Origin of the sequence: Streptosporangium sp. NPDC023615 (genome assembly GCF_040640155.1) — a bacterium.
Lineage (GTDB): Bacteria > Actinomycetota > Actinomycetes > Streptosporangiales > Streptosporangiaceae > Streptosporangium.
In genome coordinates, this window is the sequence record NZ_JBFABE010000011.1 from 37706 (window position 1) to 92288 (window position 54583).

Consider the following 54583-nt stretch of genomic DNA (forward strand, 5'->3'; position numbering starts at 1 on the left):
GGTTCGCCCGGGGACGTTCACGCTCGGTCGCCCCGGTTCGCCCGGGGACGTTCACGGAGGGTCGCCTCCGGCGGTCGTCCGGAGACGTTCACGGCCGGTGGCCTCCGGGGCCGGTCCCGGGGCGTTCGCGGCCCTGCGGGGCCGGCGGCGCCCGCGGCGGGGGCCGGTCAGAGCGGCCGGACACGTACGCCGTCGGGTGAGGCGAGGACCAGGGTCCGGTCCGGCACGGCCCGCCAGCCGGGCCGGCCGTCCAGGGGCTCGCTCGCGACGAGCACCCCGTCGCGCGCGTGGTCGCCGAGGTGGACGAAGAGCGTGTCCCCCCAGGCGGTCGCGGCGACCGAGACGCCGTCGCAGGCGAGCAGGTTCAGGCGGGCGCCGGGATCCTTCACGCCGGCCCGGGTGACGATCTCCGTCAGGGCCTCGCCGAGCGGGTCGCCCGCGCGCCGGCGCGCGAACACCGCGGCGGCCAGCCACGCCGAGTCGCACGTGCTCTCCGCGTCGTCGGCGAGTTCCCCGGCCACCTCCCGCGAGACCCGCCCGTTGTGGCTGACCAGCCATGCCCCGTCGGTGAACGGCGGGGTCGCGCTCTCCTCGATCGGCATCCCCGCGGTGGCCGACCGCACGGCGGCCAGCAGGCAGCCCGACCTCGCCGCCCGCGCGATGCCGGGCAGGTTCGCGTCGGCCCAGATGGGGATCGCCCGCCGGTAGCGGACCGGTTCCGCGCGGGCGGCGTCGTACCAGGCGACCCCGAACCCGTCGGCGTTGACGGTGCCGTGACGCTGCAGGCGCGGCGCGTAGGACTGCCGCAGCAGGCCGTGACCGGGCTCGTGGACCAGCGAGGCCAGGGTGCGGGGGGTGCCCAGCCATGCCGCGTGGCGGCACATCTACCCCTCCCCGGCGGAGGCCGGGCGGACACGGCGGGAGCCCTCGGCGGAGGCCGGGCGGGCACGCGGGGAGTCCCCGGCCGGGGCCGAGCGGGCGCACCGGAAGCCGGAGAAGATCTGCCTGCGGGCCGGACGGTCCCAGTTCCGGAACGTCGTGCGCACCACCGCCGGGTCCGACGCCCACGACCCGCCGCGCAGCACCCGGTGGCGGCGGTCGAAGAAGACCTCGCTGTACTCGGGGTAGGGAAAGCTCCTGAAGCCCGGGTACGGCAGGAACCACGAGGCCGTCCACTCCCACACGTCCCCGACCATCTGCTCGGCCCCGCAGGGGGAGGCCCCGGCAGGAAAGGCTCCCAGCGGCGCGGGCCGCGCCGCCCGGTGGCCGAGGTTCGCCCTGCCGGGCCCCGGCGCGTCGTCCCCCCAGGGGTGGCGCAGGGCCCGTTCCGCCTCGGCGTCCCAGCCGCAGGCCCTCTCCCACTCGGCCTCGGTCGGCAGCCGCCGCCCGGCCCACCGGGCGTAGGCCTCGGCCTCGTACCAGCACACGTGCTGGACGGGCTCGTCCATGGGCACGGGCTCGGCCCGGCCGAAGCGGGTACGCCACCAGGTCCCGCCGTCCCGCCTCCAGAACAGCGGCGCGAAGGCCCGGCTGTGCCGCAGCCAGTGCACGCCCTCCCCGCTCCACCACCGGGGGTCGTCGTAGCCGCCGTCCTCGACGAAGTCGGCGTAGGCGCGGTTGCCGACGGGGAGCCTGTCGATCCAGTAGCCGGGCAGGTCGACCCGGTGGGCGGGACGCTCGTTGTCGTAGGCCCACGGCTGGGTGTCCGTGCCCATCACGAAGGAGCCCGGCGGGACGAACACCTCGGCGGGACCCGTCAGGCCGGCGGGCGGCAGCTCACCGTCACCGACCAGGCCCGCCTCGCCGGACAGCTGCAGGGTCGCCAGCATCGTCTCGTCGTGCTGGTGCTCGTGCTGGATCACCAGGCCGAAGACGAAGCCGTCCCGGTGCAGGGGGTCGGGACCGTGCAGGTCGATCTCGTCCAGGACGTCCAGCACCCGGCCGCGCACGCCCCCGATGTAGTGGCGCGCCTCGCCGGGCCCCAGGACGGGAAGGGACGGGCGGTCGGCGCGCGGGTGCCGGAACGCGTCGTACAGCTCGTCGATCTCCGGGCGGAGCGGGGCGATCCCACCGGCCTGCCGCAGCACCCACAGTTCCTCGTAGTTGCCCACGTGCGCCAGATCCCACACCAGCGGGGACATCAGCGGCGAGTGCTGCCTGACCAGCAGGTCGTCCTCGGCGTCGGTGTAGGCGATGGACCGGCTCCGCGCGGCGGTCAGCTCGGCGGCGATCCGTTCCTTGAAGTCACTCATCCCATACCTCCTGAGTGGGACCCGCGCGGTCCGATCCGAAAGGGCGGTCCGCCCCCCGGCCGGCCGGACCGGCGGCGGCCGGATCCGGGAGACGTCGGGCCCGGCCCCCCTCCGGCCCGCCGGGCCGGCGGCCGTCCGGCCGGGAGGACGTCAGGCCCGCCCCTCCCCGGCCAGCCAGGCCGGCAGGCGCCCCTCCGGGCCCCTCACCAGTTCCAGCAGATCCGCGGCGGGGGACCGGCCGGGGGTCACGTGGCGGTCCGCGAAGGCGGCGACCTCGCGGACCAGGTCCGGCGGCGCCCCCAGCCGGGGCAGCGCCGCGAGCGCGGCGCGGAAACAGTCGTCGGCCGCGTCCCTCAGCCGGGACTCGGCCAGCCCGCGGCGCCCCGCCTGGAGCCACATGCCCGCGCACGGCTCCACCGCGGCCAGCGCCGCGTCGGCCGCGCGGTCGTCGGTCACGAGGGCGTGCGTCACCGCCGCGCACACCTGCCAGCCCGCCGGACCCTGGGCGTCGAGGTAGCGGATCTCCAGCCAGCCGCGCGGCCGCACCGGCGGGAAGAGGGTGGTGGCGTGGTACGTCAGGTCCGCCAGGGTCGGCGCCTCGCGGGACGCGGCCAGCAGGTCACGGAAGGCCGAGCCGTCCCGGACGGGCCGGTAACGCACCCCGTTCTCGCCGTTCTCGCCGTTCTCGCCGTTCTCGCCCTTCTCGCTGTCCTCGCCGGGGCCGGTGTCCTCGCGTACCGCCATCAGGCGGGCGTCGAGCAGGTACCGCGCCCAGTCGGCGGCCGGATCGCCGGTCGCGGGAACGGCGGCCGTCCGCGTGGGGTCGAGCCGCTCCCACACCGCCTGGCGGCCCGACATCCACCCGCACGGCCGGCTCCCGCTCAGCGGCGAGCAGGCGAAGGCCGCCACCAGGACGGGACCGAGCAGGTGGGCGCGTTCCCAGCGCTTCACGGGGTCCGGGCCCAGGTCCAGGTTGACCTGGATCGACGCGGTCGAGCACATCATCAGCGACCCGTACGGCGCGCCGAGGAACTCGGCCATGGCCTCGTACCGGGGCAGGCGCAGTTGCCGCCAGGCCGGCCGCAGCGGGTCGAGTCCCACCCCGGCCAGCACCAGGTCCGCCTCGCGCAACGCCTCGCGCACGGCCTCGACATCGCGGGTGAGGCGGCCGATCGCGTCGGGCAGGGGGCCCGGCGGGCCGGAGAGCTCCAACTGGCCGCCCGGCTCGAAGGTCACCACGCTCCCGCCGGGCAGCGGTGGCAGGGCGCCGGAGATCCTGGGGATCGGGACCTGACGGGCGGGGGCCGTACGGTCGAACACCAGGAACTCCAGCTCCACCCCCAAGAGGTCGCCGGGAGAGCCGGAGAAGCAGCGCCGCGCGAAGGCCTCCACGGCGTCGACATCCCGGACCAGCGCGTTCTCGGTCGCGAGACCGGTCATCCCCGTCCCCTCTCGCCATTCCTGTACGACTTCACAGGTCTTCACAGGTCCATGAGCGGTCAGATCCCACCGGCCGGGTGTCCGAGGCCGCGAGCGGCTTCCACGCGTCCGGCCCGCTCCCTCGGATTCCCCGCTCCCCCGGATTCCGGGCGCCCGCCGTTCGGCCGGGGCGTCCGGGACCGTCATGACGAAAAGTCATCGATCAATCGCCGAACGTCACCGCGATGGCGCGGCGTCGTGTTCGGACCTCGGGCGTGATGACGCCCTCCTCGCCGGGGTGCTCCCGGGAGCGATGGTGGTTCTGGGAGAAAAATTCCCCTTCTGACCTGGTTCAACACCTTTTTGGCGGCTGGGGATCGCCATCCGTGCCGGACGGGGGGCGGGCCGGTTCCCGGCGCCGCTCCCCGCGTCGGCGGGGGTCAGCTCTTGAGCCCGGTGAACGCGATCCCCTCCATGATGCGGCGCTGGAAGATCATCAGGACCACGATGACCGGGACGACCGCCAGCGCGGCCCCGGCCATCATGTAGTAGGCCCGCCCCGACTCACCGCTGGCGAGCTGCTGCAGGGCCAGCGGCAGCGTGTAGAGCTCGGGGTCGTTGAGCACCACCAGCGGCCAGATCAGGTCGTTCCAGTGGAAGATGAAGCTGGTGATCGTCACGACCGCCAGCACCGGCTTCGACAGCGGCACGACGATCCGCCAGAAGATCTGCATCCGGCTCGCGCCGTCGATGCGCGCGGCCTCCTCCAGCTCCGTGGGCAGCGACAGGAAGAACTGGCGCAGCAGGAAGATGTCCAGCACCGAGGCCACGTTGGGCACGATCAGGCCCCATCCGGAGTCGAACATGCCCAGCGCCTGCGTGACGTGCAGGCGCGGCACCAGGAGCGTGATCGTGGGGACCATCATGCCGGCGAGCAGCAGGACGAAGATCTTGTCCCGGCCGGGGAAGGGGATGCGGGCGAAGGCGTAGGCGGCCAGCGCGTCGATCAGCAGCTTGGCCGGGACCAGGATCAGGCAGACCCAGACGCTGTTGACGAACGCCTGGCCCATCCCGCCGAACTCCAGGACGTAGGAGTAGTTCTCCAGGGTGGGCGACCACTCGCCGGTCCTGCGGTCCAGCGGCAGCAGGCTGGGCACCTTGGTGTAGACGTCCGAGCCGTGCTTGAAGGAGGTCGCCAGCATCCACAGGAACGGCACGACCGACACCGCCGCCAGCAGCGCCAGCGCGACGTAGACGGGCGCGAGCCGTACGTTCCTCGCCGTCCTCACGACGCCTCCTGCCTGACGAACCTGAACTGCAGCGCAGTAATGATCATGATGAACACGAGCAGGACGAACGACATCGCGCAGGCCGCGCCCATCGCGTCGTAGCGGAACGCGTACAGGTACAGGTGCAGCACGTAGGTCAGGCCCGACTGCTCGGGGCCGCCGGTGACGCTCCTGCCGCCGCCGCCCGACAGGATCACGTAGACCAGGCCGAAGACCTGGAGCGCCGCGATCACCCCGGTGACCAGCAGGTAGAAGGTCGTGGGCCGCAGCATCGGCACGACGACCCTCCAGAAGCGCTGGAGGGGACCGGCGCCGTCGATGATGGCGGCCTCGCGGATCGAGCCCGGGACGCCCTTCAGCCCGGCCAGGTAGATGAGCATCGAGATGCCGCACTGCCAGGCCGCGATGAACGCCAGCGCCGGGATGACCAGCTCGGGGGTGTTGAGCCAGTTCTGCCCGGGGATGCCGAACAGTTCGAGGAAGCCGTTGACCAGCCCGTAGCGGGGGTCGTACAGCCAGCGCCAGATGACGCCCACCGCGGCCTCGGCGGTCACCACCGGCAGGAAGAGCAGCAGCCGGAAGGCGTTGGAGCCGCGGCGGATCATGTTGATCAGCAGGGCCTGGGCCAGGGCGGTGACCAGCGTCAGCGGCACGGCGATCACCGTGTAGAGCAGGGTGACCTGGACCGACTTCCAGAAGTGCGGGTACTTCACGTCGTCGAAGAGCAGGTCGGAGTAGTTGGCCAGGCCCACCCAGTTCGCCGCCGACCGCAGGTTCCAGTCGGTGAAGCTGTAGTACAGCGCGGCCAGTGCCGGGTAGAGCATGAAGATCACGAAATAGATCATCGCGGGGGCGATCAGGAGCCACCCGATGACGTGGTCGCGCCGCCCGAGGCCCGGGCGGCGGCGGGGCCGCCCGGGACGGGGCGTCACGGTGGGCTGGTCGGCCAGCACCGGAGATGCCACGTTCGCCTCGCTTTCGCGTTAGCCGTTCCAGCCGAGCAGCGCGCGCGTCTTGCCCGCGGCCTCGGTGAGCGCCTCCTGGGAGGTCTTCTTGCCGCTCAGCGCCGCCTCGATGGCGGGGGCGATGATCTCGTCGTTGATCTGGATCCACTCCGGCAGGGCGGGGCGGGCCTGGGCGACCTTGAGCTGCTCCAGGAACGCGGCCTGGTCGGGACCGAAGCTCGCGGCGTCCTTCTCGGCCGCGGCCACGTTGGTCGGGAAGCCACCGAGCGCCTGTGCCAGCGCGGTGTTGTTCTCGGCGCTCGTCAGATGCGCGAGCCACTTCCAGGCCAGCTCGGCGTTCTTGCCCTTGCTGAAGACCACCGCGTTCTCGCCGCCGATGTTCCCGGCGGGCTCGGTCTTGTACGGCAGCGGGGCGGTGCTGAACTCCAGGTCGGGGAACTGGTCCTTGATGTTGGCCACGTCCCACGGCCCGGAGATCGTCATCGCGGCCAGGCCGTTCTCGAAGGCCTTGTCCGAGTCGGTGATCGCCCTGGGCGAGGAGGGCAGCAGGTCCACCCAGAGCTGGAGCGCCTCCACCCCGGGCTGCTGGTCGAACAGGATCTTCTTGTCCTTCTCGTCGACCATGGAGCCGCCGGCGCCCGCGACGAAGCCCGGCCACATCCAGCCGCCGTAGCCGTCGCCCTTGGGCACCACGATCCCGGCGGTCTTCGGGTCGTCCTGGTGGACCTTCGCGGCCATCTGCTTGAGCTCGTCCCAGGTCTTGGGCGGCGTCGGGATCAGCTTCTTGTTGTAGAAGAGCGCGACCGCGGTGTGGTCCAGCGGCAGGCCGTAGAGCTTGCCGTTCACCCGGTTGGTGTCGAGGGCGCCCTTGTAGTACGCCTTCTCGTCGGCCGTGCCGGCGGGCACCTCCCTGATGGTGCCGTCCAGCGCGTACCTGGCCACCAGGGGCTGGTCCAGGATGCCGACGTCGGGGACGGTCCCGGCGGCGACCGCGCTTCCCAGCTTGGTGTTGTAGTCGTCCTTGGGGATCTTGACGATCTTGACGCTGACCTTGTTGGCCTTCTCGAAGTCCGCGCGCAGTTTCTCGACGACCTCCCCGGCCTGCGGGGTGCGGTCCTGGAACATCCAGTACGTCAGCGTCGTGGCCTCCGAGGCCGTCCCGGTGCCGCCGCCGCAAGCGACGAGCCCGGCGAGCAGTGCCATACCGGCCGCGGCCCCTGTGACTCTCCTGATCATTTCTTCCTCCTGATGGGGGGTGCAACGGACGATAATGTAAGATGTGAAAAAAGTTCAGCCCCGTTGAGAAACGCTTTGGTAACACGGTGGCGGGACAGGGACAGGGGCGGGGGCGGGGACGGGAGGGCCGGTCGCCCGCGTCGACCTCATGATCGCCGAGCTCCCGGCCATGCCTGGGTCCGTGCCCCGGTCCGTGCCCCCGGTCCGTGCCCCCGGCTCGCGCCCGGGCGCGAGCTCCGGCCTCAGCGGGCCGAGCGCCCCCGGGGGGCCCGCGTCGCGGTGCCGCCGGCGCGTTCGACGCGCTCGGTACCGTTGGCGCGTCCGGTGCCCCGGGGCGCCCGCCGCCGCCCGTACGCCGTGCGGCCGAACGGCTTGAACGTCGACAGCGCCACGTTGAGCAGGTAGACGGTCAGGGCGACGCCCGGCGCGGCGACCAGGCTCAGCTCGCCCCGGTCCGGGAGGGGGAGCGGCGCGCCCCCCGCCCTCGACACCCAGGCGGCGGCCTCCTCGATCTGTGGGCGGAGCGCGAACACCGAGGCGATCAACGCGGCCGTGGTGGTCACCAGCTTGACGAGCACCCAGTGGTACCTGACCAGGCCCCAGGGCGTGTACAGGCCGAGCAGGACGCCGGTCAGCACCGCGGTCAGGCCCACGGGGACGATCAGGGTGTCGGCCAGGACGTCCATGGCCAGGTAGGAGGCCCGTACCAGCGCGGGGTCGCCGGTGGTCAGCGCGGTGACGCCGAGGGCGAGCAGTCCCAGGTCGAGCCCGAGCCAGCCGACCGAGATCGCCACGTGCGCGGTGAGGACGGTCCTGCGGAGCGGGGGAGGCATGGCCCTGCCGGAACGACGCCCGGCGGGCCGGGCGCCGCGTTCACCGGGCGGGGCCGCGGGTGCCCCGGACGGGGCGGATCCGGCCGGGGGGGTCGCCGGGGACGGGACGGGCTCGGGCATGGGATCGCCTTCCGGGCACGTACCGCGCCGCGTCCCGCCCTCGTCCCGGACGCGCGGAAGGTGATCCGTTGCCGTCGGGGCCCGGGAGGGACGGGGCGGCGCGGTGGGAGCGGACACGGTCGTCGTGATGTCCGTTCCACTGTGGCCGTGAACGCCCGCCCGACCGTCCCCCACAGGAAGGTCTTCCGTCTACACCCCGTGTCGTACGGGCGGCGTCCCGGCCGGGCGGGCCCGCCTGCGGCTCGTGCCCCGGGAGATCGTCACCGGGGCCGTTCGTCGCCGGGGCGGGCGGCCGGACGCGGAACGCGCCCGGGTCCGCTAACCCGCTTCGGTCGTGCTGCCCGAGGGCGTGCGTGACTGGCGGCGCATCGCCAGCACGATGTCCCCGATGACGACCACGGCCAGCACGCCCGCGACGATCGTCAGCCAGGGAATGCCCGCCACGACTCCGAGCACACCAAGGGCGATCACCGCGACCAGCGCGAACGACCCGAACCGGATGTGCGCGACATCGCGCGGGGTACCCCTGACCATCGGCTTGCCGGACGCCGAGGTCGTCTCAGGCATCTGTCCTTCGGAAGTCATATTTCCCCTCCTTGCTTTGAATGCACCCTTTACCCGGATGTGCCCCGCTCATGTGTCCGGTTCACACCTCGCGTGCCCGTTCGAGGGCCTCGGCCAGTTCTTCGGGAGCCGAGACCGTCAGGGTTGCTCCCGGGTGGGTCAGAAAACCGCCGGGAACCAGGGCCGGCACGGGGGAGCGGAACCGGACGCACAGACCCTTCCTGGCGTTGGTCCCGAACGTCACCCCCCGGTCGGCCAGCGACAGGTGCGGCCCGATGACCTTCCAGGGCGTGTACGGGCCGGTCACGTCGGTGTCCAGGACGTTGGACAGGGGGGTCCGCAGCGACCAGGGGCCGAAGCGGACCGCGAACGTGCCCTCGCGGACCTCGGCGAAGGCCTTGCCGGGGGCGATCCCGAGCAACGAGAGCGGGGTCCGCCAGGCCGGGTCGAAGTCGAACTCGAAACGTGTCATCGCCGTCAGCGTTCCCAGGGGGCGGTCTCGCCCATCTTGGCGTAGTACTTGGCCAGGTGCGCCTTGATCCTGCCGAGCTCCTCCTCCGGCACGTTCACCCCGCCGCGCGCCCCCTGCAGCACGCCTCCGGCCGCCCGTACGGCGTGCGGTACGACCTTGAGCCTCCCGCCGATCACGTCGGCGATGGGCAGCTTGTAGCTCCCGAAGTCCTCGGGCTTGTCGCCGTCGTACCAGAGGTGCGCCTCGCGGTAACGGGCGTTGGGCTCCTCCTCGGCGTCGGCCCAGGAGCGGACGCGCTTCTCGGCCGCGTCGCCGTCCCACGCCCTGTCGCCGTCGGCCAGCGGCAGGTCCTGAAACCGGGTGACCGTCATGACCTCACTCCCTTCGTCGGTGACTCCCTACCCGATCGACCGGTCCCATGCCTGGCGGCGACATATTTAGGGTTTGCCGGGGGAGGGGGTCGCCATGACCGAGAACCCTGAGATCAGCGAAGAGACGGCCCGGTGCGACGCCCCGGAGGACCAGGTCCACGAAGGCGACGTGCCGGACGGGGCGTCCGAGGGGGACGCGCCCGAGCAGGACTCCGAGGAGGGCGCGCCGGAGCAGGCGCCGCCTCCCGCGGGCCCGCGAGGCCCCGACGGGGAGAGCCGGGTCGTGGCGGAGCGCTCGGGCTCTGACACCACCTTCCCGGAACGCCCGCTGCTGGCGGACCCCGACGACGCGCGCCGCGTCCCCGGGGAGGACGGTCCCGAGGAGGGGCACGCCGGGGAGGGACACGACGCCCAGGGGGACGAGCCGACCGGCGGGACGGCCGGGGACGGCGGGGGGAGCGCGGAGGACGGCTCCGGCGGCTCCGAAGGGGAGACGGCCGAGGACACCGAGGACACCGAGGACACCGAGGACACCGAGGACGCTGCGGCGGCCGAAGCCGGCAAGACGGCCGAACCCGAGGTGGGGCCCGCGTCCTGAGGGTCCCCGTTCAGGGAGCCCCGCCCCGGGGCCGATCCTGGAATCCCCGCCCCGAAAACGGCGGCGGGGGTCCCGGAGATTCCGGGACCCCCGCCACGGGGCTGGTCTCAGGTCAGCTCTTGAAGGCGTCCTTGACCTTCTCCGCGCCGTCCTTCAGCTTCTCCCCGGCCTGCTTGAGGTGGCTCTCGCTCTGGTCGGTCCTGCCCTCGGCCTCGAGGCGCTCGTCACCGGTGGCGCGACCCGCGCCCTCCTTGAGCTTGCCCCCGAGCTCCTCGGCCTTGTTGGAGATCTTGTCGTCGGTACCCATGGTGTCATTCCTCCCGTTTATGGAACTTCGTCCATGCAGTGGTAACCCCTGTCCCGCATCGGGGGAGGTAAACATGCCCGCCCGGGACCCCCGCCGGGGCAGGGCCTGAGCGCCGGGCACCGGAACGAGGGCGATCCCGTGAAAGTCAAACGAAAGCTGCGCTCTGGGCGGAAAGCGCTCACAGCGAACGAGCGGAAATCATCGCCCCGGCCGGGACTATGGTCACGGGTGTTCGTTGTCCGCAGACCATGGATCCGGAACGGGTGGAAGGCATGAGCGGTCCGCAGATCGTCCCCGAAGATCAGCTTTACCAGCGGTTGCTGCGCAAGCGGATCGTCGTGCTCGGCAGCGAGGTCGACGACGAGGTCGCCAACCGGATCTGCGGCGAGTTGCTCCTGCTCGCCGCCGACGACGACCGGCGTGACATCTGGCTCTACATCAACTCGCCCGGCGGTTCGGTCTCGGCGGGCATGGCCATCTACGACGTGATGCAGTACGTGCGCAACGACGTCGCCACCGTGGCCATGGGCATCGCGGGATCGATGGGACAGTTCCTGCTCTGCTCGGGCGCGCCCGGCAAGCGGTTCATCCTGCCGCACGCCCGCGTGATCATGCACCAGCCCTCGGGAGGGCTCGGCGGCACGGCCGCCGACATCGCCATCCAGGCCGAGCAGATGCTCCACACCAAGCAGACGATGCGCGAGCGGATCGCCTTCCACACCGGGCAGCCGCTGGACCGGATCGAGCGTGACTGGGACCGTGACCGCTGGTTCACCGCCACCGAGGCCAGGGACTACGGTTTCGTCGACCAGGTCGTCCAGAACACCGCCGAAGTGGTCCCGAACGGCTGACCCGCCTTTCCGGTGCGATTTGCCACCGGAATCGCCCCGGCGGAAAGAACGTCCGCCGGGGCGATTCCGCGGGCCGCGACATCGTTCCCGGAATGTCGTTGCGGTCATTTCCGGTACGGACCTGGGATGACCGCCACGCATCGGGACGTCCCCGGCGGAGCGCCGTCGCGGCCGTCTCAGTGGTGGCAGAGCAGGCAGCGCACGGCGTGTTCGAGCGACCCGGCGTCGCCGATGGGCGAGGGCCAGGGCAGGCGGATCAGCGTCGGGTCGTCGATGCCGCACCGGACGGTCGCGCCGAAGCGGTCGAGCTCCCAGAGCCAGGCCCCGGGCACCGGGGAGGCCAGCAGCGAGCTCAGGGCGGCCTCGAGTTGCCTGCGGTGCGCGCCGTTGACGTGGTGGAGCATGCGCTCGGCCTCGCCCATCAGCGGGTCGGGGGTCGCGCCGAGGTACTCCTCGGCGTCGAGCACCCCCGACTCCGGCCCGGTCAGGTAGATCACCCTGCCGACGTCGACCCGGAGCAGCCGGGGTCCCGCCGTCCCCTCCAGCACCTCGAACAGCGCCTCGTCGGGGCAGCGCTCGGCGATCTCCACCGCCGTCTCCCGTACCTCGCCGGCGGGTACGGCCTGCACCCAGCCCTGCACCTTGAGCAGGCCGCGCGAGAGCTCGTGCTCGCCCAGGGAGCGCGTCGAGGTCAGGTCCACGGTCACCACCGGCTCGTCCCGCGCGTCGTAGAGCGGGTCCCCCGGCAGGACGAGCAGCACCGGCCGGCCCGCGCCGTCGACCCCGCCGCGGGCGGGTGTCGCGGGACCGTCGGCCCCGGAGATGGAGACGTGGGTGGGGGCGGCGGTGGCGGCGAGGGTGCGGACCCGCTCGGGGACGGGCGGGGCGGTGACGGGCTGCATGGACAGGCTCTCCTTGAGGTGGGGGAGATACTTCTGTATAAGATAAGCCTTGCCTAACTAAGGCAAACCTAACCACACAGGAGCGAGCATGCGCTACACCGGACCCAAGGTGCGCCTTTCCCGCAGGGCCGGCGTCCCCCTCACCCGCAAGGCGGTCCGATACTTCGAGCAGCGCCCCTACCCGCCGGGCGAGCACGGACGCAAGACCAACCGCCGGCAGACGGGCGACTACGGGCTCCGTTTGATGGAGAAGCAGAAGCTCCGCTGGTACTACGACGTCTCCGAGCGGCAGATGCGCCGTTACTGGGACCTGGCGCTGCGCAGCACCGGCCGTTCCGGAGCCGAGCTGGTGGTGCTGCTGGAGACGCGCCTGGCCTCGCTGGTCCTGCGTTCCGGGCTCGCCCCGTCCATCTACGCCGCCCGCCAGTACGTCGCCCACGGTCACATCACCGTGGACGGCCGCAAGGTCGACATCCCCAGCTACCTGGTCAAGCCGGGCCAGGTCATCGCCGTGCGCGAGAAGTCGCGCAGGATGCAGCCCTTCGTGGCGGCCTCCGAGGGGACCTACGCCGACGAGCGGATCGCCCCCTACCTCGACGTCGACCACGCCGAGCTGCGCTTCACGCTGTTCAGCCGCCCGCTGCGCGAGCAGATCGTGGTGCCCGTGGACGAGCAGATGGTGGTCGAGTTCTACTCGCGCTGACCCGCCGCCGACCCGCGCCGCCGTCCCGCCGCCCTCCGGGCGGCGGGCTCACCGGCGCGCTCTCCCGTCCCGGAGCCCGCGCCCGCGCCGTTCCCTCCGGCCGCGGGGGAGCCGCCCTCCGCCACAGGCATCCGGTCCCGCAGTTCCCGCACCTCGGCGCGGAGCGCGGCCAGCTCGGTGAGCACGGCCCGGCCCACGTCCTCGGTCGTCTGGACGGACTCCGCCGCGTGCTCCTCCTCCATGGCGCTGACCACCACGGCGATGAACAGGTTCAGCACCACGAAGGTGCACACCAGCATGAAGGCCACGAAGAACACCCACGCCCAGGGGTGGGTGTTCATGACCTGGCGGGTGATGTCGGACCAGGCGTCACCGGTCATCATCTGGAACAGCGTGAACAGCGAGGTGGGCAGGTCGCCGAAGTAGTCCGGCGCGGTGACGTGGTAGAGCTTCGTGCCCATCACGGCCGCGACGTAGAGCACGAGCGCCAGCAGCAGCACGATCGAGGTCATCCCCGGCATCGCCGTCAGCAGCGCGGTCACCACCCGGCGCAGGCTCGGCACCACCGAGATCAGCCGTAGCGCCCGCAGGATCCGCAACGCCCGCAGCACCGAGAGCCCGCCCGCCGTGGGCAGCAGCGAGACCGTCACGATCGCGGTGTCGAACAGGTTCCAGGGGTTGCGGAAGAACCGCGGGCCGTAGGCGTACAGCTTGCAGCCCAGCTCGGCGACGAAGACGTAGAGCGCCAGGTGGTCGACGGCCGTGAGCGCCGTGCCGTACCGTCGTACGGCCGCGGCCGAGGTCTCCAACCCCAGTGTGGCCGCGTTGACCACGATGACCGCGACGATGAACCGCTGGAAACCGGGTGTTTCAAGGGTGGCGCGGAGACGCTCGCGCACCGGCACGAAGGCTCCCGGGGGTCGGAACGGCCGAGGACAAGCCAAGATCATAACGGCTCGGCACGGACCCGGTCCCGTCACCCGGGCCCGTCACCCGGCCGTCGGCCGGAACTCGCCGCCCGGCCGTCGCTCGGGTTCGGTCACCCGGGCTCGGTCGCTCGGGTTCGGTCATCCGGGCCCGTCACCCCGGTTCCGTGATCCGGGCTCGCCGCCGAAGCCGGGACGGGGGCGCCGGGGCGCCGGACGCCGTAGTCGCCGATCCCCGACTCCAGCAGGGCGAAGCCGCGTTCGGCGTCCCGGCGCAGGTCCGGGGCGATGGCGTCCAGGGTCTCGCCCGCCAGCATGCGCTCGACGGCGCGGGTCATCAGCCGGTTCAGCACCGCGCAGACCTGGGCGGCGACGAGTGAGGGGGTGAGGTCACCGGGAGCGGCGCCGACCTCGTCGGCGAGCGTCCTGGCCAGGGCCAGCTCGCGGGCCGCGTTCATCTCCCGCAGCCGGGCGTTGAGCGACGGGCTCCGGGAGAGCATGCGCGCGAAGGCGTCGCCCCCCTCGTGGAACCCGTAGCGGTGGTGGCGGGTGTCGACCGCGTCCAGGAAGTCCCGGCGCAGCGCCTGGAGGGCGCTCTCCCCGGGGCGGCGCTCCCGGACCACCCTGCTCGGCAGGTCCACGACCTCCTCCTGGCGGTCGAAGAGCAGGTCCTCCTTGGTGCGGAAGTAGTTGAAGACCGTGTTCACCGACACGTCGGCGGTCCTGGCGACCTCCGCCACCGTCACGTTGTCGAAGCCCTTCGTCACGAAGAGCCACGTGGCGATGTCGGAGATGCGCTGCCTGGTCTCTCGCTTCTTGCGCTCCCGCAGGCCCTCACCCATGAGGTCATCCTAGGTGCCGAACAAATTTTGTAGTGACACCAAGTTTGGTGTTACTTTACCTACGGAGGCGATCACATGATCAGGACAACAGCTCTGAGCAAGACCTTCCCCGGCGGCGTCGAGGCCGTCCGCGGCATCGATCTGGCCGTGGAGGCGGGGGAGATCGTCGGATTCCTCGGCCCGAACGGGGCGGGGAAGACGACCACCATGCGCATGCTGACCACGCTGCTGCGCCCCACCGGGGGTGGCGCCACGGTCGCCGGGCACGACCTGCTCGCCGACCCCGCCGGGGTGCGGCGGCACATCGGCTACGTGTCGCAGAAAGGCGGGATCGCCCCGGCGAACCCGGTGGGGGAGGAGCTCGAACTGCACGCGACGCTGTACGGTATGCGCCCGGCGCGGGCGCGCGAGCGGGTCGCGGAGGTACTCGACCGGTTCGGGCTCACCGGCCTGCGGGACCGGCCGGGCGGGGCGCTCTCCGGCGGTCAGCGCCGCCGGTTCGACCTCGCCTTCGGGCTGGTCCACGACCCCGCCCTGCTCTTCCTCGACGAGCCCACCACCGGCCTGGACCCGCAGACCAGGGCGGGTCTGTGGGACCACGTCAGAGCCCTGCGCGACGGAGCGGGGCTGACGGTCCTCCTGACCACCCACTACCTCGACGAGGCGGACGTGCTGGCCGACCGGCTCTTCGTCATCGACCACGGCGTCATCGTCGCCGAGGGCACCCCGGCCGAGCTCAAGGGCCGCACCGGAGGCACCCTCGACGACGTCTTCCTCGCCGTCACCGGCCGTTCCATGAGGGACGACCCGCCGGGCGGAGACCCGCCCGTCGCCGATCCGCCTGCCGATCCGCCCGCCGATCCGCCCGCCGTTTCGTCCGGCGACCGGCGCGTGGCCCGGCCGACCGGTGAGAAGCGGTGAACGGGGCGACGAGAGTCCTCAGGGAGACATGGCTGATCTTCCGGCACAACGTCCGGACATCCCTGCGGCAGAAGGCCGCGATCGTCTTCGGGGTCCTGCAGCCCATGCTCTACCTGGTGCTGTTCGGCCCGCTGTTCGCCACGATCGGGACGTGGGAGACGCTGATCCCCGGCCTGCTGGTCCAGGTGGGGCTGTTCAGCGCGGGCCTGGCCGGGTTCGGCATCGTCTTCGACCTGCAGTCGGGCGTGCTGGAGCGGCTGCGGGTCACCCCGGCGCACCGGATCTCCCTGCTCCTCGGCCGGGTGCTGTCCAGCTCGCTGACCCTGCTGATCCAGTCGATCCTGCTGATCGCGGTGGGGTACGCGTTCGGGCTGCGCGCGGCGCCTCCCGGCGTGCTGCTCGTCCTGGCCATGATGACCCTGCTCGGGGTGAGCCTGGCCGCGCTCTCCAACGCGATCGCGCTCACCATGGACCCCGACGCGTTCGCGCCGGTCATGAGCACGGCGATCGTCCCGCTGCTCCTGCTCTCCGGCGCGTTCCTGCCCATGTCGATGGCGCCCGGCTGGCTGGACGCGCTCTCGCGCGCCACCCCCTTCCGGTACGTGCTGGAGGCCATGCGCGAGCTGTTCGCCGGTCACTACGCGACCTGGACCGTGGGGGTGGGCGTCGCCGTGACCGTGGCCCTGTCGGTGGCCTGCGTGACGGTCGGGACCCGCGTCTTCAACCGTGAGAACGCCTGACCGTCCGAACGCCCGGAGATCCGGGTACCCGACGATCCGGACGTCCACCCGCCCGCCGCGCCGAGATCGGCGCGGCGGGCCGCCCTCCTCCTGTGGTCCTCTTCCACGGTCCTCTTCTCGCGCCCTCCTCCACGACCCCGATCCGCGGCCGCCCCTCCACGCCACTCGCGGGGACGCGCCCGCCCACCGGGCCGGGGACTCACCGGGACGCGTCCGCCCCTTCCGGCTCGGCCGGGGCCCGGACCGAGGTCCTCACGAGCGCCAGGACGATCAGGCCGGCCACGACGCCCAGGACGCCGGCCGCCACCATGGTGACGTTCAGCCCGTGCGCGAAGGCCTCCCGGACGACCTGGCCGTGCCCCTGGCCGGCCGCCGCGTGCGCCCGGCCGCTGATCAGGGCGGCGGCCCCGGCGCCCGGCCCCCCGCTGTCCAGGCCGTCCAGGCCGTCCGCCACACCGGAATGGAAGATCCCTCCCAGGATCGCGACGGCGAAGGCGAACCCGAGCTGCCGGAACGTGTTCACGGCGCCCGCCGCCATGCCGCCGCGCTCCTGCGGGACCGACGCCATCGCCGCCGACGACAGGGAAGGGCTCGCCACCCCCACGCCCAGGCCCACGATCGCGAGGCCGGGAAGGAGGGCGGCCCATCCGGAGCCGGCCGTGAGCACCGCCTGGGCGAACGCGCCCGCACCGATGATCAGCAGACCGATGCCGACGACCCTGCCGGGCGGGGCGTCGTGGAGGAGCCGCCCGGCGGCGGCCGCGACGACGAAGGCGGTGACGCTCATCGGGAGCATGACCAGGCCCGCCTGGACGGCGTCCAGCCCCAGGACCGTCTGCAGCCAGAGCGAGACGTAGGCCAGGTAGGCGAAGGCCGCCGCCGTGAGCAGGGCCGCGCCGATCATGATCCCGGTGAACGCGCGGCCCCGGAACAGCGACAGGTCGAGCATCGGGTCGTCGCTCCTGAGCTCCACCGCGACGAACAGGGCCAGGGCCGCGAGTCCCGCCGCCAGCAGGCCGAGGACCACCCCCGATCCCCAGCCGTCCTCGGTGGCCCGGATGAGCGCGTAGGTGATCGCGGCCGCGGCGGCGGCGAACGTCAGCATGCCGGGAACGTCCAGCCCGCGGGCGCGCGGGTTGCGGGACTCCTGGAAGGCCCTCAGCGTCAGGACGATCGCCACGAGGCTGATCGGCAGGTTCACCAGGAAGATGGAACGCCAGCCGAAGTGCTGGGTCAGCAGCCCTCCGGCGATCGGGCCCGCGGCCGCGGCCGCGCCGTTGATCGCGCCCCAGACGCCGAAGGCGACACCCCGGTCCCTGCCCCGGTAGGTCGTGTTCAGCAGGGCCATGGTGGTCGCGTACATCGCCGCCGCGCCGAGACCCTGCAGGCCGCGCGCCGCGATGAGCGTGCCGATGTTCGGCGCCAGGCCGCAGGCCAGGGACGCGAGCGCGAACAGTGCCAGGCCCGCGACGTAGGTCCTGCGCCGGCCGGTCAGGTCGGCCAGCGAGCCCGCGCCCAGCAGCATCGCCGCCAGGACCAGCGCGTAGACGTCCATCACCCACTGCAGGGCCGAGAACGAGGTGCCCAGGTCCCCGGCGATGTCGGGCAGGGCGACCATCACGATCGTGACGTCCACCAGCAGCATGAAGGCGCCCGTGCAGACCGCCACCAGCGGCCACCATTTACGCATGAGTTCTCTCCTTGATCCGGTCGGCCACCAGGATCGGGCGGGACGGCAGCCGGAGGAAGCCGGACGCGATATCGCGGCGGATACCGACATCTGATACGTCTTTCAGATGGAATCCGTCAGGGCCGACCTGCTCGACCGGCAACTGGTGCACGCGCTGGGACTGGACGGGCGGGCCCCCTTCAGCCGGATCGGGGAGGTCCTCGGCGTCTCGGACCAGACCGTCGCCCGGCGCTACCGACGGCTGCGCCTGGGGGGCACCGTGCGGGTCGTGGGGGCGCTCGACCACCGGACGGTGGGCGGGACCCGCTGGTGGCTGCGCCTGCGGTGCGTTCTCGGTGCGGGACCCGCCATCGCCGCGGCCCTGGCCAAGCGGCCCGACACGTCCTGGGTGCAGTTGCTGTCGGGCGGGACCGAGGTGCTCTGCGCGGCCGACCCGGCCTCGGACAAGGAACGCGACGTCCTGATGCTCGAGAAGCTCCAGCGCACCGACCGCGTCGTCGCGGTCACCGCGTACTCGATGCTGCACATGTTCGCCGGAGGCTCGGTCGGCTGCGGCCTGTTCGAGGTGCTCGCCGAGCCGCAGGTCGCCGCCCTGCGCCCGCCGCCGCCGTCCGCGCGCGGCCCGGTGGAACTGTCGGACCGGGACCGGCTCCTGCTCGCGGAACTCTCCGTGGACGGCCGGGCCTCCCACACCGACCTGGCGGCGGCCACGGGCTGGTCGGAGTCGACCGTCCGGCGCCGGCTCGACCAGCTCCGCGAGTCCGGCGCGCTCTACTACGACCTGGAGGTCGACTCGCCCTACTTCGGTCTCCGCACCATGGCCTGGCTCTGGATGGCGGTGTCGCCCTCCTGCCTGGCCGCCGTCGGCGAGGCCCTGAACACCCACCCCGAGGTGACCTTCGCCGCGGCCACCACCGGCCCGACGAACCTCGCGGTCAACGTCGTCTGCCGGGATGACGAGGCGCTGTACGCCTACCTCAGCGGCCGGATCGCGGGTCTTCCCGGCATCCAGGGGCTGGAGACCGCCCCGATCATCCGCAACGTCAAGCAGTCGGGTTCGCTCCTGCCCGTCTGACGCCCGGCCCGCCACCCGGTCGGTCCCGCCCGATCGGTCCCGAGCCAGGCCCGCCCCCGGGTCTCACTCCGGGGGGCCGTAGGGCTCTATGCGCGGATCGGCGTAGGGCCCCCCGCCCGCCGCGAGGCCGGTGCGACGGGCGGCGCTCTCGCTCACCCGCAGGCCGTACAGGCCCTGGCCCGGATCGAGGGGATCGATGAGCACCAGGCCGTACCCGACGTCGACCTCCTCCTCCGGCAGCTCCAGATGCCGCAGGGCCTGCGCGAGCGTCGCGCCGGAGGGGAGCCGCACCGTGATGAGGACCATCACCTCACGGTACGCGCCCCGCCCGGCGCCGCAATGAGGCGAGTACCCCGGAGGGGTCGACGACCCCGTAGCCGTGGTCGTCGTCGAACCCGACGTCGCTGCGGTCGTCGGCGGTCCGGCGCAGCAGGGTGCGCAACTGGGCGGGGGACAGCCGGGAGGCGGGCCAGAGGGTGCGCACGGCCGCGACCAGGCCCGCCGCGACCGGGCACGCGGCCGAGGTGCCCGAGTCGGGCTCGTCGTCGCCGAACGCCCGCGAGCCCGAGAAATGGGTGTAGGCGCACAGGTCGGGCTTGCGGGCGAACAGGCGGCCGGGCCCCTGGGAGGAGTAGCCGACCCGCTCGCCGCGGGTGTCGACGCCCCCGACCGACAGCACGGCGGCGTGGGAGTTGGCGCCCGTGATCGGCCGCTCGGGGTAGGCGCAGCGGCCGTCCGGGCAGTCGCGGCCGCAGTTGCCCGCGGCGAAGAGCACGTCCGCGCCGGCCCGCTCCAGGCTGGAGACGATCAGGTTGAACGGGTGGGCCGGGTTGTCGGAGTAGTTGCCCGGATGGCCCGCGGGGAAGTCCCACTCCGGGGAGAAGGACCCCCAGCTGTTGCTGATCACCAGGGAGCGCGAGGCGGCGGGCTGGTCCTCCAGGACGGTGCGCAGGTGGGCGAAGGCCGCCACCGCGTCCGAGAGCAGGCCGTCCAGCGCCGAACCGCCCGGACGCCGGGAGAGCAGCACGGGCACGTCGACGATCGACGCCCTGGGGGCGGCGATGAGCGCGTCGAAGGCGCACATCGTGCCGTGGTCGACGGGGAACTCACCGGCCCTGCCCGTCACCCCCTCGGGCTTCCAGCTGCGCCCCACGTCGAGGGTCACCTCCCGGCCCAGCCGGCGGGCGACGTGCGCGCGGTTGACGCCGCTGTCGAGGATCGCGAGCGCCACCCCGGAGCCGTCCAGACCCTCGGCGGCCAGGTCGGCGACGCCGAGCAGCCGCTCCACGTCGTGCCAGTCACCTACCGGGGGCGTGCCGCCGCAGGTCAGGCCCGGCCGGATCACCGGGTCGGCGAACACCCCCACCACCTCGCGCCGGAGCGCGGGCAGCAGGGTGATCCGGGTGGACACCTCGTCGTCGGAGATCTCCCCGCGGACCAGGACGGAGGCCTCGTCGTCGGCGAAGGAGAACGCCAGCGGCTGGTTCAGCGACAGCGGGTCGCCGCCCCCGGCGGCGGGCACCGGGCGGGGCGCCACGACCGGGGCGTAGGAGGGGTCCAGGACCACCCCGGGCAGCGCGTCGGCGACGTCGGAGGCCGCGGTGCTCATCGTGGGGTCGGCCACGGCCGCGACGACGTCGGGGGAGGGGCGGAGCTGGAGCAGGACCCGCATGACGCACCACCGGGAGTCGAGGGGGATCAGGTCCCACCACATTCCTTCATCCACCCCGGCCGCGTCCAGCCGTTGAAACCCGCACCGAACAGGAGCCATGCCGCATAGACGGTGCAAACAACCGGTGTGGATTTCCTTCCCTGCGCCGGTGTCGATCACTACGTTGGGCGGCATGACCGCAGCGGCGGAGACGACGCCAATCCCGCGCCCCGAAGTCCGGCACGCCCACTGGATGCCCACCCGGCCCAGACTGGTCGTGGCCAGCGGCTTCATGCTCTTCCTGGAGCTGGCCCTGATCCGGTGGACCGGATCGAACATCGTTCACCTGAGCTACTTCACCAATTTCGTCCTCCTGGGATCGTTCCTCGGCATCGGGCTCGGCTTCCTGCGGGTGGGCCGCACCACCCGCCAGCCGTACTACTCGCCGATCGTGCTGGCCGTGCTGGTCCTGGTCGTGCTGTTCTTCCCGGTGACGGTGGACCGCCAGACCGAGGGCGTCCTGTACTGGACGAGCCTGAGCACCAGCGGGCCGCCGCCCTGGCTGATCCTGCCCGTGATCTTCGCCGCGGCGGCGATCGTGCTGATGGGCCCGGCCGAGCTGGTCGGGCGCTGCTTCCCCGAGCTCGAACGGCTGGAGGCCTACCGCTACGACCTGATCGGCAGCCTCAGCGGCATCGGGCTGTTCACCGCGCTGTCGTTCCTCAGCGCGCCGCCGGTGGTGTGGGGGACGATCGCCGCGGTCGCCTACGCGGTGCTGCTGTGGCCCCGCAGGGTCTGGGCCCGCGTGGCGCTGATCGTGCCGTCGCTCGTCATCGTCGGCGCCCTCGCCACCGAGACGCTGACGGCCGGGGCGCTGTGGTCGCCGTACTACAAGGTGACCTACGTGCGCGGGCAGTGGGAGGGCGTGCCGCTGATGGACATCAAGGTCAACGGCATCCCGCACCAGCAGGCCTCACCGGCGAAGAGCCGCCTGGAGTGGGAGCGCCAGTACGCCCTGCCGTACGAGCGGGCCGCCTCCGGCAGGCTGGACGACGTGCTGATCGTGGGCGCGGGCAGCGGCACCGACGTGTCGATCGCCCTGTCCAAGGGCGCCGGGCGGGTGGACGCCGTGGAGATCGACCCCAAGCTGCTCGAGCTCGGCCGCTCCTACCACCCGGACCTGCCCTACGGCGACCCCCGGGTCACCGCCCACGTCACCGACGGCCGCGCCTTCCTGGAGGGGACCTCCAAGAAGTACGACCTGATCCTGTTCGCGCTGCCCGACTCGCTCACCCTGGTCTCCGGGGCCAGCTCGCTGCGGCTGGAGAGCTACCTGTTCACCCAGCAGGCGATGGAGGCGGCCAGGGACCACCTCAAACCCGGCGGCGCCTTCTCGATGTACAACTACTACCGGGAGAGCTGGCTGGTCGACCGGCTCGGCGCGACCATGCAGGCCGCGTTCGGGCACAAGCCGTGCGTCGACATCGTCAGCGAGACCGGCCAGCAGGCGGTCATCACCGCGGGCCTCACCCCGCAGGGACAGCGGTGCGGCGCAGAGTGGGCGGGAGCGACCGCCCAGACCCCGCCGCCGGCCAGTGACGACCTGCCCTTCCTCTACCTGAAGGACCGGACGATCCCGCAGATCTACATCGTCACGCTGGGGCTGATCCTCCTGGTCAGCCTGCTCGCCGTCCGGGCCGTGGCCGGCCCGTACCGCAGGATGCGGCCGTACGCGGACCTGTTCCTGCTCGGGGTGGCGTTCCTGCTCCTGGAGACCAAGAGCGTCACCGGTTTCGCGCTGCTGTTCGGCACCACCTGGGTGGTGAACGCGATCGTGTTCGCTGGGGTGCTGGTCGCCGTGCTCGCCGCGGTGGAGGTGACCCGCCGCTTCCGGGTGCCGTCCCTGCCGGTCATGTACGGGATACTGCTGGCCGGGCTGGTCCTGGCCTGGCTGGTGCCCAACTCCTGGCTGCTGGGGCTGCCGCTGCCGCTGCGCGCGGTGGCGGCCGTGGTCGTGGCGTTCCTGCCGATCTTCGCGGCCAACGTGGTGTTCGCCAAGCGCTTCGCCGACTCCGCCGACCCGACCGTGTCCTTCGGCGCGAACCTGCTGGGCGCCATGGTCGGCGGCTGCCTGGAGTACCTGGCGCTGGTCATCGGCTACCAGGCGCTGCTGATCGTGGCCGGCCTGATCTACCTGGGCGCCTTCGCGCTGCTGCCCAGGACCGCCAAGGCCGTCGCCTGAGGCGGGGCGGCCCCGGGGTTCGTCGGGAACCCCGGGGCCGCCCCGCCCGGCCGGTCAGAATCCGCAGAGCTCGCTGAGGGACTCACCCGTGGGCTTGCCGTTCGGGGTGGGCGTCCGGCCCGGCCGCGCCGAGGCGCTCCGGGAGGGGCCGGGCGTGAAGGCCGACGTCGCGCCGCTCGCACCGGGCGAGGCGGTCACGCCCGCGGCCTGCGGCCGCCGGGCGGGCTGCTCCGAGCGGCGCAGCGCCCTGGCGGTGGCGGTGCGGATCTTCTGCCAGTCGGGCGAGCCGGTGTAGAACTCCGGCGGCACGAACTGCAGGCTGGTGATCCTGGCGTCCTTGACCCTGAGCGCCAGTTCGGTGAGGTGCTCCACCAGCTCGCGGGGGATGTCGGTCTTGGCCATCTTCCTGGCCACACCCGCGATCTTGCCGAAGTTGGTGAGCACGACCGACGGGGTGGCCTGCTGGGCGAAGGCCCCGATGACGCAGCGCTGGCGGGCCATCCGGGAGAAGTCGTCGCTGCCGACGCGGGAGCGCCCGTACCAGAGCGCCTCCTCGCCCGAGAGCGTGCGGTAGCCGGCCTTGATCGTCCCGGCCGTGCCGTACAGGCCGCCCCAGGGGATGTCCCGCTCGACCCTGATCTTCAGGCCGCCGATGGCGTCCACCATCCTGGCGAAGCCGAACATGTTGACCAGGGCGTAGTAGTCGACCTTCAGGTCGAGCGTGTGGCCGATCGCGTCCATCAGCGCCGCCGGGCCCCGCTCCCCGGCCTTCTTGCCCGGCACGACCTCGGGGTGGTCCTCGGCGTACTGCCAGACCTCGTTGAGCAGGCCGCCGTTGGGCAGTTCGCGCATGAAACCGTCGGGGAACCGCTTGCCGAGCGCGCTGCCGGGCGAGAAGCGGACGTGCTGCAGGTTGCGCGGGAGGCTGAACATGACCGTGTTGCCGGTCGCGACGTGCACGCTGGCCACGTTCATGCTGTCGGTCCGCACGCCCTCCCGGTTCCCGGCGCCGTCACCGCCGACGAGCAGGAAGTTCACCCGCTTGCGACCGCCCCACGGGTCCTCGTGCTTGACGGGGACGGCCGTCGGGTCGGCCGAGGTGGGCTTGAAGATGTCGAGGGTCGTCTGCTTGAGGGTCAGCACGGTGTTGGCGGTCAGCGCGAACGGCGCCGTCACCGACACGCAGAGCACGCCCACCACGACGCCCGAGACGATCTGCCCCCTGCCGCTGAGCCGGTTCGGCTTCAGCGTGACGTAGGAGAAGAGCAGCAGCAGGAACCAGGCGACCGCCCCGGCCACGGCCAGGACCACCCCGGTCATCATCGTGGTGTCCCGGGCGAAGACACCGGTGTTGCCGCTCAGGTGGACGACGGCGGCGGTGATCGCGCCGCCCAGCAGCGGCACGCCGAGGGCCGCGAGCAGGATGAACCCGAGGCGGCGCTTCCCCGCCCGCAGGTGCGCCGCACCGGGCAGGATCGCCGAGAGCGCGGTCCAGCCGATGAGGGCGCCGGTCGTCAGCGGCTTGGCGAACCGCGGTCGCGGCCCGGACGCCTCGGCGGCTCCGGCGGTTCCGGCGGTTCCGGCGGCGCCCGCGGTTCCGGCGACAGGGCCGCCCCCCGGTGGAGGCGTGCCCTGCTGCCGCTGACCGTTCCCGGTGGGGGGCGGCTCGTGTCCGTGGTGACCGTTCCGCACCGGGGGCGCCCCCGGGGGGCCGGAGGGGTCCTGGGCGCGGGTGGTCTGCGGCCCGGCGGCGGGGGCCGGAGCCTGCCCGGGGCCCTGGACCCGCACAGGAGGCTGTGCCCGCCCGGGAGGCTGCGCCTGCCCTGGAGCGTGGGCCTGCCCGGAAGTCCGGGCCTGCCCGGGGGCCTGGCCGTGCCCGGGGCCCTGTGCCTGTGCGGGTCCCTGTGCCTGCCCGGGTCCCTGTGCCTGTGCGGGTCCCTGTGCCTGCGGCGGGGCGGGCGCCTGCGAGGGTCCGGCCTGGTTCGGTCTTCCACCTTGGCGTGCGCCGGGGCTCCCACCGCGGCGCCGGGTGCGCCGTTTCCCGCTGTCGTCGGCGAGATCCCCCGAATCTTGCCCAAGGCGCATCGTCACACCGCTTCCTGCTGCGTTTTGCCCGGCTTAGCCTTTGAAGATGACAGGCGTCGGGGTTGAACAGAATTTGCCAGGATTCTAGTCCCCATACCTGGACATGACAGACAGATGGCCAATCTATGGTGAACGACCGCTTAAGGTGCGCCGTCGGGATGGACGCCGGGGCGTCCGGGCGGGCCGGCGGTCCTCGTCGCCCGCCCGAACCGGCGGTCGTCCCGCGGCGGCGAGCCGCGGTCGCGGGGGCGCCCCGGCCGGCGCCACGCCCTCCCGGTGATCCGGACATCCGGCATGAACCACAAGATCGGACTTTTGCCGAATTTAGGGCGTAAGCATACTGATTTATCATCCGTCACGGATGTCGCTGCGTTCGATTACATTCCGAAATCATCCGAGGTGATCTCCGCGATGTGCCGGACCGATCCGGCACCCGTGACCTAGCTTCGAGGCATGAATCTGCAGCAGCTCCGCTATGTGGTCGCGACGGCGGAGCATCGCACCATGACCGACGCGGCCAGGTCGCTGTACATCGCCCAGCCCGCTCTCTCCCGTGCGATCAGGGACCTGGAACGAGAGCTCGGGATGACGTTGTTCGCCCGTTCCGGACGTGGCGTGGTCGTCACGTCCCAGGGACGCCGGGTGGTCAAGCTGGCCCGGGAGGCGCTCGACGCCGTCCGCGAGATCGAGTCCCTGTCCACGCACGGCCAGACGTCCGAGGCGGAGCTCCGCATCGCCTCGATCCCCAGCCTCGAACCGGGGCTGGCCGGGCGTCTCCTCCCCGCGTACACCGCCGAGCACCCGGGGGTACGCATCCACATCGTCCGCTGTGACGGACGGGACGGCGTGGTGAGCGCCATCAGGGACCAGCGGGCCGACATCGGCCTCACGGACCTTCCCGTCCCCACCGATCTGATCAGCCACCCGCTGGAGCGCCAGGAGATCGTGCTGATCTCCCCGCCCGGCGTGGACCTGCCCGACCCGGTGCCGATGAGGAGGCTCAACGGCATGCGGCTGGTGCTGCCGGTGCCCGGCAGCTCCCGGCGCAGGGAGTTCGACGCGCTCTTCGCCAAGCACGGGGTGGCGCCCGTGGTGGCGACGCAGCTCGACGAGCGCGGCAACTGGCTGAACACCGTCCGTTCGGGTACGGCCTCGATGCTCTGGTACCGGGGGATGGCCGAGCAGGCCGCCCGCGCCGGGCTGGTGGTCCGCACCCTCGACCCCTCGGTACGCCGGGTGATCGCCCTCGTGCACGCGCGACGGCGGCTGCCCGCTCTCGCCCAGGAGTTCCTGTCCGTGGCCGAAAGTGGGTCGGCCGCGTAGGGACGCCCGGGTTCCTTCGTTCTCCCCCAGAGGTTCGGCGCAGGTGGGAGCGCCGTCCTCTCCGACACCGGGCTATAGGCTCGGTCTCGATGACTATCCTGCGCCTGCGTGGCCGTGAGTTCCGGCCCGGCGAGTTCGCGATCATGGCGGTGGTCAACCGCACCCCCGACTCCTTCTTCGACCGGGGGAGGACCTACGGCTTCACGGCCGCCCTGGAGGCGGTGGACGCCGCGGTGGCCGGTGGCGCGGACATCGTCGACATCGGCGGTGTGAAGGCGGGCCCCGGCGACGAGGTGGACCCCGCCGAGGAGATCCGCCGCGTCTCCGACCTGGTGGACGCGGTCAGGCGGCGCCACCCCCGGCTCGTCGTCAGTGTCGACACCTGGCGCGCCGAGGTCGGCGAGGTCGTCGCCCAGGCCGGCGCCGACCTGCTCAACGACACCTGGGGCGGTGTCGACCCGGATCTGGCAGGCGTCGCCGCCCGGCACGGCATCGGCCTGGTCTGCGCGCACGCCGGCCGCGTCGCCCCGCGCACCCGCCCGCACCGCGTCGCCTACGACGACGTGGTCGCCGACGTAGTCGGCTACACCGTCGGCCTCGCCGAACGCGCGGTGGCCGCCGGGGTCGCCAGGGAGTCGGTGCTCATCGACCCCGCGCACGACTTCGGCAAGAACACCCGGCACTCCCTGGAGGTCGGCCGCCGCCTGGACGAGATGGTCGCCACCGGCTGGCCGGTGCTCGTCGCGGTGTCCAACAAGGACTTCGTCGGCGAGACCCTCGGCGGCCTCCCCGTGGACGAGCGCCACGCCGGCAGCATGGCCACGCTGGCGGTGTCCGCCTGGCAGGGGGCCCGGGTGTTCCGGGTCCACGACGCCGCCTCCGCCCGCGCCGCGCTCACCACCGTCACCGCGCTGAGAGGCCGGTGACCCGCGGGCGGGCTGGAAGCGGACGCGGGGCGGGAGCGGACGCGGGCCGGGACGCCGCGATCCGGGGGCGGTCGCGCCGGGACTCCCCGGCCCCGGAACGGGCGCGCGGTGACGCCGCGGCTCAGGAGTAGATGACGGACAGGAAGCGGATCAGGATCGCCTCCCGCCGGTCGGCGGGCAGGGCGTCCAGGACCGCGTTGACCACGGCCATCTCCGGCTGCCCGGAACCGCCCAGGTCCACCCCGACCGAGGCCGCCAGCTCGCCGAAGGCCGCGTCGTCCAGCGCGTCCAGGTCCAGGTCCGCGATCAGCTCCACCAGCCCCTCGGGGAGCCGCGCGGGCCCGCGCTCGCGGGCCGCCTCGGCGGACTCGGCGATCACCTCCAGCATCGCCTCGACACCGCGCAGGGTCACCCCGGTCACCGTGACGTGGATGTTGGCCGGGATGCCCGCGTACGACAGCTGCGGCTGCAGGAACCACCCGCGCCGCCTGGCCTCGTCCGAGAGCACGAACACGTCGACCTCGTCGGACCCGAAGGCGACCAGCGCCGAGTCCGCGTCGCCCAGCACCCGCAGGCCCGGGATCTTCGCGACCCCCTCGCGGAGCGCGCGGGCCGCCGCCAGGGTGTTGCGGCCCAGCTCCAGGTAGCCCTCCCGGCCCAGGGCCTGGAAGGTGGCCCACGCGCCGCCCAGCGGGCCCGCGGACTTCGAGCTCTGCACGGTCGCGTTGATCACCGTGTAGCCGGGCCACGACGCCGAGGCGAAGTAGGCCCTGCGCCGCAGCGCCGGGTCGGCGAAGAGCACGACCGAGGCGCCCTTGGGGGCGTAGCCGAACTTGTGCAGGTCGCACGAGAGCGAGGTGACCCCGGGGACCGACAGGTCGAAGGGCGGCACGTCGGCCCCGGCCTCGCGCAGCCACGGCAGCAGCCACCCGCCCACGCAGGCGTCCACGTGGCACGGCACACCGCGCGCCGCGGCGAGGGCGGCGATCTCGGCGACCGGGTCGATCACGCCCTGGGGGTAGGACGGCGCCGAGGCGACCACCAGCACGGTGTCGTCGGTGACGGCCGCCTCCACCCCCGCCACCGAGGCGCGGAACGTCACCGGGTCCACCTCGACGGCGTCCACCACGACCCCGAGATAGTGCGCGGCCTTGTGGAAGGCCGGGTGCGCGGTCACCGGGACCGCCATCCTGGGACGCCCCGTGGTCGGGCGGGAGTCGCGCGCCGCCTTCACCGCCAGCATGATCGACTCGGTGCCGCCGCTGGTGAAGATGCCCGACCCCCCGCCGAGCAGGTCGGCGACCGCGCCGACCACCTGCTTCTCCATCTCCACGACGCTGGGGAACGCCGTGGGGTCGAGGGTGTTGACCTCCAGCATCTCGAAGTAGGCGCGGGCGGCGGCCTCGTGCACCTCGGGACGCCCGGTGTCGTAGACGTACGCGGTCACCTTGCCTCCGCGGACCGGCAGGTCGTCCCGCCGGAGGCGGGCGATCTCGGCGAGCAGCTCGGAGGTGCTGCGGCCCTTGTCGGGAAGGCTCATCGGTCTCCTCGGGGGTACGGCCCGCGCGGGCCGGTGGGGCGCGCGGCCCGCAGGGGCCGCCGGGGGACTGCCAGGATCACACGGATCGCGCCGGCCGTGAGCGGGGGAGCGCCGTGGATTCCCGCCAAAGGTGAAAAATTCTCTCATAAAGGGGATCGGCGATGTCCGAGGACGAGCCTCAGGGCGGCGACCCGGGCAGGAGGGCGACCCGGTGCACCATCCGGTGCAGGTAGCCGCGGAAGCGTTCCAGCACGACGGGGTCGTCGACGCCCTGCCGGTCGCCCGCCCGGTCGAGCACCCCGCTCTGGCAGAACCCGTGCACGCACCACACCACCGACCAGAAGGTGTACTTCATGTCGACGGGCGCCCCGACGTGCCCGGCGTCGACCGCGGGGGTGAGCACGTTGGAGATGAACGTGATCTGCGGCCGGATGTAGCGGCGCTCAAGCTCGGTGAGGTCACTGGCGTCCGAGAGCCACCGGTGCATCCACAGGGAGGGGAACTCCGGATGGGCCAGGCAGAAGTCCAGGTACTGGTCGACGATCCGGTGCACGGTCACCGCCGTCTGCTCGGGGGTCTCGACGGAGGCGCCCTCCAGGGCCTTCTCCAGGAACCCCCGCTCGGCCCGGTACTCGCGCTCCATGATCTCCAGGTAGAGCTCCCGCTTGCCGCCGAACTCCTCGCCCAGCGCCTCGACGCTCAGCCCGGTGGCCTCGGCGATCTGGGCGGCGGACGTGCTGTCGTACCCCAGGGCGGCGAACAGCCTGGTCGCCACCTGCAGGATCAGCTCTCGGCGGCCGCCGTCACCGGACGTCATGCATGCGACGCTAGATCCCCGGCCGGCACCGGCCAAGCAGGTCATCGACAAGCCTCGGTCAAGATAGGGGAAGCCGGACGACCGCCCGCAGACCGGGCGAGGCGTCCTCCAGGTGGACCGCGCCGCCGTGCGCGTTCACGGTCTCGCGCACGATCGCCAGTCCCAGCCCGGCCCCGCCCTCGTCGCGGCTGCGCGCGCTGTCCAGCCGGGTGAAGCGGTCGAAGACCCGCTCCCGGTCGGGCCCGGGGATGCCCGGCCCGTCGTCGGTGACGGTCAGCACGGCGTCGGCCCCCTCGGCCCGCAGCTCGACCAGCACGGGGTCGCGGGTGTGCCGCAGCGCGTTGTCGACCAGGTTGACCAGCACCCGGCCCAGGTCCAGCGCGTCCCCGGTGACCGTGACCGGGCCGCCGGGGACCCGCACCGTGACACCGGCGCCGTACCGCTCGACGGCCCGGGGGACCAGCCGGTCCAGCTCCACCGGCTCCCTGCGCGCCGGCGTGCCGCCCCGCTCGTCCAGCCGGGCCAGCGCGAGCAGGTCCTCGGCCAGCCGGGACAGGCGCATCGTGTCCTCCAGCACGCCCTCGGCCGTCTCCCGCCACTCCTGCCCCCCGGGATGGCCGAGCGCCACCTCCAGCTGCAGCCGGATGCTTGCCAGCGGGCTGCGCAGCTCGTGCGCGGCGTCCGAGACCAGGGCCCGCTGCCGGACGTCGGCCTTCTCCAGCCGGGCCAGCATCGCGTTGAGCGTGGTGGCCAGGCTGTGCACCTCGTCGCGCGCCTCGGGCACCGGCAGGCGGCGCGACCGGGCGGTGTCGGTGATCTCCTCCGCGCCCCGCCTCAGCGCCGCGATCGGCCGCAGTGTCCTGCCGATGATCATCCAGCTCGCCCCCGCGAGCAGCACCAGCAGCAGCGGGGTGCCGACCAGCAGCACGTGCCCGGCGGTGGCCAGACTGGTCTGCACCTCGCTGAAGGGCCGGGCCGCGATCACCGTCAGCCCGTGGTCGGCGCTGAGCACCCGGACCCGCAGCAGGTGCGGGATGCCGTACGGCCCGCCGTCCAGGAAGCGCGCCCGGCCGGCGCCGAGCGCCGCGGCCCGCGCAGGCCCGTCCAGCAGGGGGACCAGCCGGTCGGTGCCGGGGGTGGCGTGGGTGATCCGCCCCCGGCCGTCGACCACCTGGAGGAGCGTGCCGTCCGGCGAGGTCGTCTGGTCGGGCAGCCGCCCGGCGTCGGCCAGCGAGACCGTGTCCCGGGCCCGCTGGTAGATCGACTCGTCGATGGTGCCGATCAGCGCGCTGCCGAGCACGCCCATCATCGCGTACGCCGAGACCGCCAGCACGGCCGAGGCCGCGGCCGAGGCCGCGGCGGTCAGCCGGAAGCGCAGGCTCCTGCGCCGCCACAGCCCGGCCGCGCGGCCTCCCGGCTGCGCGCCCGTGCCGCCGGGCCCGGCCACCCGGCCCGGCGCCACAGCCCGGCCGCCCCGCCCGGCTTCCCGCCCCGTGCCCCGCCCCGTGTCCTGTCCGGTGCCCTGTCCCGTGCCCTGTCCCGTTCCCGGCTCGGTCACCGCGCTCATCCGCCGTCGCCGGCCAGCCGGTACCCGGCTCCCCGCACCGTCTGCAGCGCGTTCCTGGAGAACGGCACGTCGATCTTGCGCCGCAGGTAGCCGACGTAGACCTCGACCACGTTGGGATCGGTGTCGAAGGTGTCCCAGACGTGCTCCAGGATCTCCGTCTTGGAGACCACCTCGTCGTGGTGGCGGATCAGGAACTCCAGCAGCGCGAACTCCCGGGGGGTCAGCTCCACCGGGGTCTCGCCCCGGGTCACCCGCCGCCGTGCCGGGTCCAGCGCCAGGTCACCGGCCCGCAGCACGGCCGGGCGCCGGTTCGCGCCGCGCCGCAGCAGCGCCCTGAGCCTGGCCACCAGCACCACGTAGGAGAACGGCTTGGTCAGGTAGTCGTCGGCCCCCAGGTCCAGGCCGTCGGCCATGTCGTACTCGCCGTCCTTGGCCGAGAGCATCAGCACCGGTACCCAGTTCTCCTCCGCCCTCAGCTGCTTGCAGACGTTGTAGCCGGAGATCTTCGGCAACATGACGTCCAGCACGACCACGTCGTACTCGCCGTGCCTGGCCTGGTGCAGCCCGTCCTCGCCGTCGTGCGCGAGGTCGACCGCGAACCCCTCGGCCTGCAGCCCGCGCTGCAGGGCCGCCGCCATCCGCCGTTCGTCCTCCACGACGAGAATGCGCATCCCTCTCCCTCCGTCACCCGGACGTCACCCGAACGCCACCCGGAACGGCCCATCCTCGGCCATCCGCGCTGAGAGACGGCTGAGAGAGGGCTGAGAATCCTGTGGGTCCTCTCAGTCTGTCTCAGCGTCAGCACAGCGACGTTCACGCACGCTGCTTTCGACGGGGACCGACGGCATACCGTGGAGGAATGAGATGTCCGAGCAAGGAAGACGGGGCCGCGCGATGAGATGGGGCGTGCCGGTCGTCGCGGTCGCGGCGTTGGCCGGGGCCATCGGGGCGGGCCCGGTCATCGCCGCCGTCCAGGGAGATCCCGTGTTGCCCGAGCGCACCGCCGAGCAACTGCTCGCGAGCGCCGCGCGGGCCGGTACGGCCGAGCCGAAGCCCATGTCGGGCACGGTCATGCAGACCGCCTCGCTCGGGTTGCCTGGACTTCCCGACCTGACGGGCATGAGCGGCACCTCGCCCGCCGCCCTGCTCGCGGGCTCGCACGAGCTGAAGGTCTGGTACGGCGGCGCCGACAAGATCCGCCTCGCCATGCCGGGCCGGATGAGCGAGACCGACCTGATCGTCAACGGCGACCAGGTCTGGCTCTGGCAGAGCGACGTGAACAAGGCCACCCGGGTCACGGCCGACGGCGCCGAGAAGGCCGGTGAGCACGGGCCCGCCCGGCGGGCCCATGAGGCGCTGCCGGCGACCACGCCCCAGCAGCTCGCCCGGACGTTGCTGGAGCGGGTAGGCCGGGACACCGTGGTCGGTGTGAGCAGCACCGAGAAGGTGGCCGATCGTGCCGCCTACCAGCTCGCGTTCGCGCCCAAGGACCCCTCCTCCCTGATCAGGGAGGTCAAGCTGGCCCTGGACGGGGAGACGATGGTCCCGCTGCGGGTCCAGGTGTACGCCAAGAGCGCGGCCGAGCCCGCCTTCGAGGTGGGGTTCACCTCCGTCACGTTCTCGCCGCCGGCCGCCGAGAACTTCGCCTTCACCCCGCCCGCCGGGGCCAAGGTCGACCAGACCTCGCTCGGCGAGCTCACCGAGAAGGGCAGGGCCGGCAGGGACGGGTTCGAGGACCACGAGAGGCTCGGGAAGAAGGTCAAGGTCGTCGGCAGCGGCTGGACCACGGTCGCGGTGCTGCCCGTGCCCGAGGACCTCGGGGCCGTGGCGAAGCCGGGACAGGACGCCCCGGCGAAGGACGCCGGCGGCCAGGACGTCCTGGGGCACAACTCTCCCAGGCAGGACGCCACCGCGATCGCCGATGCCCTGCGCAAGTCCGCCACGCCGATCAGCGGGCCGTGGGGCAGCGGCCAGGTCGTCCGGACCAAGCTGGTCTCCGCGCTGCTGACCGACGACGGCCGCCTCCTGGTCGGCGCCGTCACGCCGGAGAGGCTCGTCGAGGCGGCCGGGCGGAAGTGAGTCCGGCCCGGGGAGGGACACCGGCCGGTTCCCTCCCCGGGACCAGGGGCCCTGCCTCGCCGGGACGACCGACGGGCACGACGAGCGATGGGGGAGAAGTGCCGATCACGCAGAACGCCGGGACCGGCCGGTCCCGGGACGACGATCCGGCGAGGCCGTGGCCGCGGACGGACCCGGGAACGGGCGTTCGCACGGACAACCGCACGGACAACCGCACGGGCATCCGGACGGACACGGGAACGGGGGCGCCGTGACCGCCGTGACGGACGCGCCGGGCGCGAGGGACGCCGGGAGTGCCGGGGACGCCGTGCCGGGCCCGGACGACGGCGAGGGGTTCTCCGTCGTCACCGCCGGGCTGACCAAGCGGTTCAGGAGCGGCCAGGTGGCGGTGGACTCCCTCGACCTCGCCGTGCCCGCCGGATCGGTCTTCGGTTTCCTGGGGCCCAACGGCTCGGGCAAGACCACGACCATCCGCATGCTGCTCGGCCTGGTGACGCCGACGGCCGGGAGCTGGCGGCTGCTGGGCGCGCCGATGCCCGGTCCGATGGGCGGCGTGCTGCCCAGGGTGGGGGCGCTGGTCGAGGGGCCGGCCTTCTACCCCTACCTGTCGGGCGAGGCCAACCTGCGCCGCTACGACGCCGCCGACCCCTCGGCCGACCCGCGTACCGCCTCGGCCAGGATCGGGCTCGCGCTGGAGCGGGTGGGCCTGGCCGCGGCGGCGGGCAAGCGCTACCGGGCCTACTCGCTCGGCATGCGCCAGCGGCTGGCCATCGCCGCCACGCTGCTCGGCCCGAGGGAACTGCTGGTCCTGGACGAGCCGACCAACGGCCTGGACCCGCAGGGCACCCGGGAGGTACGCGCGCTGGTCAAGGAGATCGCCGCCGAGGGGACGACCGTGTTCGTCTCCTCCCACCTGCTGGCCGAGGTGGAGCAGGTCTGCTCCCACGCGGCGATCATGCGGGCGGGCCGGCTGGTCGTCCAGGGGACCATCGCCGGGCTGCTGGCCGGTGAGGCGGTGCGGGTCCGGGTGCTGACGCCCGACACCGCGAGGGCCGCGGCCGTGCTGGCCGCGCTCGGGCTGGCGGAGATCCGCTCCGGCGACGGCGAGGTCGGCGCGGCGCTGGGGACCGCCGCGCCCGAACGGGTCTGCGCCGCCCTGGTCGACGGCGGCGTCGCCGTACGCGGCCTGGCCGTCCAGCGGCCCAGCCTGGAGGACGTGTTCGTGGGCCTGACCGGGGAGGGATTCGATGTCGACGGTTGACGCGGGCGGGAGGCCGACCGGCACGGCGGCGGCCCCGGTGAGGGTGGGCGCCTCCCGGGCGTGGCTGCGGCTGTTCGGCTCCGAACTCGGCCTGATCTTCCGGCGGCCCAGGAACCTCGCCATACTCGCGGTGCTGGCCGTGATCCCGGTGCTGGTCGGCGTGGCGGTGCGGACGTTCGGCGGTTCCGGTGAGGGCGAGGGGGCGGGGATCTTCGCGCAGGTCGCAGGGAACGGGCTGTTCCTCACCTTCGCCGCGCTCTACCTGCTGGTGCAGCTGCTCCTGCCGGTCGCCGTCGCGATCGTCGCCGGCGACGCGATCGCCGGGGAGGCGGGCATCGGCACGCTGCGCTACCTGCTCACCGCCCCGGCCGGCCGGAGCAGGCTGCTGGCCGTCAAGTACGCGGGCGTGGTCGTCTTCTGCCTGGCCGCGGTCGGCGTGGTGGCACTGGCCGCCCTGCTCAGCGGCCTGGTGCTGTTCCCGGTGGGGCCGATCACGCTGCTGTCGGGAGGGACGATCCCCTTCCTGGACGGCCTGCTGCGGATCGGCGTCGTCGTGCTGTACGTCACCGCGGGCATGGCGGCCCTGGCCGCCGTGGCGCTGGCCCTGTCGACCCTGACCGAGGTCTCCGTCGGGGCCATCGCCGGGACCGTGGTCCTCGTCATCGTGGCCCAGGTGCTGGGGAGGCTTCCGCAGCTCGCCGCGATCGGGCCTTACCTGCTGACCGAGTGGTGGGGCGGCTTCGACGCGGTGCTGCGCGATCCGGTGGCCACCGGCGACCTCGGGCGGGGGCTGCTGGTCTTCGCCGTCCACGCCGTCGTGTTCGGCTCGGTCGCCTGGGCCCGTTTCACCGGCAAGGACATCACCGCCTGACCGCCGTCCCCGCGGGCTCCCCGGGCCGCGGCCGGGGAGCCTCCCCGCGGACCGTCGTCAGGGCGCGGGGACGCGCAGCACCACCAGGTCCGTCGCGGGCACCTCGACCCACCCGCCGGGGGCGTGCTCGGTGCCGGTGAGCAGGTCGACGCCGCCCGCGCGCAGCCACGCCGGGGCGGCGGAGTGGTTGAGGGCGAACAGGAAGTCGCCCTCCGGGCCGCGCCGCCGCACCACCTCCAGGCCGGGCGTGGTCTCGGCGGCGGGGGTCACGCCCGCCTCGGTGAGGACGCGGCCGAGCAGCGCGGCCACCGCCCGCGGGTCGAGCCGGGTGGCGACGTACCAGGCCCGGCCCGCGCCGTGGGAGTTGACCGTGACCGCGGGGACGCCGGCGAGCGGGCCGCCGGCGTAGCGGGCCACGGCCGTGGCGGTGGAGGTCTCCAGCAGCTCGGTCCAGTCGGTGGCCGCCCACGCGGGCCCGGCCACGTCGGTGTGCACGGTGGCGGTGACGCCGGGCGGCAGCGGGAAGAACTCCTCCGTCCGCACGCCCAGCAGGTCGCGGAAGGCGCCGGGGTACCCGCCGAGCCGGACGTGGTCGTTCTCGTCGACGATCCCGGAGAAGTACGTCGTCAGCAGGTGGCCGCCCGCCTCGACGTAGTCGGCCAGGCGCCGGTTGGTCTCGTCGGTGGTCAGGTGCAGGGTCGGCGCGAGCACCAGCCGGTAGCCGTCCAGGCCGGTGCCGACGGGCACCACGTCGACGGTCACGCCCGCCCGCCACAGCGCCTCGTACCAGCCCAGGGCGAGCTCGCGGTAGCGGAGCCGGTCGCTGGGGTGGGAGTCCAGCTCGGCGGCCCACCACGACTCCCAGTCGAAGAGCAGGGCGACCTCGCCGACCACGCGGGAACCGGCGATCGGGGCGAGCGCGGCCAGGTCGCGGCCGAGCCCCGTCACCTCGCGCCAGATCTTGGAGCGGGTGCCGGCGTGCGGCACCATGCCCGAGTGGTACTTCTCCGCGCCCGCGCGGGAGGCGCGCCACTGGAAGAAGCAGGCGCCGTCCGCGCCGCGCGCCACGTGGGCCAGGCTGCCCAGCCGCATCGCCCCGGCCGGCCTGGCGACGTTCACCGGCTGCCAGTTCACCGCGCCGGTCGCGTGCTCCATCAGCAGCCACGGCGCGCCGCCCGCCACGCCCCGGGTCAGGTCGGCGGAGAAGGCCAGCTCGATCTCGGGCCGCTCCCTCGCCCCGTCGGGGTAGTGGTCGTTGGAGACCAGGTCCACCTCGCCCGCCCACGAGGCGTAGTCCATGTTCCTGGTCCCACCCATGATCATGAAGTTGGTGGTCACCGGGACGTCCGGGGTGATCCGGCGCAGCACGTCGCGCTCGGCGCGGAGCTGGTCGCGCAGCGCGTCCGAGCAGAACCGGGCGAAGTCGAGCTGCTGGGTCGGGTTGACGTACGAGGCGGCCAGGCGCGGGGGCAGGATCTCCTCCCAGCCGGAGTAGACCTGGCTCCAGAAGTCGGTTCCCCAGGCGGCGTTGAGGCCGTCGAGGCTCTTGTGCCGCTCGCGCAGCCAGTCCCGGAACGCCGCCGCGGAGACGTCGCAGTGGCAGCGGGCGTTGTGGCAGCCCAGCTCGTTGGAGACGTGCCACAGGGCCAGGGCCGGGTGCTCCCCGTAGCGCAGGGCCATCTCCTCGGTCAGCCGCAGCGCGTGCTCGCGGTAGACCGGCGAGCTGGGGCACCACGCCTGGCGCCCGCCGTGGTGCAGGCGCCGTCCCTCGTGGTCCACCGGCAGGATCTCGGGGTGGGCGTGGGTCAGCCACGGCGGGGGAGAGGCGGTGGCCGTCGCCAGGTCGACGGCGACACCGCCCTCGTGGAGCAGGTCCAGGACCCGGTCCAGCCAGCCGAAGTCCCACCGGTCCGGTGCGGGCTGGAGCCGGGCCCAGGAGAAGATCCCCACGCTGACCAGGTTGACCCCGGCCTCCCGCATCAGCCGGACGTCCTCGTGCCAGACCTCCTCGGGCCACTGCTCGGGGTTGTAGTCGGCGCCGTAGGCCAGGCCGGTGGGCCGGGGCCAGCGGATCCAGCGCTGCGGCATGTCCATCCTTTTAACGATATTTCCGGCGATGGCCGGAATGTGGGAGCGGGAAACGGGGGGCGGGAGCGGGGTCAGGATCCGGAGACCGTGAAGCCCTGCTGCCGGGCGTAGCCGGCGATCTGCTGCTGCCACGCGGTCAGGGCCGCGCCCAGGTCGGTGCCGCCGGCGATCGCCTGGCCCACGGTGTCCTTGAAGACGCTGTTGGCGTAGACCTGGAACGGCAGGTACTGCCAGCCCTTGCCCACCTGGGCGGCCCCCTCGGCGAACACCCTGTTGGCCTGCTGGTCGCCCAGGACCGGGATCTTCGCGTCGAGGAACTCGGGGCTCTCCAGCAGCTCCCTGGTCGCCGGGAACAGGCCGGAGGCGGTGTTCAGCGACCTGACCGCCTCGGGGTCGGTGTTCAGCCACCGGGCGAAGCCCACGGCCGCGAGCGGGTTCTTGCTCTGCGCGAGCACGGACACGCCCGAGCCGCCGTTCTCGGCGTTCGCCGGCGCGGAGGCGTCCCAGGCGGGCATGGGCGCGGCGCGCCACTTGCCCTTGGACTGCGGGATCGTGCTCTCGATGGCGCCGGGCGCCCAGGCACCCGCCATCCACATCGCGTACTTGCCGCTCGCCATGTCCTTCCACCACGCGTCGTTCCAGCCCGCCACGGGGTCGACGAGCTTGTCCCTGGTCAGCCTCGACCACATCTCGGCCCAGCGCCGGCCGCCCTCGTCCAGGAAGCCGATCCGGGTGGTGGTGGCGTTCTCGATGGCGAACGGCCGCCCGCCCGCCTGCCAGATCAGGCTGTCGACGCCGCCCGCGTCACCGGGGTCGAGGCTGGTGATGAAGTTGGCGGGGTCGTCCTTCTTGATCTTCTCGGCGACGGCGACGAACTCGTCCCACGTCTTCGGCGGCTCCAGCCTCAGCCGCTCGAAGACGTCGGTGCGGTAGAACATCGTCATCGGGCCGGTGTCCTGCGGGACCGCGTAGACGCCGCCGTTGACGTTGACCTGGTCCCAGGCCGAGGGGCTGAACCTCTCCTTGAGCTCGGCCGCGCCGTAGGCGTTGAGGTCGACCACGGCCTTGGAGAGCGCGAACTGCGGCAGCGCGAAGTACTCCAGCTGCGCCACGTCCGGCGCCCCGCTGCCGGCCTTCACCGCGGACTGGAGCTTGGTGTAGTGGGCGGCGGACTGCCCGGCGTTGACCAGGTTGATCTTGACCTTGGGGTACTTCCTCTGGAACAGCGCCACCGTCTTGTCGATGTTGGGCACCCACGACCAGAACGTCAGCGTGGTGTCGGTCTGCAGGGCCTTGTCGATGTCGGCGGACCCGGCGCTCGCCCCGGCCGCCGGCGCGCCGGAGGGCGGGACGGGCGAGCCGCCGCAGGCGGCCAGCGTGAGCAGGGAGAGGCAGAGCGCTGCGGCCGAGGCCGCCCGCGTGGCAGGACGCATGGTGAGAAACCTCCGGAGGCGGTGGTGAGGGGTGCTACTTGACGGCGCCGGCCGACAGGCCGGACTGCCAGTAACGCTGGAGGAGGAGGAAGGACACGACGAGCGGGACGATCGCGACGAGCGACCCGGTGAGCACCAGGTTGTAGACGGCCTGGCCGCCCGCGGCGCTGCCCGCCTGGCTGTTCCACTGGTTCAGCCCGACGGTCAGCGGGTACCAGGCCGGGTCGCTCAGCACGATCAGCGGCAGGAAGTAGTTGTTCCAGGTGGCGACGAGGGTGAACAGCAGCACGGTCACCAGGCCCGGCCGCAGCAGGCGCAGCGAGATGGACAGGAAGATGCGCAACTCCCCGGCGCCGTCCAGCCGGGCCGCCTCCATCATCGAGGTCGGCACCGCGTCGGCGGCGTAGACGCGCATCAGGTAGAGGCCGAACGGGCTGGCCAGCGCCGGGATCAGCACCGCCCATGGGGTGTTCACCAGGCCGAGCCGGGTGAACAGCAGGAACGTCGGCACGGCGAGCGCCGTGGTGGGCACCGTGATCGCGCCCAGCACGATCGCGAACAGCACCCGCGAGCCGGGGAAGTCGTACTTGGCCAGGGCGTAGCCGCCCAGGGCCGCGATCACGGTGGCGCCGCCCGCCCCGGCGACCGCGTAGAGCACGGTGTTGAGGAACCAGCGGCCGTAGACGCCGTCCTGGTAGGTGAAGACCTGGCGGACGTTGTCGACGAGGGCGAAGTCGTCGGCGAACCACAGGCCGAAGCTGTCGAACAGCCCGGCGTTGGTCTTGGTCGCGCTGAAGAACAGCCAGACCAGCGGGAGCAGGCAGTACAGCAGCATCGCCAGCATCGGGACCGTGAGCACGGCGCGCTTCACGACAGGCGCTCCCTTCGGGCGGTGACCAGCTGCACCGCGTAGGCCACGACGATGGTCACGCCGCCGAGCACCACGGCGACCGCGGCGGAGTAGTTGTACTGCTGGCCGTTGAAGGCCAGGTTGTAGGCGTACATGTTGGGCGTGTAGTAGGTGGTGATCTCCGCCGGGGCCAGCGTGGTCAGCACGTTCGGCTCGTTGAAGAGCTGGAAGCTGCCGATGATCGAGAAGATCGCGGCGAGAAGCAGGGCCGGGCGCAGCGCGGGCAGCTTGATGCTCACAGCCTTGCGTACCTCGCCGGCGCCGTCGATCGCCGCCGCCTCGTACAGCTCGCCGGGGACCACCCGCAGCGCGGCGTAGAGGATCAGCACGTTGTAGCCGGTCCACTCCCAGGTGACGATGTTGCCGATCGAGGCGAGGATCCACGAGCCCGACAGCGCCTGGCCGCCCAGCAGGCCGAACTCGTCGCCGTAGAGGTAGCCCCACATCAAGGCGGCGACCACGCTCGGGACCGCGTACGGCACGAAGATCCCCAGGCGGTAGGCGCTGGCGAGGCGGAGCCGGCCGCTGTCCAGCGCGAGCGCCACCAGCAGGGCGAGCGCGAGCATGACCGGGACCTGCACCGCCAGGAAGAGCCCCACCCGCAGCAGGCCGGCGTGGAAGAGCCGGTCCTGGAAGGCGGCGGCGTAGTTGGCCAGGCCGACGAAGACGTTCCCGCCGACCAGCCGGTCCTGGAAGAGGCTCAGGTGGAGCGCGTAGGCCAGCGGCGTCACGATCGCGAACAGGAAGACGACGCAGAACGGGGCGGCGAAGGCCCATCCCACCCAGGGGCGTCGTACGGAGCTTCGGCGCGAGCGTGTCCTGGGGGTCGCGGGCCGTGCCGCCCTCGCGCCGAGGGGCGTGTCTGTCATATGACGTCTGCCCTCCTTGTCCATGTTAGCGCTGCCATGGCCGCACGGCATGAGCATCACGGTGCGCGATCGGGCGCGTCAATAGATTGCCGAGGTGAGCAGGAAACATTTCCGTAACACGCGCCCGCCGTCATCGGGCATCGGGACGCTAGTGTGTTAGCGCTGCCACAGCTGGGTCGGGGAACCGCGGCGACGTGACACCATTCTGCGGGGAGAGGGGAGGTCGGGTGACGGCGGTCGACGACGGATCACGGGCCGGCAGGGGGCGCGGCCACGGCGCCCCGTCCATGGCGGACGTGGCCCGGCTGGCCGGGGTGTCCCCCCAGACCGTCTCCCGGGTGGCCAACAACCGCACCAACGTCGAGGACGCCACCAGGGAGCGGGTCCTGAGCGCGATGCGGGCGCTGGGGTACCAGCCCAACAGCGCCGCCCGCGCGCTGGCGACCGGAAGGTTCGGCACCATCGGGGTGATCAGCTTCACGCTCAGCCGGTACGGCAACGTGCGCACCCTGGACGGCATCGCCACCGCCGCCCGCGCGGCCGGCTTCTCCATCAACCTCGTCGGGGTCACCGCCCCCACCCACCAGGAGTTCCGGGACGCCTTCACCAGGCTCAGCACCCAGGCGATCGACGGGGTGGTGATCATCGAGTCCGAGGTGCTCGACATGCGGACGCTGCGCCTGCCGCCGGGCGTGCCCGTCGTGCTGTCGGACGGCTACGGCGGCCACAGCTACCCCGTGGTCGACTCCGACCAGGCGGCCGGCGCGCGGCTGGCCACCGAGCACCTGCTCGACCTCGGCCACCCGACCGTCTGGCACGTGGCCGGCCCGCACGACTCCAACTCCGCCCGGCACCGCCACACCTCCTGGCGCCAGACCCTGGAGCGGGCCGGACGGCCGGTGCCCCAGGTGCTCTTCGGCGACTGGACCGCCGACTCGGGCCACCTGGTCGGAGGCTATCTGGCCCGGCGGCCCGAGGTGAGCGCCGTCTTCGCCGCCAACGACCAGATGGCCCTGGGCGTGATGCGCGCCATGCACGAGGCGGGCCGCGCGGTCCCCGGCGACGTCAGCGTGGTCGGCTTCGACGACATGCCGGAGTCGGCCCACTTCTGGCCCGGCCTGACCTCGATCCGGCAGGACTTCGACCGCAACGGCCAGCTCTGCGTCGACATCCTGCTGGAGCAGATCCGCACCCGGGCCGAGGCCCCGGGCGAGACCCACCTGGTCCCGGTGGAACTGGTCGTCCGAGGCAGCTCCGGCCCCTGGCGGGGTCGCTGACGGAAGGCGCCGCGGCCGGGCCGCCGGCGACGACCGCGAGGGCGGCCCGGCGGCCCGGCCGCGGCGCCGATCACCCGATCACCCGGGGGACCGGGCGGCGGCCGGAAGGGCGGTCCGGGCGGTCCGGGCGGATCAGGCGGGTCAGGAGGTACGGCCGCGGCGCAGGCCGAGCCCGCCGATCACGACCCCGGCGAGCCCGAGCACCAGACCGGCCCCGCCGAGCAGGCGGGCGGTGCCGTCCGGCCCCCGGGAGGCGGCGGGCGCCACCGAGGGGGCGGCCGCGGCGGCCGAGGACGCCGCCGGGGAGGCCGGCGCGGGGGAGGCCGGCGCGGGCGACGCCGAGGCCCCGTGCCCCGAGCCCTCGGCGGCGGGCGTGAGCGTGAGCACCGGGGCCGGGTGCTCGGGCTCGGAGCCGTCGGCCTTGGGCTCGTCGTCCCAGCGGACGACCTCGCCGCCGCTGTAGGTCTGCACGGCCGGGAAGACCAGCCGGTCGACGCCGGTGGGCAGCGCGCCCATCGAGACCTCGAACTCCTGGAACTGGCCGGGCTCGATCTTCCCGCCCGACCAGGTGACCTTGGTGACCGCCTCGGTGAGCTCGCCGTACTCGGTGGTGACCGGCTTGGGCAGCTTGCCCTCGACCACCTTGACGTCCCAGCCGGGGACCGGCCTGACCGAGACGAACGCCAGCGGGTGGTCGACGGGGAAGGTCACCTCCAGCCTGGTCGTCGAGGCGTCGTCACGCTCGTTCGGCACCCGGAAGGCGACCTTGGTGAAACCGCCCTGCTGGGCGCTGGAGGGGTTGATCGTGACGTGCGCGAGCGCGGGCAGGGCCAGGCCCAGCGTCAGGGCGGTGACACCGGCGGTGACGGCGGCCAGGCGACGGCAGGTACGGGAAAACGACATGGTGGATCTCCACTTCGGCGACTCGGCGGACCGGGGACACCCGGCCGCGGACGAACTTCTGGGTCGGTTCAGCCGGCGGGCAGTGGAGGACCACGCCGGCTGACGCAGTGACGCAGGACGGTTCGTACGACCGGAGAGGCGCCGTGGGGGTACGCGCGCGGGGTCCCGGCCCCCGCCGGGGGACGGAGGAGGAACACCACGAGCCCGAGCAGCTCGCCGAGGCGGCGGGTGGCCGAGCGCAGCAGCGCCCACAGCACGGTCTCGCCGCGGGCCAGCCACCAGCCGGTGATCAGCGTCGCGGTGAGGTGCGCCAGCAGCATGCCCAGGCTCTCGCCCAGCCCTCCGCCGTGGGCGTGCCAGGGCGGCGGCCCGGTGGTGTCGCCCAGCGCGAACAGCTCGTGCAGCGACACCTGGAGCACCGCCAGGCCGGTGCTGATCGCCGCCGTGGACCGCTCGCGCCCGGCGAGCGGCACGGCCGACGCCATGACCGCGGCCCCGCTCGCGGCCACCGCCCACGCGGCGGGCCCCGAGCCGCCCGCGACCACGTGGCCGAGGACGGCGAGCGTCACGCAGACGGCCGAGAAGGCGGCCGCGCGCACGAGTCGTAGGGGTAGCCGGGCACGCATGGTGACCCACATGCTCTCACGCCCCGGCCCCCCTGCCACCCGGGAGTTTTTGCCGGTATCGTGACCGCGACCGCGACTCGTCCTGCAGGACCCGGGGTGGTAGGCATGCGGCACGTCCTTGGACTCCTCACCGGCCTGGTCGTGACGGCGGTGCTGCTCCTGGGAGCCGGCTGGGCCGTGATGGAGGCGAACACGGCCCTCTTCCTCCCCGGTGCGAGCCCGCCCGCCGGGTGGCCCGAGAGCGGGCCGTCGACCTGGACCGCTCTCGGCGTGATGGCCGGGGTCGGGCTGGTGACCGGGCTGGTGGCCGCCGGTCGCGTCTCGCCGCTGGCCACCTTCGTCCCCTCGATGGCCCTGCTCGCCTGGAGCGTGGTCTATGCCCTGGACCTCAGGCGCGCCCTGGCCCTCGCCCCCGGCGACCCGGCCATGCCCGAGGCGCTCCTGCAGGCCGGGCGCGGCATGGGGATGCTGCTGACCACCGGGGTCTACGCCCTGCTCGGCGTCCTGCTCTTCCTGCCGGCGCTGATGTCCTCCCGCTGGACCTCCCGGCCCGGGGACGGGGAGTACGCCGAGGCCGGCGAGGGTTACTGACCCGGGGCCGGCGTCCGGGGACTCCCCGGACGCCGGCCGGTGCCCCGGCCTTTCGCGCCGGGGAGCGCGTCAGTGGCCGCCGGCCGGTTCCGGCGGGCCGGAGCCGGCGTAGAGGCGGGCGACCACGTCCTCGATGGACCCCTCCTCGGGCGCGGTGGCGCGCAGGGCGTCGAGGGTGCCGTCGAAGGCCAGGGTGCCGTGGTCGATCAGTATCACCCGGTGGCAGAGCTTCTCGATGTCGCCCAGGTCGTGGGTGGTGAGCAGGACCGTGGTGCCGCGCTCGGCGTTGAGCCGTCGCAGGAAGTCGCGCATGGCGACCTTGCTGACCACGTCCAGCCCGATCGTGGGCTCGTCGAGCACCAGGACGGCGGGGTCGTGCAGGAGCGCGGCGGTGATGTCGCCGCGCATCCGCTGGCCCAGGCTGAGCTGCCGGACCGGGGTGGACAGGAAATCGCCGAGCCCGAGCAGCTCGGTGAGCTCGGCCAGCCTGCGCTGGAAATCTTGTTGATCTACTTTGTAAAGGTGGCGGATCAGGTGAAAACTGTCCCGCAGCGGCAGGTCCCACCACAGGGTGGTCCGCTGGCCGAACACCACGCCGATCCTGCGGGCCAGCGCGACGCGGCGGTGCGCGGGATCGAGCCCGGCCACCCGGATGCTCCCCGAGGTGGGCGCCAGGATCCCGGTGAGCATCTTGATCGTCGTGGACTTGCCGGCGCCGTTGGGGCCGAGGTAGCCGACGAACTCCCCGGCCCCGACGGCGAACGACAGATCCCGTACGGCGTGCACGGTCGTCCTGTTCCTGCGCCGGCCCACGGTGAACGAGCGGCCGACCCGGTCGAGTTCGATCATGTGTCAACTTCCCGTCGAGCGGTAGCGGCGGATGCCCGCCCGCCAGGCGAGGGCGGCGACGGCGGCCAGGGCGACGGCCGCCAGGGGCGAGGCGAAGCGGAACCAGTGGGGCAGGCCGAGGGGGTCGGCGCGATCCAGCACGAACAGCGCGGGCTGCCAGTTCACGAACGCCAGCGGCACCGTGAACGTGACGGCCCGCACGAGCTCGGAGCCGTACACGTTCAGCGGGTACTGGGTGAGGGTGACGCCGCCGTAGGTGAAGGCGTTGGCCACCTCGGGGGCGTCGGTCAGCAGGAACTGCACGGCCCCGCCGAGGGTGAAGACCGCGGTGAAGATGACGGTCCCGCACACGACCATCAGCGGGATCATCCAGGCCCGCTCCCGGGGCGGGCCGAGCGCGGACACCGCCAGGCCCAGGACGACGGCTGCCTGCAGCGTCCTGCCGAAGCGGTGCACGCCGAAGCGGTCGACGGCCATCTGCACGAACGCGCTCGCCGGGCGGATCAGCATGGTGTCGAAGTCTCCGGTCCTGATCTGCCTGCTGAGCCGGTCGACGTTGCCGAAGAGCATGTCGGCCAGGGCGAAGGACAGGCCGGCGGTGCCGTACAGGAACATCACCTCGGCCAGGCCGAAGCCGCCCAGCGAGGCGGTGTGCTCGAAGATCACCCAGATCGCCACCACGTCGAGCGCGTTGACCACGAGCGAGCCCAGCATCATCATGATCAGCGGTCCCGGGTACTGCGCCGAGGCCCTCAGCCAGGTCCAGGCCAGCAGGAGATAGGTCCTCACCATCGGGCGTCCCCGTCCCGTGCCGCGGCGGGCCTCCCGGGGGCGTCGCGGTCAGCCACCCTGGATCACCACCTTCCTGCGGGCGGCGGCGGTGACCAGGGCACCCAGGACCATCAGGGCCACCACCCAGGCCGCCTGGAACCCCAGCGCCTCCAGGACGTCCCGCTTGCCCAGGTAGAGGTCGGCGGGGACCTGCACCATCGCGGACCAGGGGAGGACGGAGGCCACGGTCCCGAGCCAGCCCGGGAAGAGGTTCAGCGGCAGGACCATGCCGCTGAAGAAGAGCGTCATCACCAGGGACAGGGACTGCACGCCCCGGTCGTCGAGCACCCAGCAGGACGACAGCGCGACCAGGTAGCGCAGGGAGAAGCTGACGAGCAGCCCGAGCAGGCACCCGGCCGCGAAGGCCGCCCAGGTCGCCGGGCCGGCCGGGACCACGAACCCGAACAGGGCCGCGCCGGCGAGCGTCGGCGGCAGGCTTCGCAGCAGGACGAGGTAGGCGGCCCGGCCGAGGTCGTCGGCGAGGCTCCACAGCTGCAGGGACGCCGGACGGACCAGGTCGAGGGCGACGTCCCCGCTGCGCACGCGCTCGGACAGCTCCAGGCCGCCCCCGAAGACCTGCATCGGGCCGATGAAGGCCTGGCTGAGGAAGCAGAAGGTGACGGCGTCGAGGACGTCGTACCCGGCCAGGCCCGGCCGGGCCTGCCAGAGGGCGATCAGGACGTAGGCGCGCAGGATGCCGAAGACCGTGTTGGTGAAGGCTCCGGCGACGGCGGCGGCGCGGTAGGTGGAGTGGCGGCGGAAGCCGTACCCGGCGATGCGCGCGTAGAGCAGGAAGACTGCCTCCCGGTGGGGCGTGGGCAACCGTCCCATCTTCCTGGGCACCCTGATCACGGGCAACGGGTTTTCGCGATCCACGGCGCCGCCCGGCGGGTCCACGGCGTCGGCCGGTGCCGCTCGGTGCCGTGTCGTCGCCGGCTGAAGCGGGCGCCCCGGGGTCAGTCGACCGTGATGACGAGTTTTCCGGGCGCGTTGCCCGCCGCCAGGTCGCCGACCGCGTTGGGGGTCTCCGCCAGGGGGTACGTGCGCCCGACGGCCGGTCGCACGGTCCCGGCCTCGATGAGGTCGCGCAGCACGTCCAGGTCGGCGGTGCGGACCAGCGCGAGCAGCGTGTCCAGGCGCTGGCGCGTGAACGGGGTGATCAGCCGGACGGCCAGCAGCCGGCCGAGCCCGCCGAACCACCGGCCGCCGCCCTCGCCGCCGACGATGACGAGCCGGCCGCGCTCGGTGAGCAGCCCGCGCAGCAGGGGCAGCGGCCGGACGCTCGCGATGTCGACGATCAGATCGTAGGTCCCGGTGAGCGGCTCGCGCGTGTAGTCGATGACGCCCTGGGCGCCCAGCGACCGGACAAGGTCGACCTTGGCCGTGCTGCACACGGCGGTGACGTGGGCGCCGCCGGCGACCGCGAGTTGCGTCGCGAAGCTGCCCACCCCGCCGCCGGCGCCGATGACCAGCACCTTCTGGCCGGCGGTGACCCGGCCGACGGCCCGCAACGCGGTCACCCCTGACACGGGGACGGCCGCGGCCTCGGTGAAGCTCAGGTTGGCGGGCTTGCGGGCGAGCCTGCCCGGGCGGGCGAGCGCGAACTGCGCGTAGGCGCCGGTCGCCGAGCCGTACACCTCGTCGCCGGGGCGGAACGCGGTCACGTCGGCGCCGACGGACTCCACGACGCCGGCCACGTCCATGCCGGGCACGCGGTTGCGGGGCCGGCGCAGGCCGAAGCCGAGGCGGCCGACGAGCGGCAGCCCGGTCATGACGTGCCACACGCCGTAGTCGACGCCGGCGGCGTGCACCCGGATCAGCACGTCGCCGGCGCCGGGCGTGGGCGTGGGGACCTCGCCGAGGCTCAGCGTGTGCGGCGGGCCGTACCGGTCCTGGACGATCGCTCTCATGAGGGGTCTCCTTCGGTGTGGGGGTACTGGAAGACGTCGTCGAGTCCGGCCCGGAACACCCGGGCGATGCGGAACGCCATCTCCAGCGAGGGGGAGTAGCGGCCCTGTTCGATCGCGATGATGGTCTGGCGGGTGACGCCGACCCGGTCGGCCAGCTCGGCCTGGGTCATCTCGCCGTGCGCGAACCGCAGGGCCCGGATCGTGTTGGTGACCCGCGTCGGCTTCACCACGTCTGGAAGCCGCCCTTGCGGTACGCCATGATCTTGGCGAACGAGCTGAGCACCGCCGACAGCACGAACGCCAGGTAGACGGCGTTGGCGATCCAGAAGTGGCGCAGCTCGGCGGTGGCCATGATCAGTGCGGCGAGGGCGCCGACGACGACGAGCGACTGCCCGATGCGCTCACCGGCCCGGTTGATCTCACGGTCGCGCTCGTCGGTGCGGTCGGCGCCCGGGCCGCCCGCGACGGCCATCGCGATGTTGGCCGCGATCGCGACGACGATGGCGCCGCCGATGGTCCACAGCAGGGTCCCGGCGTAGGCGACGTCGGTGAGCGGACCGTCGCCGGCCCGGCCCAGGACGGTCACCAGGTAGATCGTGTACGCGCCGGCGGAGACCAGGATCATCACCCAGGCGCGCTTTTCCTCGAAGGTCATGCCCGCTCCTCGTGTAAAACAAAGCTGACATGGCTCAATGTAAAGTGCTGCGGACATCATGTCAAAATTTATTTACATCACCGGCGGTGCGACGTCCGGTCGCAACGTCCCGCCCTGCCCCAGGAGTCGTCCCTCGCCCCGGGACCGCCTTACCCGGGGGGATCATTGGCCTTACCTGCCATACCCTTCCGGCCTGTCGGGAGCGAACGGGGCCGGGATCCCGTCACAGTGTGCTTGCAGTGGCCCACGCACGAGAGGCTCAACGAGGATGGCACGTGGGGGAAGTGGGGGAACAGGTCCCGTGAACGGCATGCCGCCCGGTGCGCGGCCTCTGACCGTCGGGGACCCGGTCGTCGTCGGCCGCTACCTTCTGCTCGGCCGGCTCGGCATGGGCGGCATGGGCGTCGTCTACCTGGCCGAACATCCGCGGGGCGGGGTGGTGGCGCTCAAGACGCCGCACCCCGCGCACCTCGGCGACGCCACGCTCCGCGCCCGTTTCGCCGAGGAGGTGAGGTTCTCCCGGCGGGTGGTGCCGTTCTGCACCGCGGCGGTGGTCGAGGACGGCACCGACGGGGACCGCCCCTACCTGGTCTCGGAGTACGTGCCCGGGCCCGCGCTCTCCCAGGTGGTCTCCACGCACGGCCCGCTCACCCCCGACCTGGCCTACGGTGTCGCCCTGGGGGTGGCGGGCGCCCTGGTGGCGGTGCACGAGGCCGGGCTGGTCCACCGCGACCTGAAACCGGCGAACGTGCTGCTGTCGCACACCGGCCCCCGGGTGATCGACTTCGGGATCGCCAGGGACGTCGACGTCCACGGCGCGCACACCCAGGCGGGGCAGGTCATGGGCAGTCCCGGCTGGGTCGCGCCGGAGCGGCTCACCGGAGGGCTCGCGCTGCCCGCCTCCGACGTCTTCGCCTGGGGTTGCCTGATCGCCTACGCGGCCACCGGCCACCACCCCTTCGGCGCCGGCGAGGCGGACACGCTGACCCGGCGCATCCTGGTGGAGCCACCCCGGACGGCCTCGGTCCCCGCGCTGCTGCGCCCGGCGGTGGAGGCCTCCCTGGCCAAGGACCCGGCCCACCGGCCCGGGGCCGCCGACCTGCTCGGCGCGCTGCTCGCCGCGGGCGGCGTGGGCGACCCGTGGGACCCGCGCGAGGCGGTCGCCGAGGTGCTGGCGGAGATCTGGACGCCGGTGCCGTACGCGCCGGGAGCGGGAAGGGTGCGGCTCGCGGCCGGTGCCGCGACCCCCGAGCCCCCCGAGCCCCCCGAGCTCCCCGTGCCTCCCGCGCCGTCCTTGTCGTCCGTATCGTCGTCGCCGTCGCTGTCGGCGTGGTCCTCGCCGGTCTCGCCCCCCTCGCCGGCCGGGCACCCGTCCTCGCTGCACGACGAGCCCTCGGTCCCGGCCGCGGTCGCCCGGCGCCCTCGCCGGGCCGGGGCGCGCGGGCGCGCGCACCTGCCGCAGGCCGGGTTCGCGGCCCTGGCCACGATCTCCATGGCGGCGGTGACCGTGGTGGCGGCGGCCGGCGGGGGCGGGGCGGGCTCCCCCGGCGGCCTCGCGGCCCCCGAGCGGGTGCCGGTGGTCGTCCCGGCCGAGACGCCCTCCGGCCCCGTCCTTCCCGGCCGCACCCGGCCACCGGCCGGCAGGACGCGGACGCCCTCCCCGGCGCCCCCCTCCACGGCGCGGGTCACCGCCACCCGGACCGTCCCGCCGGCCGGTGAGGAAGGCGTGGACGGCGAGGACGGCGGGGGGAGCGGGGAGCGCCCGCCGGAGCGCCCGCGCGGCCCCGGCGGCCCGCGCGGCGACGGCGGCCCGCCGCGCGACTGCGCGGACACCACCGCCAGGGGCAGGGGCGGGCCCCGCGGCTGCCCGACGGGCACGAGCGGGCCACGGCCCTCGTTCACCCAGATCCCGCAGACCGGTGACGGGGAGAGCCCGTCCCCGACGCCGACCGCCCCCGCCCCGTCGGGGACGACCATCACCCCCGTCCCCACCCCCGGCCCCTCGCTGCAGATCGGCTGACCGGCCGCCCCGGCCGCCCCGGCCGCCCCGGCCGATTCGCGGTCGGTGCCGGCTCATCGGCTATCGTGAGCGCCGCGGATCGAGGCGGAGGGGGATCGATGGGCGAGCCCATGCCGGGTGCGGTGGAGTTGAGCGACGTCGGCGTCCGGGTGGTCGGCCGGACGCTGCTGGACGGCATCGGCTGGCGGGTCGCGTACGGGGAGCACTGGGCGGTGCTCGGCCCCAACGGGGCGGGCAAGACCACCCTGCTCTCGTTGGCCGCCGCCGTACGGCATCCCACCGAGGGGACCGTGACCGTGCTGGGCCAGAGACTGGGCCGGGTCGACCTGCGGGAGCTGCGCCGCCACATCGGCCTCGTCGCGGCCAGCCAGCGGCTCGTCGACGAGGAGCTGCTGGAGGAGGAGGGCGCCACCGCGCACACCGTCGTCCTGACCGGCCACACCGGGAGCAGCGCCCCGCTCTGGGACCGCTACGGTCCCGGCGAGCACGAACGCGCCCACCGGTTGCTGGCCGACCTGGGCTGCAAGGACCTCGCCGACCGGCCCTTCCGCGTCTGCTCCCAGGGGGAGCGGGCCCGCGTCCGGATCGCCAGGGCGCTGATGGCCGACCCGGTGATCCTGCTGCTGGACGAGCCGTTCGCCGGGCTCGACCTGCCCGCCCGCGAGGATCTCGTCGCGGCCGTGGAGGACCTGGCGGCGACCCGCCCGGCGCTGACCACGATCACCGTCACCCACCATCTGGAGGAGGTCCCGGCCACCACGACCCACGCCCTGCTGATGCGCGACGCCCGGGTCCAGGCGGCCGGTCCGGTGGGGGAGATCCTGACGGCGGAGAACCTGTCGGAGTGCTTCGGCCGCGCGCTGCGCGTCGACCGCCTCGACGGCCGCTGGTCCGCCCGCGCCGTCCGCGGCTGAACGCCGCCTTCCTTCAGCGGTGCGTGCGGTGGCTGCCCGGGGTGTGGCCGAAGGCGCGGCGGAAGACGTCGATGAAGGCGCTGCTGGAGGCCCAGCCGCACCGGGACGCGACGGTCGTGACCGGGACGTCCTCGGCCAGCAGTCGCAGGGCGTGGTGCAGGCGCACCTGGGTGCGCCACTGCGGGAAGCTCATACCCAGCTCCGCCCTGCAGAGCCGGCTCAGGGTACGGTCGCTGACGCCGACCACGGCACCGAGCCGCGCCAGGGTCCGGTCGTCGGCCGGATCGTCGCGGAGGATGCCGCACACCGTGGCCAGGCGCGGGTCCTCGGCGGCGGGCACATGGACGGGCTGCTGCGTGGAGCGGCGGAGCCGGTCGAGCAGGACGGCCCGCAGGCGGAGTCGCTCGGCGGTCAGGTCGTCAGGCCGCCCGTCGGGGCGCTCGGTGTAGGCGACGATCAGTTCGCGCAGCAGCGGGTCGACGCCGATGACCGCGGGCCGGTCCAGGCGTAGCGGGTTGTCCTCCACCGGCAGCCCCACCAGGTGCAGGAGGGTGTCCCCGTAGGCGCGATGCTCGTGGACGGCCCCGGCGGGAATCCAGATGGCCCGGGTGGCGGGGGCGACCCAGATCCCCGCCTCGGTGGTGACGGACAGCACGCCGCGACCGGCGTAGACGATCTGGTTCTCGTCGTGGCGGTGGGCGTCGATCCCGGTGCCGGCGGGCAGGGGGCGCAGGCCCGTCATCGCGATCGGGGCATGGCGGATCTCCGACATCATTCGGCACTTTATCGGAAGCGGGACGCCGCTCACGGAGCCGATCATCGAGGGGGGGCCGGGCAGGCCGGCCCCCGAAAGCCTCCCGGGAGATCCCTCCCCGGAAAGCCCATCAGGAGCCCTCATCATGGACGATCTCTCGTTCCCCTCCCTGGCGGAGCTGCGAAAGCGCCGCAGCGCGAAATGGCGGACCTTCCCCGAGGACGTCCTGCCCCTCCCGGTGGCGGAGATGGACCTTCCGCTGGCGGAGCCGATCGCCAGGGCCCTGCACGAGGCGGTCGACCGGTCCGACACCGGCTACGCGGCACCGACGCGTGACCTCGCGGACGCGGTCAGCGGTTATGCCCGGCGTACCTGGGGCTGGGAGATCGACACCGACGGTGTGCGCACCGTCGCCGATGTCGGGATCGGCATCGTCGAGGTCCTGCGCCGCGTCGCCGGCCCCGGAGACCGCGTGGTGATCAGCCCACCGGTGTACGAGCCGTTCGCCTGGTGGGTGCGCGAGGTCGGAGCCCAGGTCGTCGAGGCGCCGCTGGCCGAGGGGCCGCAGGGATGGCGGCTCGACCTGGAGGCCCTGGAACGTGCCTTCGCCGACCGCGCCACGGCGTACCTGCTGTGCAACCCGCACAACCCCGTCGGCCTCGTCCACCGTCGCGAGGACCTGGTCGCGCTCGCCGAGCTGGCCGACGGGTACGGCGTCCACGTGCTGTCCGACGAGATCCACGCCCCCCTCGTCCTGCGGGGAGCCGAGTTCGTCCCCTTTCTCGGGGTGTCGGACGCGGCCAGGCGCCGGGGGTTCTCGTTCCTGTCGGCCAGCAAGGGCTGGAACCTGGCCGGCCTCAAGGCGGCCGTCGTCATCACCGCGGACCCGGGCCCCGGACGCTACGTCGACCGCCTGCCCTCGCACTCCCTCTACCGCACCGGTCACCTCGGGGTGATCGCCACGGTGGCCGCGTTCGACGACGGCGAGCGGTGGCTCGCCGGAGCCCTCGACATCCTCGACCACAACCGGGGACTGCTGGGTGAGCTGCTGGCGGAGTGGCTCCCCGAAACCCGTCACAGACGGCCGGAGGCGGGTTTCCTGGCCTGGATCGACTTCCGCGCCCTCGGCTGGGGCGACGACCCGGCCGAGCGTATCCTCGGCGCCGCCGGGGTCGCCCTGAACGCCGGGCACCGCTACGGCGCCGCCGGTGCCGGGTTCGCCAGGCTGAACTTCGGGTGCTCCCCGCGGACCCTCACCGAGGCCGTCGCCCGGATCGCCGCGATCCGCTGAGGGACCCGGCGAGATCGCGGGCCGCGGGCCGCGGGCCGGGGACGGCGACCGCGCGCCGCTTCCCGTTCGGCGGCCTTTCACGGCGCCCGGGCGAGTTCGCCGTCCAGGGGCATTCCGGCGGCGGTGCGCTCCCGGGGCCACGACCTCGAAGGGGGAGCGGCCGGCCTGTCGTAAAAATGGTGTGATAAGAGTGATCTTCCCGGTACGGTGTCACGCATGGCGACCAAGCTGAACCAGATCCTCGCCGTCGAGAAGGGCGTCAAGTCCGACACCCAGCGCAAGGTGACCGACGCATACCACACGATCCAGAAGAACGCCCTGCTGTCGGGCATCTCGCGGACCTACCAGCCCATCGACGACGAGGGCGAGCGGCTGCCCCCGGAGTCGACCCGGGTGCAGGTGCAGGGGGAGGACCTGCTCAAGCAGGTCGGCGCCGCGCTGGTCCGCCTGTTCGACGTCACGGCCACCAAGGACTGGGCCAACTGCTCGGCGCGGGCCGACGTGAAGGTCGACGGCTCCACCCTCCTTGAGGACGTGCCCGTCACCTACCTGCTCTTCCTGGAGAAGCAGCTCGTCGACCTGCACACCTTCGTCGCCAAGCTGCCCGTCCTGGACGCGGCCGAGACCTGGACGCTGGACCAGTCGACCGACTGCTGGCGGACCGAGCCGGTCAAGACGACCCGTACCAAGAAGGTGCCGCGCAACCACGTCAAGGCCGAGGCCACCGACAAGCACCCGGCCCAGGTCGAGGTCTACCACGAGGACGTCGTGGTGGGTTTCTGGACGAAGGTCACCTTCTCCGGAGCCGTCCCGCAGAAGCGGGTCAACGAGCTCCTGGAGCGGATCGGCAGGCTGCAGAACGCCGTCAAGTTCGCCCGGGAGGAGGCCAACGGCACCGAGATCACCTATCAGCGCGTCGGTGAGAAGGTGCTGGGCTACCTGCTCGGGTAGACTCCGAGAACTCCCCGTTCGAGCGCGGGGACGCGTGAGAGCGCGAAAAACTGAAACTGAAACGTCAGACTGACACGCGGTATCCAGTGGGGGTTCGAATCCCCCTCCCGGCACCCCCGCGCCGGGATGGCCCAATCGGCAGAGGCAGCCGCTCAAGCTCAGGCTCTCGCTCCAGATTCAGTATTCGCCGCCGGGCGCCGGATCGACCGGGTGCGGGCGAAGATGGTCGAGTGCGGGTTCGAGTCCCGCTGGATCCTCCACGTGGATCCATAA

Annotated in this window: 53 protein-coding genes; 18 read left to right on the plus strand and 35 right to left on the minus strand. The window is 73.0% G+C overall.

All coding sequences use genetic code 11. The features are described from left to right. Positions 1-167 precede the first annotated feature (167 nt). From egtC to AB0G16_RS11400, 10 genes are all read right to left on the minus strand, one after another. The gene (egtC, locus tag AB0G16_RS11355) at positions 168-884 is read right to left on the minus strand and encodes an ergothioneine biosynthesis protein EgtC (protein ID WP_362802350.1); all 717 of its coding nucleotides are present in this window, start codon (positions 882-884) and stop codon (positions 168-170) included. Then, positions 885-2252, minus strand: a complete 1368-nt coding sequence (gene egtB, locus AB0G16_RS11360; protein WP_362802353.1) for an ergothioneine biosynthesis protein EgtB — start codon at positions 2250-2252, stop codon at positions 885-887. 150 nt (positions 2253-2402) lie between these two features. After that, positions 2403-3692: an ergothioneine biosynthesis glutamate--cysteine ligase EgtA gene (egtA, locus tag AB0G16_RS11365; RefSeq protein WP_362802356.1), complete on the minus strand. Its 1290-nt coding sequence runs from the start codon at positions 3690-3692 to the stop codon at positions 2403-2405. 419 nt (positions 3693-4111) lie between these two features. Then, positions 4112-4960, minus strand: a complete 849-nt coding sequence (locus AB0G16_RS11370) for a carbohydrate ABC transporter permease (RefSeq protein WP_362802359.1) — start codon at positions 4958-4960, stop codon at positions 4112-4114. Next, positions 4957-5925, minus strand: coding sequence for a sugar ABC transporter permease (locus tag AB0G16_RS11375; RefSeq protein WP_362802362.1), 969 nt, complete (start codon positions 5923-5925; stop codon positions 4957-4959). Before AB0G16_RS11375 ends, AB0G16_RS11370 begins: the two co-directional genes overlap by 4 nt. Positions 5926-5943: 18 nt before the next feature. Next, the gene (locus tag AB0G16_RS11380; protein ID WP_362802365.1) at positions 5944-7161 is read right to left on the minus strand and encodes an ABC transporter substrate-binding protein; all 1218 of its coding nucleotides are present in this window, start codon (positions 7159-7161) and stop codon (positions 5944-5946) included. Positions 7162-7403: 242 nt separating this feature from the next. Continuing rightward, a complete protein-coding gene (locus tag AB0G16_RS11385) occupies positions 7404-8114 on the minus strand; it encodes a hypothetical protein (RefSeq protein ID WP_362802368.1) in 711 nt (236 codons plus the stop codon). Between the two features lie 318 nt (positions 8115-8432). Next, positions 8433-8681, minus strand: coding sequence for a hypothetical protein (locus AB0G16_RS11390; protein ID WP_362802371.1), 249 nt, complete (start codon positions 8679-8681; stop codon positions 8433-8435). Positions 8682-8760: 79 nt separating this feature from the next. Continuing rightward, positions 8761-9150: a hypothetical protein gene (locus AB0G16_RS11395; RefSeq protein WP_362802374.1), complete on the minus strand. Its 390-nt coding sequence runs from the start codon at positions 9148-9150 to the stop codon at positions 8761-8763. A 5-nt stretch (positions 9151-9155) separates the two neighbouring features. Next, on the minus strand, positions 9156-9521 hold the full coding sequence (locus tag AB0G16_RS11400) for a hypothetical protein (RefSeq protein ID WP_362802377.1): 366 nt from the start codon (positions 9519-9521) through the stop codon (positions 9156-9158). 94 nt (positions 9522-9615) lie between these two features. Between AB0G16_RS11400 and AB0G16_RS11405 the strand changes: the two genes are divergently transcribed. Then, entirely contained in the window at positions 9616-10119 is a 504-nt protein-coding gene (locus AB0G16_RS11405) for a hypothetical protein (protein ID WP_362802381.1), read from the plus strand. Positions 10120-10231: 112 nt separating this feature from the next. Here AB0G16_RS11405 and AB0G16_RS11410 read toward each other — a convergent pair whose 3' ends face one another. Further along, positions 10232-10426: a CsbD family protein gene (locus tag AB0G16_RS11410; RefSeq protein WP_344908416.1), complete on the minus strand. Its 195-nt coding sequence runs from the start codon at positions 10424-10426 to the stop codon at positions 10232-10234. A 272-nt stretch (positions 10427-10698) separates the two neighbouring features. Here AB0G16_RS11410 and AB0G16_RS11415 point away from each other — a divergent pair, with 272 nt between their 5' ends. Further along, positions 10699-11277 (plus strand): ATP-dependent Clp protease proteolytic subunit, encoded by a 579-nt coding sequence (locus AB0G16_RS11415; RefSeq protein WP_362802384.1) that lies wholly within the window; start codon positions 10699-10701, stop codon positions 11275-11277. A 176-nt stretch (positions 11278-11453) separates the two neighbouring features. On the opposite strand, the gene AB0G16_RS11420 is transcribed toward AB0G16_RS11415, so the two are convergent. After that, positions 11454-12179, minus strand: a complete 726-nt coding sequence (locus AB0G16_RS11420) for a DUF2470 domain-containing protein (protein WP_362802387.1) — start codon at positions 12177-12179, stop codon at positions 11454-11456. Positions 12180-12267: 88 nt separating this feature from the next. Between AB0G16_RS11420 and rpsD the strand changes: the two genes are divergently transcribed. Beyond that, entirely contained in the window at positions 12268-12882 is a 615-nt protein-coding gene (rpsD, locus tag AB0G16_RS11425) for a 30S ribosomal protein S4 (RefSeq protein WP_362802390.1), read from the plus strand. Here the strand turns inward: rpsD and AB0G16_RS11430 are convergent. Both AB0G16_RS11430 and AB0G16_RS11435 read right to left on the minus strand, forming a co-directional pair. Further along, on the minus strand, positions 12870-13781 hold the full coding sequence (locus tag AB0G16_RS11430) for an ion transporter (RefSeq protein WP_362802393.1): 912 nt from the start codon (positions 13779-13781) through the stop codon (positions 12870-12872). The genes rpsD and AB0G16_RS11430 overlap by 13 nt on opposite strands. Before the next feature lie 140 nt (positions 13782-13921). Then, positions 13922-14650, minus strand: coding sequence for a TetR/AcrR family transcriptional regulator (locus AB0G16_RS11435; protein ID WP_362802396.1), 729 nt, complete (start codon positions 14648-14650; stop codon positions 13922-13924). Positions 14651-14725: 75 nt separating this feature from the next. On the opposite strand from AB0G16_RS11435, the gene AB0G16_RS11440 reads away from it, so the two are divergent. Next, positions 14726-15571 carry an ATP-binding cassette domain-containing protein gene (locus tag AB0G16_RS11440; protein ID WP_362802399.1) on the plus strand — a complete coding sequence of 282 codons (846 nt, stop codon included), beginning with the start codon at positions 14726-14728 and terminating at the stop codon, positions 15569-15571. Then, a complete protein-coding gene (locus AB0G16_RS11445) occupies positions 15568-16311 on the plus strand; it encodes an ABC transporter permease (RefSeq protein ID WP_362802402.1) in 744 nt (247 codons plus the stop codon). Before AB0G16_RS11440 ends, AB0G16_RS11445 begins: the two co-directional genes overlap by 4 nt. 199 nt (positions 16312-16510) lie before the next feature. On the opposite strand, the gene AB0G16_RS11450 is transcribed toward AB0G16_RS11445, so the two are convergent. Then, a complete protein-coding gene (locus AB0G16_RS11450; RefSeq protein WP_362802406.1) occupies positions 16511-18001 on the minus strand; it encodes an MFS transporter in 1491 nt (496 codons plus the stop codon). A 106-nt stretch (positions 18002-18107) separates the two neighbouring features. Between AB0G16_RS11450 and AB0G16_RS11455 the strand changes: the two genes are divergently transcribed. Next, entirely contained in the window at positions 18108-19076 is a 969-nt protein-coding gene (locus tag AB0G16_RS11455; RefSeq protein ID WP_362802411.1) for an AsnC family transcriptional regulator, read from the plus strand. Between the two features lie 63 nt (positions 19077-19139). Here the strand turns inward: AB0G16_RS11455 and AB0G16_RS11460 are convergent, their stop codons facing one another. Continuing rightward, positions 19140-19382, minus strand: a complete 243-nt coding sequence (locus AB0G16_RS11460; RefSeq protein ID WP_362802414.1) for a hypothetical protein — start codon at positions 19380-19382, stop codon at positions 19140-19142. A gap of 4 nt (positions 19383-19386) precedes the next feature. Then, entirely contained in the window at positions 19387-20802 is a 1416-nt protein-coding gene (locus tag AB0G16_RS11465) for a S8 family serine peptidase (protein WP_362802416.1), read from the minus strand. Positions 20803-20920: 118 nt separating this feature from the next. On the opposite strand from AB0G16_RS11465, the gene AB0G16_RS11470 reads away from it, so the two are divergent. Next, entirely contained in the window at positions 20921-22969 is a 2049-nt protein-coding gene (locus AB0G16_RS11470; protein ID WP_362802419.1) for a spermidine synthase, read from the plus strand. A gap of 54 nt (positions 22970-23023) precedes the next feature. Here the strand turns inward: AB0G16_RS11470 and AB0G16_RS11475 are convergent, their stop codons facing one another. Then, the gene (locus AB0G16_RS11475; protein WP_362802422.1) at positions 23024-24757 is read right to left on the minus strand and encodes an LCP family protein; all 1734 of its coding nucleotides are present in this window, start codon (positions 24755-24757) and stop codon (positions 23024-23026) included. Positions 24758-25507: 750 nt separating this feature from the next. Here AB0G16_RS11475 and AB0G16_RS11480 point away from each other — a divergent pair. Beyond that, on the plus strand, positions 25508-26377 hold the full coding sequence (locus AB0G16_RS11480; RefSeq protein ID WP_362802425.1) for a LysR family transcriptional regulator: 870 nt from the start codon (positions 25508-25510) through the stop codon (positions 26375-26377). An 89-nt stretch (positions 26378-26466) separates the two neighbouring features. Continuing rightward, positions 26467-27303 (plus strand): dihydropteroate synthase, encoded by an 837-nt coding sequence (gene folP, locus AB0G16_RS11485; protein WP_362802428.1) that lies wholly within the window; start codon positions 26467-26469, stop codon positions 27301-27303. A 121-nt stretch (positions 27304-27424) separates the two neighbouring features. Here folP and AB0G16_RS11490 read toward each other — a convergent pair whose 3' ends face one another. From AB0G16_RS11490 to AB0G16_RS11505, 4 genes are all read right to left on the minus strand, one after another. After that, the gene (locus tag AB0G16_RS11490) at positions 27425-28843 is read right to left on the minus strand and encodes an aspartate aminotransferase family protein (protein WP_362802431.1); all 1419 of its coding nucleotides are present in this window, start codon (positions 28841-28843) and stop codon (positions 27425-27427) included. Between the two features lie 178 nt (positions 28844-29021). After that, entirely contained in the window at positions 29022-29660 is a 639-nt protein-coding gene (locus AB0G16_RS11495) for a TetR/AcrR family transcriptional regulator (protein WP_362802434.1), read from the minus strand. 58 nt (positions 29661-29718) lie between these two features. Beyond that, positions 29719-31227, minus strand: coding sequence for an ATP-binding protein (locus AB0G16_RS11500; protein WP_362802437.1), 1509 nt, complete (start codon positions 31225-31227; stop codon positions 29719-29721). Then, on the minus strand, positions 31224-31898 hold the full coding sequence (locus tag AB0G16_RS11505) for a response regulator transcription factor (RefSeq protein ID WP_362802439.1): 675 nt from the start codon (positions 31896-31898) through the stop codon (positions 31224-31226). The genes AB0G16_RS11500 and AB0G16_RS11505 overlap by 4 nt, the downstream gene beginning before the upstream one ends. Positions 31899-32121: 223 nt before the next feature. On the opposite strand from AB0G16_RS11505, the gene AB0G16_RS11510 reads away from it, so the two are divergent. The 3 genes from AB0G16_RS11510 to AB0G16_RS11520 all read left to right on the plus strand — a co-directional run bounded on the left by AB0G16_RS11510 (position 32122) and on the right by AB0G16_RS11520 (position 35438). Beyond that, complete coding sequence (locus AB0G16_RS11510) at positions 32122-33306, plus strand: DUF2092 domain-containing protein (protein ID WP_362802442.1); 1185 nt, start codon at positions 32122-32124, stop codon at positions 33304-33306. Between the two features lie 250 nt (positions 33307-33556). Further along, positions 33557-34567 (plus strand): ABC transporter ATP-binding protein, encoded by a 1011-nt coding sequence (locus tag AB0G16_RS11515; RefSeq protein ID WP_362802444.1) that lies wholly within the window; start codon positions 33557-33559, stop codon positions 34565-34567. Then, positions 34554-35438 carry an ABC transporter permease gene (locus tag AB0G16_RS11520; protein WP_362802447.1) on the plus strand — a complete coding sequence of 295 codons (885 nt, stop codon included), beginning with the start codon at positions 34554-34556 and terminating at the stop codon, positions 35436-35438. The genes AB0G16_RS11515 and AB0G16_RS11520 overlap by 14 nt, the downstream gene beginning before the upstream one ends. Positions 35439-35495: 57 nt before the next feature. On the opposite strand, the gene AB0G16_RS11525 is transcribed toward AB0G16_RS11520, so the two are convergent. The 4 genes from AB0G16_RS11525 to AB0G16_RS11540 all read right to left on the minus strand — a co-directional run bounded on the left by AB0G16_RS11525 (position 35496) and on the right by AB0G16_RS11540 (position 40738). Then, positions 35496-37532: a beta-galactosidase gene (locus AB0G16_RS11525; protein WP_362802450.1), complete on the minus strand. Its 2037-nt coding sequence runs from the start codon at positions 37530-37532 to the stop codon at positions 35496-35498. A 65-nt stretch (positions 37533-37597) separates the two neighbouring features. Further along, positions 37598-38959, minus strand: coding sequence for a sugar ABC transporter substrate-binding protein (locus AB0G16_RS11530; protein WP_362802453.1), 1362 nt, complete (start codon positions 38957-38959; stop codon positions 37598-37600). 34 nt (positions 38960-38993) lie between these two features. Next, positions 38994-39830 (minus strand): carbohydrate ABC transporter permease, encoded by an 837-nt coding sequence (locus AB0G16_RS11535; protein ID WP_362802456.1) that lies wholly within the window; start codon positions 39828-39830, stop codon positions 38994-38996. Next, on the minus strand, positions 39827-40738 hold the full coding sequence (locus tag AB0G16_RS11540; RefSeq protein WP_362802459.1) for a sugar ABC transporter permease: 912 nt from the start codon (positions 40736-40738) through the stop codon (positions 39827-39829). The genes AB0G16_RS11535 and AB0G16_RS11540 overlap by 4 nt, the downstream gene beginning before the upstream one ends. 227 nt (positions 40739-40965) lie before the next feature. Between AB0G16_RS11540 and AB0G16_RS11545 the strand changes: the two genes are divergently transcribed. Then, positions 40966-42015, plus strand: coding sequence for a LacI family DNA-binding transcriptional regulator (locus AB0G16_RS11545; RefSeq protein WP_362802462.1), 1050 nt, complete (start codon positions 40966-40968; stop codon positions 42013-42015). Positions 42016-42156: 141 nt separating this feature from the next. Here AB0G16_RS11545 and AB0G16_RS11550 read toward each other — a convergent pair whose 3' ends face one another. After that, a complete protein-coding gene (locus AB0G16_RS11550; protein ID WP_362802466.1) occupies positions 42157-42918 on the minus strand; it encodes a YcnI family protein in 762 nt (253 codons plus the stop codon). A 68-nt stretch (positions 42919-42986) separates the two neighbouring features. Then, positions 42987-43544 (minus strand): MFS transporter, encoded by a 558-nt coding sequence (locus AB0G16_RS11555; RefSeq protein ID WP_362802469.1) that lies wholly within the window; start codon positions 43542-43544, stop codon positions 42987-42989. Positions 43545-43649: 105 nt separating this feature from the next. Between AB0G16_RS11555 and AB0G16_RS11560 the strand changes: the two genes are divergently transcribed. Next, a complete protein-coding gene (locus tag AB0G16_RS11560; RefSeq protein WP_362802472.1) occupies positions 43650-44135 on the plus strand; it encodes a hypothetical protein in 486 nt (161 codons plus the stop codon). A 69-nt stretch (positions 44136-44204) separates the two neighbouring features. On the opposite strand, the gene AB0G16_RS11565 is transcribed toward AB0G16_RS11560, so the two are convergent. The 6 genes from AB0G16_RS11565 to AB0G16_RS11590 all read right to left on the minus strand — a co-directional run bounded on the left by AB0G16_RS11565 (position 44205) and on the right by AB0G16_RS11590 (position 48380). Next, complete coding sequence (locus tag AB0G16_RS11565) at positions 44205-44984, minus strand: ATP-binding cassette domain-containing protein (protein WP_362802475.1); 780 nt, start codon at positions 44982-44984, stop codon at positions 44205-44207. Between the two features lie 3 nt (positions 44985-44987). Beyond that, positions 44988-45776, minus strand: a complete 789-nt coding sequence (locus AB0G16_RS11570; protein ID WP_362802478.1) for an ABC-2 family transporter protein — start codon at positions 45774-45776, stop codon at positions 44988-44990. A gap of 48 nt (positions 45777-45824) precedes the next feature. Further along, entirely contained in the window at positions 45825-46646 is an 822-nt protein-coding gene (locus AB0G16_RS11575; RefSeq protein ID WP_362802481.1) for an ABC-2 family transporter protein, read from the minus strand. Between the two features lie 125 nt (positions 46647-46771). Next, positions 46772-47725 carry an NAD(P)-dependent alcohol dehydrogenase gene (locus AB0G16_RS11580; RefSeq protein WP_362802484.1) on the minus strand — a complete coding sequence of 318 codons (954 nt, stop codon included), beginning with the start codon at positions 47723-47725 and terminating at the stop codon, positions 46772-46774. Next, complete coding sequence (locus tag AB0G16_RS11585; RefSeq protein WP_362802738.1) at positions 47722-47925, minus strand: helix-turn-helix transcriptional regulator; 204 nt, start codon at positions 47923-47925, stop codon at positions 47722-47724. The genes AB0G16_RS11580 and AB0G16_RS11585 overlap by 4 nt, the downstream gene beginning before the upstream one ends. A gap of 23 nt (positions 47926-47948) precedes the next feature. Beyond that, positions 47949-48380 carry a hypothetical protein gene (locus AB0G16_RS11590; protein WP_362802487.1) on the minus strand — a complete coding sequence of 144 codons (432 nt, stop codon included), beginning with the start codon at positions 48378-48380 and terminating at the stop codon, positions 47949-47951. A gap of 310 nt (positions 48381-48690) precedes the next feature. Here AB0G16_RS11590 and AB0G16_RS11595 point away from each other — a divergent pair, with 310 nt between their 5' ends. Further along, on the plus strand, positions 48691-50400 hold the full coding sequence (locus tag AB0G16_RS11595) for a serine/threonine-protein kinase (RefSeq protein WP_362802741.1): 1710 nt from the start codon (positions 48691-48693) through the stop codon (positions 50398-50400). A gap of 98 nt (positions 50401-50498) precedes the next feature. Further along, entirely contained in the window at positions 50499-51314 is an 816-nt protein-coding gene (locus tag AB0G16_RS11600; RefSeq protein ID WP_362802490.1) for an ATP-binding cassette domain-containing protein, read from the plus strand. A gap of 13 nt (positions 51315-51327) precedes the next feature. Here AB0G16_RS11600 and AB0G16_RS11605 read toward each other — a convergent pair whose 3' ends face one another. Beyond that, positions 51328-52089: a helix-turn-helix transcriptional regulator gene (locus tag AB0G16_RS11605; RefSeq protein ID WP_362802493.1), complete on the minus strand. Its 762-nt coding sequence runs from the start codon at positions 52087-52089 to the stop codon at positions 51328-51330. A gap of 124 nt (positions 52090-52213) precedes the next feature. Between AB0G16_RS11605 and AB0G16_RS11610 the strand changes: the two genes are divergently transcribed. Beyond that, positions 52214-53359 carry an aminotransferase class I/II-fold pyridoxal phosphate-dependent enzyme gene (locus AB0G16_RS11610; RefSeq protein WP_362802496.1) on the plus strand — a complete coding sequence of 382 codons (1146 nt, stop codon included), beginning with the start codon at positions 52214-52216 and terminating at the stop codon, positions 53357-53359. 216 nt (positions 53360-53575) lie between these two features. Further along, positions 53576-54310 (plus strand): hypothetical protein, encoded by a 735-nt coding sequence (locus AB0G16_RS11615; protein ID WP_362802498.1) that lies wholly within the window; start codon positions 53576-53578, stop codon positions 54308-54310. Positions 54311-54583 lie beyond the last annotated feature (273 nt).

Excerpts from the sequence above, each read along its gene's own strand:
- egtC (WP_362802350.1), bottom strand. The coding sequence starts at position 884 with ATGTGCCGCCACGCGGCATGGCTGGGCACCCCCCGCACCCTGGCCTCG.
- egtB (WP_362802353.1), bottom strand. The coding sequence starts at position 2,252 with ATGAGTGACTTCAAGGAACGGATCGCCGCCGAGCTGACCGCCGCGCGG.
- egtA (WP_362802356.1), bottom strand. The coding sequence starts at position 3,692 with ATGACCGGTCTCGCGACCGAGAACGCGCTGGTCCGGGATGTCGACGCC.
- AB0G16_RS11380 (WP_362802365.1), bottom strand. The coding sequence starts at position 7,161 with ATGATCAGGAGAGTCACAGGGGCCGCGGCCGGTATGGCACTGCTCGCC.
- AB0G16_RS11385 (WP_362802368.1), bottom strand. The coding sequence starts at position 8,114 with ATGCCCGAGCCCGTCCCGTCCCCGGCGACCCCCCCGGCCGGATCCGCC.
- AB0G16_RS11390 (WP_362802371.1), bottom strand. The coding sequence starts at position 8,681 with ATGCCTGAGACGACCTCGGCGTCCGGCAAGCCGATGGTCAGGGGTACC.
- AB0G16_RS11395 (WP_362802374.1), bottom strand. The coding sequence starts at position 9,150 with ATGACACGTTTCGAGTTCGACTTCGACCCGGCCTGGCGGACCCCGCTC.
- AB0G16_RS11400 (WP_362802377.1), bottom strand. The coding sequence starts at position 9,521 with ATGACGGTCACCCGGTTTCAGGACCTGCCGCTGGCCGACGGCGACAGG.
- AB0G16_RS11405 (WP_362802381.1), top strand. The coding sequence starts at position 9,616 with ATGACCGAGAACCCTGAGATCAGCGAAGAGACGGCCCGGTGCGACGCC.
- AB0G16_RS11410 (WP_344908416.1), bottom strand. The coding sequence starts at position 10,426 with ATGGGTACCGACGACAAGATCTCCAACAAGGCCGAGGAGCTCGGGGGC.
- AB0G16_RS11415 (WP_362802384.1), top strand. The coding sequence starts at position 10,699 with ATGAGCGGTCCGCAGATCGTCCCCGAAGATCAGCTTTACCAGCGGTTG.
- AB0G16_RS11420 (WP_362802387.1), bottom strand. The coding sequence starts at position 12,179 with ATGCAGCCCGTCACCGCCCCGCCCGTCCCCGAGCGGGTCCGCACCCTC.
- rpsD (WP_362802390.1), top strand. The coding sequence starts at position 12,268 with ATGCGCTACACCGGACCCAAGGTGCGCCTTTCCCGCAGGGCCGGCGTC.
- AB0G16_RS11435 (WP_362802396.1), bottom strand. The coding sequence starts at position 14,650 with ATGGGTGAGGGCCTGCGGGAGCGCAAGAAGCGAGAGACCAGGCAGCGC.
- AB0G16_RS11440 (WP_362802399.1), top strand. The coding sequence starts at position 14,726 with ATGATCAGGACAACAGCTCTGAGCAAGACCTTCCCCGGCGGCGTCGAG.
- AB0G16_RS11450 (WP_362802406.1), bottom strand. The coding sequence starts at position 18,001 with ATGCGTAAATGGTGGCCGCTGGTGGCGGTCTGCACGGGCGCCTTCATG.
- AB0G16_RS11455 (WP_362802411.1), top strand. The coding sequence starts at position 18,108 with ATGGAATCCGTCAGGGCCGACCTGCTCGACCGGCAACTGGTGCACGCG.
- AB0G16_RS11460 (WP_362802414.1), bottom strand. The coding sequence starts at position 19,382 with ATGGTCCTCATCACGGTGCGGCTCCCCTCCGGCGCGACGCTCGCGCAG.
- AB0G16_RS11470 (WP_362802419.1), top strand. The coding sequence starts at position 20,921 with ATGACCGCAGCGGCGGAGACGACGCCAATCCCGCGCCCCGAAGTCCGG.
- AB0G16_RS11480 (WP_362802425.1), top strand. The coding sequence starts at position 25,508 with ATGAATCTGCAGCAGCTCCGCTATGTGGTCGCGACGGCGGAGCATCGC.
- folP (WP_362802428.1), top strand. The coding sequence starts at position 26,467 with ATGACTATCCTGCGCCTGCGTGGCCGTGAGTTCCGGCCCGGCGAGTTC.
- AB0G16_RS11490 (WP_362802431.1), bottom strand. The coding sequence starts at position 28,843 with ATGAGCCTTCCCGACAAGGGCCGCAGCACCTCCGAGCTGCTCGCCGAG.
- AB0G16_RS11495 (WP_362802434.1), bottom strand. The coding sequence starts at position 29,660 with ATGACGTCCGGTGACGGCGGCCGCCGAGAGCTGATCCTGCAGGTGGCG.
- AB0G16_RS11500 (WP_362802437.1), bottom strand. The coding sequence starts at position 31,227 with ATGAGCGCGGTGACCGAGCCGGGAACGGGACAGGGCACGGGACAGGGC.
- AB0G16_RS11505 (WP_362802439.1), bottom strand. The coding sequence starts at position 31,898 with ATGCGCATTCTCGTCGTGGAGGACGAACGGCGGATGGCGGCGGCCCTG.
- AB0G16_RS11510 (WP_362802442.1), top strand. The coding sequence starts at position 32,122 with ATGAGATGGGGCGTGCCGGTCGTCGCGGTCGCGGCGTTGGCCGGGGCC.
- AB0G16_RS11520 (WP_362802447.1), top strand. The coding sequence starts at position 34,554 with ATGTCGACGGTTGACGCGGGCGGGAGGCCGACCGGCACGGCGGCGGCC.
- AB0G16_RS11525 (WP_362802450.1), bottom strand. The coding sequence starts at position 37,532 with ATGGACATGCCGCAGCGCTGGATCCGCTGGCCCCGGCCCACCGGCCTG.
- AB0G16_RS11530 (WP_362802453.1), bottom strand. The coding sequence starts at position 38,959 with ATGCGTCCTGCCACGCGGGCGGCCTCGGCCGCAGCGCTCTGCCTCTCC.
- AB0G16_RS11540 (WP_362802459.1), bottom strand. The coding sequence starts at position 40,738 with ATGACAGACACGCCCCTCGGCGCGAGGGCGGCACGGCCCGCGACCCCC.
- AB0G16_RS11550 (WP_362802466.1), bottom strand. The coding sequence starts at position 42,918 with ATGTCGTTTTCCCGTACCTGCCGTCGCCTGGCCGCCGTCACCGCCGGT.
- AB0G16_RS11555 (WP_362802469.1), bottom strand. The coding sequence starts at position 43,544 with ATGCGTGCCCGGCTACCCCTACGACTCGTGCGCGCGGCCGCCTTCTCG.
- AB0G16_RS11560 (WP_362802472.1), top strand. The coding sequence starts at position 43,650 with ATGCGGCACGTCCTTGGACTCCTCACCGGCCTGGTCGTGACGGCGGTG.
- AB0G16_RS11565 (WP_362802475.1), bottom strand. The coding sequence starts at position 44,984 with ATGATCGAACTCGACCGGGTCGGCCGCTCGTTCACCGTGGGCCGGCGC.
- AB0G16_RS11570 (WP_362802478.1), bottom strand. The coding sequence starts at position 45,776 with ATGGTGAGGACCTATCTCCTGCTGGCCTGGACCTGGCTGAGGGCCTCG.
- AB0G16_RS11575 (WP_362802481.1), bottom strand. The coding sequence starts at position 46,646 with ATGGGACGGTTGCCCACGCCCCACCGGGAGGCAGTCTTCCTGCTCTAC.
- AB0G16_RS11580 (WP_362802484.1), bottom strand. The coding sequence starts at position 47,725 with ATGAGAGCGATCGTCCAGGACCGGTACGGCCCGCCGCACACGCTGAGC.
- AB0G16_RS11590 (WP_362802487.1), bottom strand. The coding sequence starts at position 48,380 with ATGACCTTCGAGGAAAAGCGCGCCTGGGTGATGATCCTGGTCTCCGCC.
- AB0G16_RS11595 (WP_362802741.1), top strand. The coding sequence starts at position 48,691 with ATGCCGCCCGGTGCGCGGCCTCTGACCGTCGGGGACCCGGTCGTCGTC.
- AB0G16_RS11600 (WP_362802490.1), top strand. The coding sequence starts at position 50,499 with ATGGGCGAGCCCATGCCGGGTGCGGTGGAGTTGAGCGACGTCGGCGTC.
- AB0G16_RS11605 (WP_362802493.1), bottom strand. The coding sequence starts at position 52,089 with ATGATGTCGGAGATCCGCCATGCCCCGATCGCGATGACGGGCCTGCGC.
- AB0G16_RS11610 (WP_362802496.1), top strand. The coding sequence starts at position 52,214 with ATGGACGATCTCTCGTTCCCCTCCCTGGCGGAGCTGCGAAAGCGCCGC.
- AB0G16_RS11615 (WP_362802498.1), top strand. The coding sequence starts at position 53,576 with ATGGCGACCAAGCTGAACCAGATCCTCGCCGTCGAGAAGGGCGTCAAG.